The sequence below is a fragment of the Burkholderia sp. RF4-BP95 genome, from assembly GCF_001521985.1.
In the GTDB taxonomy this organism is placed as follows: domain Bacteria; phylum Pseudomonadota; class Gammaproteobacteria; order Burkholderiales; family Burkholderiaceae; genus Burkholderia; species Burkholderia diffusa.
Genome location: NZ_LOSX01000092.1, coordinates 57,672 through 113,055 on the forward strand (window position 1 = coordinate 57,672; position 55,384 = coordinate 113,055).

Annotated in this window: 56 protein-coding genes and 1 pseudogene; 24 read left to right on the forward strand and 33 right to left on the reverse strand. The window is 67.2% G+C overall.

The features are described 5' to 3' along the window. Positions 1-286: 286 nt before the first annotated feature. Positions 287-2,203, forward strand: a complete 1,917-nt coding sequence (locus WS46_RS31520; RefSeq protein WP_059693263.1) for a sigma-54-dependent Fis family transcriptional regulator — start codon at positions 287-289, stop codon at positions 2,201-2,203. A gap of 19 nt (positions 2,204-2,222) precedes the next feature. Here WS46_RS31520 and WS46_RS31525 read toward each other — a convergent pair whose 3' ends face one another. Continuing rightward, a complete protein-coding gene (locus WS46_RS31525; protein ID WP_059693265.1) occupies positions 2,223-2,657 on the reverse strand; it encodes a carboxymuconolactone decarboxylase family protein in 435 nt (144 codons plus the stop codon). After that, on the reverse strand, positions 2,641-3,102 hold the full coding sequence (locus WS46_RS31530) for a MerR family transcriptional regulator (protein WP_059693267.1): 462 nt from the start codon (positions 3,100-3,102) through the stop codon (positions 2,641-2,643). The genes WS46_RS31525 and WS46_RS31530 overlap by 17 nt, the downstream gene beginning before the upstream one ends. A gap of 286 nt (positions 3,103-3,388) precedes the next feature. On the opposite strand from WS46_RS31530, the gene WS46_RS31535 reads away from it, so the two are divergent. After that, positions 3,389-3,997 carry a helix-hairpin-helix domain-containing protein gene (locus WS46_RS31535; RefSeq protein WP_059693270.1) on the forward strand — a complete coding sequence of 203 codons (609 nt, stop codon included), beginning with the start codon at positions 3,389-3,391 and terminating at the stop codon, positions 3,995-3,997. Between the two features lie 88 nt (positions 3,998-4,085). Further along, positions 4,086-4,514 carry a YidB family protein gene (locus WS46_RS31540; RefSeq protein ID WP_059529856.1) on the forward strand — a complete coding sequence of 143 codons (429 nt, stop codon included), beginning with the start codon at positions 4,086-4,088 and terminating at the stop codon, positions 4,512-4,514. Positions 4,515-4,642: 128 nt separating this feature from the next. Here WS46_RS31540 and clpB read toward each other — a convergent pair whose 3' ends face one another. Together clpB and WS46_RS31550 are read right to left on the reverse strand one after the other, a co-directional pair. Then, a complete protein-coding gene (clpB, locus tag WS46_RS31545; RefSeq protein ID WP_059529853.1) occupies positions 4,643-7,240 on the reverse strand; it encodes an ATP-dependent chaperone ClpB in 2,598 nt (865 codons plus the stop codon). A 156-nt stretch (positions 7,241-7,396) separates the two neighbouring features. Further along, positions 7,397-7,915 carry an Rrf2 family transcriptional regulator gene (locus WS46_RS31550; protein WP_059693272.1) on the reverse strand — a complete coding sequence of 173 codons (519 nt, stop codon included), beginning with the start codon at positions 7,913-7,915 and terminating at the stop codon, positions 7,397-7,399. A gap of 264 nt (positions 7,916-8,179) precedes the next feature. Here WS46_RS31550 and WS46_RS31555 point away from each other — a divergent pair, with 264 nt between their 5' ends. Beyond that, positions 8,180-8,740, forward strand: coding sequence for a group III truncated hemoglobin (locus tag WS46_RS31555; protein ID WP_059693274.1), 561 nt, complete (start codon positions 8,180-8,182; stop codon positions 8,738-8,740). 69 nt (positions 8,741-8,809) lie between these two features. Here the strand turns inward: WS46_RS31555 and WS46_RS31560 are convergent, their stop codons facing one another. From WS46_RS31560 to WS46_RS31585, 6 genes are all read right to left on the reverse strand, one after another. Beyond that, positions 8,810-9,286 (reverse strand): molybdenum cofactor biosynthesis protein MoaE, encoded by a 477-nt coding sequence (locus tag WS46_RS31560; protein WP_059693276.1) that lies wholly within the window; start codon positions 9,284-9,286, stop codon positions 8,810-8,812. Between the two features lie 160 nt (positions 9,287-9,446). Further along, positions 9,447-9,704, reverse strand: coding sequence for a molybdopterin converting factor subunit 1 (gene moaD / locus WS46_RS31565; protein ID WP_006758354.1), 258 nt, complete (start codon positions 9,702-9,704; stop codon positions 9,447-9,449). 19 nt (positions 9,705-9,723) lie between these two features. Beyond that, a complete protein-coding gene (glp, locus tag WS46_RS31570) occupies positions 9,724-10,971 on the reverse strand; it encodes a gephyrin-like molybdotransferase Glp (RefSeq protein ID WP_059529840.1) in 1,248 nt (415 codons plus the stop codon). Between the two features lie 267 nt (positions 10,972-11,238). Further along, the gene (gene thrC / locus WS46_RS31575; protein WP_059693278.1) at positions 11,239-12,690 is read right to left on the reverse strand and encodes a threonine synthase; all 1,452 of its coding nucleotides are present in this window, start codon (positions 12,688-12,690) and stop codon (positions 11,239-11,241) included. A gap of 14 nt (positions 12,691-12,704) precedes the next feature. Further along, a complete protein-coding gene (locus WS46_RS31580; RefSeq protein WP_059529834.1) occupies positions 12,705-14,033 on the reverse strand; it encodes a homoserine dehydrogenase in 1,329 nt (442 codons plus the stop codon). Between the two features lie 52 nt (positions 14,034-14,085). Beyond that, on the reverse strand, positions 14,086-15,324 hold the full coding sequence (locus WS46_RS31585; RefSeq protein ID WP_059529831.1) for a pyridoxal phosphate-dependent aminotransferase: 1,239 nt from the start codon (positions 15,322-15,324) through the stop codon (positions 14,086-14,088). A 316-nt stretch (positions 15,325-15,640) separates the two neighbouring features. On the opposite strand from WS46_RS31585, the gene WS46_RS31590 reads away from it, so the two are divergent. From WS46_RS31590 to WS46_RS31630, 9 genes are all read left to right on the forward strand, one after another. Then, positions 15,641-16,015, forward strand: coding sequence for an Mth938-like domain-containing protein (locus tag WS46_RS31590; protein WP_059529828.1), 375 nt, complete (start codon positions 15,641-15,643; stop codon positions 16,013-16,015). 134 nt (positions 16,016-16,149) lie between these two features. Next, positions 16,150-17,826, forward strand: coding sequence for a glycosyltransferase family 39 protein (locus tag WS46_RS31595; RefSeq protein ID WP_059693280.1), 1,677 nt, complete (start codon positions 16,150-16,152; stop codon positions 17,824-17,826). 13 nt (positions 17,827-17,839) lie between these two features. Further along, entirely contained in the window at positions 17,840-18,211 is a 372-nt protein-coding gene (locus tag WS46_RS31600) for an EamA family transporter (protein WP_014896865.1), read from the forward strand. 137 nt (positions 18,212-18,348) lie between these two features. Further along, the gene (locus WS46_RS31605; RefSeq protein WP_059604275.1) at positions 18,349-19,500 is read left to right on the forward strand and encodes a DegT/DnrJ/EryC1/StrS aminotransferase family protein; all 1,152 of its coding nucleotides are present in this window, start codon (positions 18,349-18,351) and stop codon (positions 19,498-19,500) included. 6 nt (positions 19,501-19,506) lie between these two features. Continuing rightward, positions 19,507-20,529, forward strand: coding sequence for a glycosyltransferase (locus WS46_RS31610; protein WP_059529818.1), 1,023 nt, complete (start codon positions 19,507-19,509; stop codon positions 20,527-20,529). Then, positions 20,526-21,473, forward strand: coding sequence for a formyltransferase (locus tag WS46_RS31615; RefSeq protein WP_059693283.1), 948 nt, complete (start codon positions 20,526-20,528; stop codon positions 21,471-21,473). The genes WS46_RS31610 and WS46_RS31615 overlap by 4 nt, the downstream gene beginning before the upstream one ends. Continuing rightward, positions 21,470-22,525 carry a bifunctional UDP-4-keto-pentose/UDP-xylose synthase gene (locus tag WS46_RS31620; protein ID WP_059529811.1) on the forward strand — a complete coding sequence of 352 codons (1,056 nt, stop codon included), beginning with the start codon at positions 21,470-21,472 and terminating at the stop codon, positions 22,523-22,525. The genes WS46_RS31615 and WS46_RS31620 overlap by 4 nt, the downstream gene beginning before the upstream one ends. A 12-nt stretch (positions 22,526-22,537) precedes the next feature. Continuing rightward, complete coding sequence (locus WS46_RS31625) at positions 22,538-23,434, forward strand: polysaccharide deacetylase family protein (RefSeq protein WP_059693286.1); 897 nt, start codon at positions 22,538-22,540, stop codon at positions 23,432-23,434. Positions 23,435-23,542: 108 nt separating this feature from the next. Further along, positions 23,543-24,004 carry a peroxiredoxin gene (locus WS46_RS31630; RefSeq protein WP_006756046.1) on the forward strand — a complete coding sequence of 154 codons (462 nt, stop codon included), beginning with the start codon at positions 23,543-23,545 and terminating at the stop codon, positions 24,002-24,004. Between the two features lie 192 nt (positions 24,005-24,196). Here the strand turns inward: WS46_RS31630 and WS46_RS36975 are convergent. Continuing rightward, a pseudogene (locus WS46_RS36975) lies at positions 24,197-24,441 on the reverse strand (hypothetical protein); the annotation flags it as partial. Between WS46_RS36975 and WS46_RS31635 the strand changes: the two are divergent. Further along, on the forward strand, positions 24,337-26,145 hold the full coding sequence (locus tag WS46_RS31635; RefSeq protein ID WP_059529806.1) for a PhoH family protein: 1,809 nt from the start codon (positions 24,337-24,339) through the stop codon (positions 26,143-26,145). The pseudogene WS46_RS36975 and the gene WS46_RS31635 sit on opposite strands and share 105 nt — an antisense overlap. Positions 26,146-26,381: 236 nt before the next feature. Next, positions 26,382-27,440: a C40 family peptidase gene (locus WS46_RS31640; RefSeq protein WP_059693289.1), complete on the forward strand. Its 1,059-nt coding sequence runs from the start codon at positions 26,382-26,384 to the stop codon at positions 27,438-27,440. A gap of 124 nt (positions 27,441-27,564) precedes the next feature. Here WS46_RS31640 and WS46_RS31645 read toward each other — a convergent pair whose 3' ends face one another. From WS46_RS31645 to WS46_RS31690, 10 genes are all read right to left on the reverse strand, one after another. Further along, positions 27,565-28,575 carry an inorganic phosphate transporter gene (locus WS46_RS31645; RefSeq protein ID WP_059449911.1) on the reverse strand — a complete coding sequence of 337 codons (1,011 nt, stop codon included), beginning with the start codon at positions 28,573-28,575 and terminating at the stop codon, positions 27,565-27,567. Between the two features lie 10 nt (positions 28,576-28,585). Then, positions 28,586-29,212: a DUF47 domain-containing protein gene (locus WS46_RS31650; RefSeq protein WP_044847234.1), complete on the reverse strand. Its 627-nt coding sequence runs from the start codon at positions 29,210-29,212 to the stop codon at positions 28,586-28,588. A 146-nt stretch (positions 29,213-29,358) separates the two neighbouring features. Further along, positions 29,359-30,741 (reverse strand): replicative DNA helicase, encoded by a 1,383-nt coding sequence (locus tag WS46_RS31655; RefSeq protein ID WP_044847233.1) that lies wholly within the window; start codon positions 30,739-30,741, stop codon positions 29,359-29,361. Positions 30,742-30,876: 135 nt separating this feature from the next. Further along, positions 30,877-31,329 (reverse strand): 50S ribosomal protein L9, encoded by a 453-nt coding sequence (gene rplI / locus WS46_RS31660; RefSeq protein ID WP_047900882.1) that lies wholly within the window; start codon positions 31,327-31,329, stop codon positions 30,877-30,879. Positions 31,330-31,356: 27 nt separating this feature from the next. Next, a complete protein-coding gene (gene rpsR / locus WS46_RS31665) occupies positions 31,357-31,632 on the reverse strand; it encodes a 30S ribosomal protein S18 (protein ID WP_004193360.1) in 276 nt (91 codons plus the stop codon). A gap of 4 nt (positions 31,633-31,636) precedes the next feature. Continuing rightward, positions 31,637-31,936, reverse strand: coding sequence for a primosomal replication protein N (priB, locus tag WS46_RS31670; RefSeq protein ID WP_006486250.1), 300 nt, complete (start codon positions 31,934-31,936; stop codon positions 31,637-31,639). Between the two features lie 40 nt (positions 31,937-31,976). After that, positions 31,977-32,351: a 30S ribosomal protein S6 gene (gene rpsF / locus WS46_RS31675; protein ID WP_006755436.1), complete on the reverse strand. Its 375-nt coding sequence runs from the start codon at positions 32,349-32,351 to the stop codon at positions 31,977-31,979. Between the two features lie 243 nt (positions 32,352-32,594). Beyond that, entirely contained in the window at positions 32,595-33,494 is a 900-nt protein-coding gene (locus WS46_RS31680; protein ID WP_059693292.1) for a zf-HC2 domain-containing protein, read from the reverse strand. Next, positions 33,484-34,131, reverse strand: coding sequence for an RNA polymerase sigma factor (locus WS46_RS31685; RefSeq protein ID WP_059529797.1), 648 nt, complete (start codon positions 34,129-34,131; stop codon positions 33,484-33,486). The genes WS46_RS31680 and WS46_RS31685 overlap by 11 nt, the downstream gene beginning before the upstream one ends. A 162-nt stretch (positions 34,132-34,293) precedes the next feature. Next, entirely contained in the window at positions 34,294-35,205 is a 912-nt protein-coding gene (locus WS46_RS31690; RefSeq protein ID WP_059529794.1) for a LysR family transcriptional regulator, read from the reverse strand. A gap of 172 nt (positions 35,206-35,377) precedes the next feature. On the opposite strand from WS46_RS31690, the gene gcl reads away from it, so the two are divergent. From gcl to lysM, 4 genes are all read left to right on the forward strand, one after another. Then, positions 35,378-37,153 carry a glyoxylate carboligase gene (gene gcl / locus WS46_RS31695; protein WP_059693294.1) on the forward strand — a complete coding sequence of 592 codons (1,776 nt, stop codon included), beginning with the start codon at positions 35,378-35,380 and terminating at the stop codon, positions 37,151-37,153. Between the two features lie 44 nt (positions 37,154-37,197). Next, entirely contained in the window at positions 37,198-38,007 is an 810-nt protein-coding gene (hyi, locus tag WS46_RS31700; protein WP_011657073.1) for a hydroxypyruvate isomerase, read from the forward strand. 54 nt (positions 38,008-38,061) lie between these two features. Continuing rightward, positions 38,062-38,955: a 2-hydroxy-3-oxopropionate reductase gene (locus WS46_RS31705; protein ID WP_059693297.1), complete on the forward strand. Its 894-nt coding sequence runs from the start codon at positions 38,062-38,064 to the stop codon at positions 38,953-38,955. Positions 38,956-39,411: 456 nt separating this feature from the next. After that, on the forward strand, positions 39,412-39,882 hold the full coding sequence (lysM, locus tag WS46_RS31710) for a peptidoglycan-binding protein LysM (RefSeq protein ID WP_021162125.1): 471 nt from the start codon (positions 39,412-39,414) through the stop codon (positions 39,880-39,882). Positions 39,883-39,965: 83 nt separating this feature from the next. On the opposite strand, the gene WS46_RS31715 is transcribed toward lysM, so the two are convergent. Continuing rightward, the gene (locus WS46_RS31715) at positions 39,966-40,988 is read right to left on the reverse strand and encodes an asparaginase (protein WP_059693300.1); all 1,023 of its coding nucleotides are present in this window, start codon (positions 40,986-40,988) and stop codon (positions 39,966-39,968) included. A 271-nt stretch (positions 40,989-41,259) separates the two neighbouring features. Between WS46_RS31715 and WS46_RS31720 the strand changes: the two genes are divergently transcribed. The 3 genes from WS46_RS31720 to WS46_RS31730 all read left to right on the forward strand — a co-directional run bounded on the left by WS46_RS31720 (position 41,260) and on the right by WS46_RS31730 (position 43,143). Further along, entirely contained in the window at positions 41,260-41,550 is a 291-nt protein-coding gene (locus WS46_RS31720) for a PsiF family protein (protein ID WP_044843641.1), read from the forward strand. A gap of 317 nt (positions 41,551-41,867) precedes the next feature. After that, positions 41,868-42,329 carry a hypothetical protein gene (locus WS46_RS31725; RefSeq protein ID WP_059464355.1) on the forward strand — a complete coding sequence of 154 codons (462 nt, stop codon included), beginning with the start codon at positions 41,868-41,870 and terminating at the stop codon, positions 42,327-42,329. 226 nt (positions 42,330-42,555) lie between these two features. Continuing rightward, positions 42,556-43,143 carry a YSC84-related protein gene (locus tag WS46_RS31730; protein ID WP_059449922.1) on the forward strand — a complete coding sequence of 196 codons (588 nt, stop codon included), beginning with the start codon at positions 42,556-42,558 and terminating at the stop codon, positions 43,141-43,143. 99 nt (positions 43,144-43,242) lie between these two features. Here the strand turns inward: WS46_RS31730 and WS46_RS31735 are convergent, their stop codons facing one another. The 9 genes from WS46_RS31735 to mltG form a co-directional block, all read right to left on the reverse strand. Beyond that, positions 43,243-44,307 (reverse strand): glycosyltransferase family 4 protein, encoded by a 1,065-nt coding sequence (locus WS46_RS31735; protein ID WP_059529776.1) that lies wholly within the window; start codon positions 44,305-44,307, stop codon positions 43,243-43,245. A 285-nt stretch (positions 44,308-44,592) separates the two neighbouring features. Beyond that, a complete protein-coding gene (locus WS46_RS31740) occupies positions 44,593-45,768 on the reverse strand; it encodes an AAA family ATPase (RefSeq protein ID WP_059693302.1) in 1,176 nt (391 codons plus the stop codon). Positions 45,769-45,801: 33 nt separating this feature from the next. Beyond that, a complete protein-coding gene (locus tag WS46_RS31745) occupies positions 45,802-46,974 on the reverse strand; it encodes a mechanosensitive ion channel family protein (protein ID WP_059529770.1) in 1,173 nt (390 codons plus the stop codon). A 94-nt stretch (positions 46,975-47,068) separates the two neighbouring features. Further along, positions 47,069-47,425 (reverse strand): Rap1a/Tai family immunity protein, encoded by a 357-nt coding sequence (locus WS46_RS31750; protein WP_006755340.1) that lies wholly within the window; start codon positions 47,423-47,425, stop codon positions 47,069-47,071. A 120-nt stretch (positions 47,426-47,545) separates the two neighbouring features. Further along, on the reverse strand, positions 47,546-48,256 hold the full coding sequence (locus WS46_RS31755; protein WP_059529767.1) for an ankyrin repeat domain-containing protein: 711 nt from the start codon (positions 48,254-48,256) through the stop codon (positions 47,546-47,548). Between the two features lie 43 nt (positions 48,257-48,299). Then, a complete protein-coding gene (locus WS46_RS31760) occupies positions 48,300-49,079 on the reverse strand; it encodes a TatD family hydrolase (RefSeq protein ID WP_059529764.1) in 780 nt (259 codons plus the stop codon). 79 nt (positions 49,080-49,158) lie between these two features. Continuing rightward, on the reverse strand, positions 49,159-50,187 hold the full coding sequence (locus WS46_RS31765) for a DNA polymerase III subunit delta' (RefSeq protein ID WP_059693305.1): 1,029 nt from the start codon (positions 50,185-50,187) through the stop codon (positions 49,159-49,161). A gap of 18 nt (positions 50,188-50,205) precedes the next feature. Continuing rightward, a complete protein-coding gene (gene tmk, locus WS46_RS31770) occupies positions 50,206-50,826 on the reverse strand; it encodes a dTMP kinase (RefSeq protein WP_059529758.1) in 621 nt (206 codons plus the stop codon). Beyond that, positions 50,826-51,845 (reverse strand): endolytic transglycosylase MltG, encoded by a 1,020-nt coding sequence (mltG, locus tag WS46_RS31775; RefSeq protein WP_059693308.1) that lies wholly within the window; start codon positions 51,843-51,845, stop codon positions 50,826-50,828. The genes tmk and mltG overlap by 1 nt, the downstream gene beginning before the upstream one ends. Positions 51,846-51,922: 77 nt before the next feature. Here mltG and WS46_RS31780 point away from each other — a divergent pair, with 77 nt between their 5' ends. Together WS46_RS31780 and WS46_RS31785 are read left to right on the forward strand one after the other, a co-directional pair. Then, positions 51,923-52,957, forward strand: coding sequence for a folate-binding protein YgfZ (locus WS46_RS31780; protein WP_059693310.1), 1,035 nt, complete (start codon positions 51,923-51,925; stop codon positions 52,955-52,957). A 76-nt stretch (positions 52,958-53,033) separates the two neighbouring features. Beyond that, complete coding sequence (locus WS46_RS31785; protein ID WP_059693314.1) at positions 53,034-53,879, forward strand: NRDE family protein; 846 nt, start codon at positions 53,034-53,036, stop codon at positions 53,877-53,879. A gap of 19 nt (positions 53,880-53,898) precedes the next feature. On the opposite strand, the gene WS46_RS31790 is transcribed toward WS46_RS31785, so the two are convergent. Both WS46_RS31790 and WS46_RS31795 read right to left on the reverse strand, forming a co-directional pair. Beyond that, on the reverse strand, positions 53,899-54,339 hold the full coding sequence (locus tag WS46_RS31790) for a GNAT family N-acetyltransferase (RefSeq protein WP_059693316.1): 441 nt from the start codon (positions 54,337-54,339) through the stop codon (positions 53,899-53,901). Positions 54,340-54,373: 34 nt separating this feature from the next. After that, positions 54,374-55,333 (reverse strand): alpha/beta hydrolase, encoded by a 960-nt coding sequence (locus WS46_RS31795; RefSeq protein WP_059693319.1) that lies wholly within the window; start codon positions 55,331-55,333, stop codon positions 54,374-54,376. Positions 55,334-55,384 lie beyond the last annotated feature (51 nt).

Below are 55,384 nucleotides of genomic sequence, written 5' to 3' on the forward strand. Positions count from 1 at the left end.
CCCATGCGTCTCACGCCGTCGATCGCCCCGCGCGCCGGTTTCGGCACCTTCATCCGGATGGCGCTTCGGCCCGCAAGCCACGCGTATCGCGGCACGGCGCGCAACGCCATGATGCGGGCCACCGTCGCACCCGGCATGCCCGTGCGTCTCAATCGCGCGAGACCGGCTGAGATGTCGCTGAGACGAACGTCTCACGCCGCGCGCGTGCTGCGATGCAATGTGATCCGCGCAGGCGGATGTGCTACAAGAACATCGAATTCCCCGCCGTACGGAACCGGAGCCGACCATGCCCTATGCCGTCCCCCAGGCCCAGCACGCCGACCGTGTGCTCGGCGCGCTCGCCGGACGCCTGCCCGCGCCGGCCGATTCCGCGCGTCTCGTGTCGTCGTGGCAGCGCTCGCTCGAGCGCTACGCGCTCGACCCCGCGTCGTCGATCGGCCCGCGCGTGCTGACCGCGGCCGAGCTGCGCGAGGTGCGCGACAAGGAGGAAGCCTTCCTGCGCGCGTCGGGCCAGTGCCTGACGCGCCTGCACGACATGATTCGCGTCGCCGATTACTGCGTGATGCTGACCGACGCGCACGGCGTGACGATCGACTACCGCATCGACCGCGAACGCCGCAACGACTTCCGTCATGCGGGGCTGCACATCGGCTCGTGCTGGTCGGAAAGCGAGGAAGGCACCTGCGGGGTCGCGAGCGTGCTGACCGATCTCGCGCCGATCACCGTGCACAAGACCGACCACTTCCGCGCGGCGTTCACCACGCTCACCTGCAGTGCGGCCCCGATCTTCGCGCCGGGCGGCGAACTGATCGGCGTGCTCGACGCGTCGGCCGTCCAGTCGCCGGACGGCCGCGACAGCCAGCGGCTCGTATATCAGCTCGTGCGGCAGAGCGCGGCGCTGATCGAGGACGGCTATTTCGTGCACAGCACCGCGCAGCACTGGATATTGTTCGGGCATCCGAATCGTCACTACGTGGAGGCGCAGCCCGAATGGCTGATCGCGTTCGACGAGTGCGGCAACATCGTCGCCGCGAACCGGCAGGCGCGCGACGCGCTGCCGGCGCTGCGCGAACCGCGCCATATCGACGAGATCTTCGACGCAACCGAGATGCCGCTGCGCGACGCCGCGCGGCTCGACGCGATCGTCGCGCTGCGGCTGCGCGCGACCGGCGCCCCGCTCTATGCGCGGCTGCGCGCGCCGCTCCGGCGCACCGGCCGCGAAACCGGCACGGCGTCGCGCCGCCCCGGCACCGCGCAGCGCCACGTCGGCGCGCTGACGCCGTTCCTGCACAGCAGCGACGCGCGCGTCGCTCAACAGGCCGAACTCGCGCTGCGTGTCGCGAGCAAGCGGCTGCCGATTCTCGTGCTGGGCGAAACCGGTGCAGGAAAAGAAGTATTCGCCCGCGCGATCCACGATGCCGGTGCGCGACGCGCACGGCCGTTCGTCGCGGTCAACTGCGGCGCGCTGCCCGAGGCGCTGATCGAAAGCGAGCTGTTCGGCTATGCGGCCGGCGCGTTCACCGGTGCGCGCAAGCACGGCGCGCGCGGCAAGATCGCGCTCGCGGACGGCGGCACGCTATTCCTCGACGAAATCGGCGACATGCCGCTCACGCTGCAGACCCGCCTGTTGCGCGTGCTCGCCGACGGCGAGGTCGTGCCGCTCGGCAGCGATACACCGGTGCGCGTCGATCTCGATGTGATCTGCGCGACGCACCGTGATCTCGCGCGCATGGTGGCCGACGGCACGTTCCGCGAGGATCTGTATTACCGGCTGAGCGGCGCGACGTTCGAACTGCCGCCGCTGCGCGAGCGCGCGGACGTGCGCGACGTGATCGCCGCGGTATTCGCCGAGGAAGCGCAGGCGACCGGCCACGTGCTCACGCTCGACGCGTCGCTCGCCGAGCAACTCGCCTCGTACCCGTGGCCGGGCAACGTGCGGCAACTGCGCAACGTGCTGCGCTATGCGTGCGCGGTATGCGACGCCGCACGCGTGACGCGGCGCGACCTGCCGGCCGATCTCGCCGCGCAACTCGGCGCCGGTGCGGCCGGCGCGCTGCCGGACGACGAACGCGGCCGCATCGTCGCGGCGCTCACCGCGCATCGCTGGCGGCCCGACGCGGCCGCGCAGGCGCTCGGCATCTCGCGCGCGACGCTGTACCGGCGGATCGCGAAACACCGGATCGTCGCGCCGCACCGCCTCTGACGCACCGGCACGCGTCGCATCACGCGGCGTGCGCGACCGCTTCGGCCGTGCCGCCGTCCCGGCCAGCCGCTTCATCGCGCCGCGTGAACACCTCGTGCGCCGCGAACAACGCGTTGAGCGCAGCAGGAAACCCCGCGTAGACGGCCATCTGAATGAACACCTCGACGATCTCGTCGCGCGTGCAGCCGACGTTCAACGCGGCCTCGATATGCACCTTCAGCTGCGGCTGCGCGTTGCCGAGCGCGGCCAGCGCCGCGATCGTCGCGATTTCGCGCGACTTGAGGTCGAGCTGCGGCCGGCTGTAGACGTCGCCGAACGGAAATTCGATCACCATCCGGCCGAAATCCGGCGCGATCGACGCAAGCGAGGCGATCACGCGCTCGCCCGCTTCACCGTCGATTTCCTTCAACTTGTCCCAGCCCCGCGCATAGCGATCGTCAACGCGTTGTTCCATGGTGTCCGTCCTGTTCCAATAAAGAGTGAGAAGAGGTCGCCCGTCGTTCCGTCTCGCGCTCCTGCGTCTCGTAATACGCGATCTTGTCGCCGATCGCGTCGAGGCTCGCCTGCAGTTCCGCGATATGCGCGCGCACCGCGTCGCGATGCTCGGCCAGCAACCGCCGCCGCGCACCGAACGTCGACTCGCCTTGCGCACGCAGCGCCGCGAACTGCTGCATCTGCGCGATCGGCATGCCGGTCGCCTTCAGGCGCATCACGAAGGCAAGCCAGTCAAGATCGGCCGGCGCATAGAGCCGGTGCCCGGCCGCCGTGCGCGAAATCGCGCGCAGCAGGCCGGCCTGCTCGTAATACCGCAGCGTATGCGTCGACACGCCGGTCAGTTCGGCGACTTGCCCGATCGTCAGCGGACCGGCGGCGGAAGATGTGGATACGGTTTTCGACATGGCAGGATCAAGGTTAGGAGTTAGAGTTCACTCTAAGTCAAGCGTTATCGATCAGCCAAGTACAACGATCTGAAATCACCGCCGCAGACACCGTAAAGAATGGTCAAAACCACCGCGCGGCGCGGCTTTCTGTCTTTACAGCGACGCAAGCCTTCAGCAAGATTCGGTCAGCCTGTCTCAAAAAGGGCACGCATTTGTCCTATGCTTAACGGCGACGCCCGGCGAAGTCTCGCCCCGCCGTCCGTTGCAACAGCCATTCATCCGTCAGAACCAGGGAGCCTTTGCCATGCTGAAAAAGCTGCTGATGCTGTTCGTCGCGCTATCGCTGTCGCTTGCCGCCGGCCTCGCCGCGGCCGTCGAAGTCAACACGGCCGACCAGGCCGCGCTCGAATCGGTGAAGGGCCTCGGGCCCGTGAAGTCGAAGGCGATCATCGACGAACGCACCAAGAACGGCCCGTTCAAGGACGCGGACGATCTCGCGAACCGCGTGAAGGGTCTCGGCACGAAGTCGGTCGGGCATCTCGAGGAAAACGGCCTGACGATCGGCGGCTCGTCGACGCCGCCGAAGGGCGTGAAGCTGTCGAAGCCGGCCGCGACGACGTCCGCAACCCCGTCGGCCACGACGTCGGCAGGCACGGCGCCGACGTCGACGACCGCAGCGCCGGCGCCGGCGCCGACCCCGGCCGCCAGCGCGCCGGAAGCGGCGTCGAAGCCGGCCAAGAGCAAGCGTGCGTCGAAGAAGGAAAAGGCGGCCGCGGCCGCGGCGGCATCCGCCGATGCGGGAGCGAGCGCGAGTGCGCCGGCCGCAGCGTCGTCCACGAAGGCGACGAAGGGTTCGAAGAAGAAGAGCAAGAAGGACAAGGCAGCCTCCGCCGCCGCGGCGTCGGGCGCCTGATGTGCGCCGCGCGTGCGATCGCGTGCGCGCGGCATTCGATCAACGGGCGCCGTCGTTGCGGCGCCCTTTTCAGTGAAGGTGAAGAACCATGGGTCTCCTCGACATCGTTGGCGGTCTGATCGGCGGCCAGGCCGGCGGCAACTCGCAAAGCGCGCTCATCACGACCGCGCTCGAATTCATCAACAACCAGCCGGGCGGCCTGAACGGCCTGATCGAGAAGTTCAAGGCCGGCGGCGCCGGCGACATCATCGGCTCGTGGGTCGGCAACGGCGAAAACCAGCCGATCTCGGCCGACACGCTGCAGAACGTGCTCGGTTCCGACGTCGTCGGCTCGCTGGCGAGCAAGGTCGGCATCGATCCGTCCCAGGCATCGTCGATCCTCGCGCAGGTGCTGCCGCACGTCGTCAACGGCGCGACGCCGAACGGCGAAGTGCCGGCCGGCGGCCAGGTCGATACGTCGAACGTGCTCGGCACGCTCACGCAGCTCGCCGGCATGTTCGGCGGCAAGCAGGCCTGAGCCCGCACCGCGCCGGCTGACGGCCTCGACGGCGGTTTCGGCCGCACCATATGCAAACACCCCGCCTGAGCGGGGTGTTTGTTTTTGCATGCCCGGCGCGAACCGGGCGTGCGGCCGATCACCGGCGATCAGTGCACGACGCGGTCGAACACGAACTTGCCGTCGCTGACGTCGACCGGGATCACGTCCTTCGGACCGAAGCGGCCCGCGAGGATCAGCTTCGCGACCGGGTTCTCGATCTCCTGCTGGATCGCGCGCTTCAGCGGCCGCGCGCCGAACAGCGGATCGTAGCCGACCTTCCCGATCTGTTCGAGCGCCGCCGGCGACACGTCGAGCGCCATGTCGAGCTTCGCGAGCCGGTCGTGCAGGCGCGCGAGCTGGATCTTCGCGATCGATTCGATGTTGCTGCGATCGAGCGCGTGGAACACGACGACGTCGTCGATCCGGTTCAGGAACTCGGGGCGGAAGTGCTGCTTCACTTCGAGCCACACGGCGTCCTTGATCTCTTCCTGCGGTGCCCCCGTCATTGCCTGGATCACCTGCGAGCCGAGGTTCGACGTCATCACGATCACCGTGTTCTTGAAGTCGACCGTACGCCCCTGCCCGTCGGTCATGCGGCCGTCGTCGAGCACCTGCAGCAGCACGTTGAACACGTCCGGGTGCGCCTTCTCGATCTCGTCGAGCAGGATCACGCTGTACGGCTTGCGGCGCACGGCTTCCGTCAGGTAGCCGCCTTCCTCGTAGCCGACATAGCCCGGCGGCGCGCCGATCAGCCGCGCGACGCTGTGCTTCTCCATGAACTCGCTCATGTCGATGCGGATCAGGTGCTCTTCCGAATCGAACAGGAACGCCGCCAGCGCCTTGCACAGCTCGGTCTTGCCGACGCCCGTCGGGCCGAGGAACAGGAACGAGCCGTACGGGCGGTTCGGATCGGCGAGACCGGCGCGCGAACGACGGATCGCATCCGCGACCGCGCCGATCGCCTCGTGCTGGCCGACCACGCGTTCGTGCAGCTTTTCCTCGATGTGCAGCAGCTTCTCGCGTTCGCCCTGCATCATCCGCGACACCGGAATCCCGGTTGCGCGCGACACGACTTCCGCGATTTCTTCCGCGCCGACCTGCGTGCGCAGCAGACGCGGACGCGTCGGGTTGTGCTGCTCCTGCTCTTCGGCCTGCGTGACCTGCTTCAGTTGCGACTCGAGTTGCGGCAGCTTGCCGTACTGCAGCTCGGCGACCTTCTCCAGCTTGCCTTCACGTTGCAGACGCGCGATGTCGGCCCGCACCTTCTCGATCTCTTCCTTGAGTTGCGCGCTGCCCTGCACCGCGGCCTTCTCGGCGGTCCAGATCTCTTCCAGGTCCGCATATTCGCGGCCGAGGCGATCGATCTCTTCCTCGATCAGTTGCAGGCGCTTCTGCGACGCCTCGTCCTGCTCCTTCTTCACGGCCTCGCGCTCGATCTTCAGCTGGATCAGACGGCGATCGAGCTTGTCCATCTCTTCGGGCTTCGAATCGATTTCCATCTTGATCTTCGACGCAGCCTCGTCGATCAGGTCGATCGCCTTGTCCGGCAGGAAACGATCGGTGATGTAACGGTGCGACAGCTCGGCAGCGGCGACGATCGCCGGGTCGGTGATGTCGACGCCGTGGTGCAGTTCGTACTTCTCCTGCAGCCCGCGCAGGATCGCGATCGTCGCCTCGACGCTCGGCTCGTCGACGAGCACCTTCTGGAAGCGGCGCTCGAGCGCGGCGTCCTTCTCGATGTACTTGCGGTATTCGTCGAGCGTGGTCGCGCCGATGCAGTGCAGCTCGCCGCGCGACAACGCCGGCTTCAGCATGTTGCCTGCGTCCATCGCGCCTTCGGCCTTGCCGGCACCGACCATCGTATGGATCTCGTCGATGAACACGATCGTCTGGCCTTCGTCCTTGGCGATGTCGTTGAGCACGGCCTTCAGGCGCTCCTCGAACTCGCCGCGATACTTCGCGCCGGCGAGCAGCGCGGCCATGTCGAGCGACAGCACGCGCTTGCCCTTCAGCGTCTCGGGCACTTCGCCGTTGACGATACGCTGCGCGAGCCCTTCGACGATCGCGGTCTTGCCGACGCCCGGCTCGCCGATCAGCACCGGGTTGTTCTTGGTCCGGCGCTGCAGGATCTGGATCGAACGGCGGATTTCGTCGTCACGGCCGATCACCGGATCGAGCTTGCCCGCGCGGGCGCGCTCGGTCAGGTCGACCGTGTATTTCTTCAGCGCCTCGCGCTGGCTTTCCGCGTCCTGGCTGTGCACCTGCGAGCCGCCGCGCACCGCGGCGATCGCGGCTTCGAGCGCCTTGCGCGTGAGGCCATGCTGACGGGCGAGCTTGCCGGCGTCGCCCTTGTCGTCGGACACGGCGAGCAGGAACATCTCGCTCGCGATGAACGTGTCGTTGAGCTTCTGCGCTTCCTTGTCGGCCTGATTCAGCAGCCCGGCCAGCTCGCGGCCGATCTGGATGTCGCCGCCCGTGCCCGTGACTTGCGGCAGGCGCGAAATGGCTTCGTTCAGCGCGCCTTGCAGCGCCTGCACGTGAACGCCCGCGCGCGACATCAGCGAGCGGGCGGAGCCGTCCTGCTGCGCGACCAGCGCCGCCAGCACGTGAACGGGTTCGATGTATTGATTGTCGCGGCCTGCCGCGAGGCTTTGGGCGTCCGCGAGTGCTTCCTGGAACTTGGTGGTGAGCTTGTCGATTCTCATTTGGCGAGACCTCCAATTTTCGATTAACACCAAGATGTGGATGGTTATACGGGTTTCAAGCGAAATTCGGGTTGATTCAGCGCAAAAATCGCCGGCTGGCGATGCGGCGGCCTGCGGGCCGGCCGCCGCCCGGCTGGCGGCGACGGTGCCGGCGCGTCAGCCGACCTTCGACGGCGATGCGGCGGATGCCGGCGCGTCGTCCCCGGACGGCTCGGCACGCACCAGCGCGACCGGACGAATGCCCAGCAGCGCCATGAGCGGCGACGCGGGCACGGTCAGTTCGCCGAGCGTGTGACGGTCGAGTTCGGCGAAGAATGCGTCGCGCGCGGCCGCCAGCACGCCCTTCAGGCGGCACTGCGGTTCGATCACGCAGCCGCGCGACTCGTCGCCGTCGGGCGCAAAGCAGCCGACCAGCGCGAAATCGTTCTCGGTCGCGCGCACGACCTGGCCGACCGTCAGCTTCAGCGAATCGGGAAACAGCCGCAGCCCGCCGTTGCGGCCGCGGACGGTATCGACCCAGCCGAGCTCGCCGAGCTGCTGCACGACCTTCATCAGATGGTTCTTCGAGATGCCGTAGGCGTCCGAGATCTCCTGGATCGTCGCGAGCCCCTCGCCGCGCACGGCCAGGTACAGCATGACGCGCAGCGAATAGTCGGTGTAGTCGGTGAGTCTCATGAGCGAATACGGAAAATGATCGATCGCGCCCCGATCAAGCGGGCCGGATCAATCGAAACGCGCGCCGCGACGGTTCTCGAGGCCGCTTGACGGCGCCGGGTTGCCGGGACGGCCGGCGCGCAATAAGATGCATGGCACCTACGCATTTTTCAGGCATCGGTGGACGCTATTTTGCGTGAAAATTCTGTCGGCGTCCTGCGCGTTGCCCACGCTGCCGTTCCGCCGACACGACGCCGACGCCCTGATTTCCCGGCCCTTTTTGCCATGACCGCTCTGCCCGCCACGCCCGAAACCGCCCCGGCCCGCCCTCGCGACGCCGAACCGACCGAAGACAACATCCGCGACCTCGTGTACGCGTTCTACGAGCGCGTGCGCGCCGATCCGCTGCTCGGCCCCGTGTTCGACGCGAAGCTGGACGGCCGCTGGGACGACCATCTGCCGAAGATGGTAAGCTTCTGGTCGAGCCTTGTGCTCGGCACCAAGGGCTATCGCGGCAACGTGCAGCAGGCGCACCAGCCACTCGACGGGATCGAGCCCGCGCATTTCAGCCGCTGGCTGTCGCTGTTCCTGAAGACCGTCGAGGGGCGCTACACGCCGCCCGCGGCCATCCGCTTCATGGAGCCCGCGCTGCGCATCGCGCAGAGCCTGCAGTTGAGCCGCTTCGGCTGGGATTATCAAATTCCGCCCGAGCAGCAGGCGCTGCTCGACGCGATCGCGCCACGCCGTCGCGACACGGGCGACGATCCGCATGCGCTGCCGTCACGCGCCCGCGGCGAGCCGTTTCCGACGAAGATCATCGGGCGCGGAACCGATCCGGACGCCTGACACGACGATTCGCAGCGCCGGAGCGCTTGAGTGCCTGCGGCACGTCGCCGCACGACACGAACGCCGCGCTCAACGCGGCGTGTTGCCCGATTCGACGCCCCAGCGCGCGAGCGCCGCATCGTCGGTGCTGCGGGCGTCGACCCAGCGCTCGCCGTCCGGCGTCGTTTCCTTTTTCCAGAACGGCGCCTCGGTCTTCAGGTAGTCCATCACGAACTCGCACGACGCGAACGCGTCGCCGCGATGCGATGCGACCGTCGCGACCATCACGATCTGGTCGAGCGGCAGCAGCCGGCCGACGCGATGCACGATCGCGACGTCGATCCCGGGCCAGCGCCGGGCGGCCTCGGCGGCGATCTTCTCGAGCGCCTTCTCGGTCATCCCTGGATAGTGCTCGAGCTCCATCGCGGCGACCGAATCGCCTTCGTTCAGGTCGCGCACGGTGCCGACGAAGCAGGCGACCGCGCCGATCTTCGGGTTGCGCGCGCGCAGCGCCGCCACCTCCGCGTTCAGGTCGAAATCGTTAGTCTGTACTCGTACCGTAGCCATCGTCTGCCTCTGTCGACCAGAGTTAGCGCTTTAGCGCTCTACTCTGGTCCCATGCCTCGCGGTCGACCAGAGTTAGCGCTTTAGCGCTTTACTCTGGTCCCATGCTTCGCGGTCGACCAGAGTTAGCGCTTCAGCGCTTTACTCTGGTCCCATGCAAAGCTCAACCGCCCGTCACGGGCGGAAAAAACGCGACCTCGCAACCATCGGTGAGCCGCGTATCGGGGTCGGTCATCTCGTGATTGCATGCCATGCGCAACGCGCGCCCTTCGGCGAGCGTCTCGGCCCACGCGCCGCCGCGCAGGCGCAGCCATGCGCGCACGTCGCCGACGGTCGTCACGCCGTCCGGCACGTCAGCCTGTTCGTCGGACACGCCCAGCGCCTCGCGCACGCTCGCAAAGAATTTCAGTTGAATCTTCATGGGTCAGGAAGCCGTCGCGTTACGACAGCAGTTCGGAAAACGGAATGAAACGCACGGTCTCGCCCGCGCTGATCGCATGCTGCGGCGGATTGTCGATCAGGCCGTCGCCCCAGACCGTCGACGTCAGCACCGCCGAGCTCTGGTTCGGGAACAGGTCGAGGCCGCCGGCCGCGTTGACGCGCGCGCGCAGGAATTCGTTGCGCCGGTCGCCCTTGCTTTGCGAGAAGTCCGCGCGCAGCGACAGCGCACGCGGCGCGACGTCGCGCACGCCGGACAGGCGCAGCAGGAACGGCCGCACGAACAGCAGGAACGTGACGAAGCTCGACACGGGATTGCCCGGCAGCCCGATGAAATGCGCGTCGGGACGCGCGTCGCCGCGGCGCACCGCGCCGAACGCGAGCGGCTTGCCAGGCTTCATCGCGATCTGCCACAGCGCGAGCCGCCCCTCGGCCTCGACGGCAGGCTTCACGTGATCCTCGTCGCCGACCGATACGCCGCCGCTCGTCAGGATCACGTCGTGATCGCGCGCGGCCTCGCGCAGCGTGTCGCGGGTCGCGGCGAGCGAGTCGGGCACGATCCCGAAGTCGGTCACGTGGCAGCCGAGCCGCTCAAGCAGCCCGCGCAGCGTGAAGCGGTTCGAATTGTAGATCGCGCCGGGTTTCAGCGGCTCGCCCGGCATCGTCAGTTCGTCGCCGGTGAAGAACACCGCGACGCGAATCCGCCGCGCGACCGACAGCTGCGCACAGCCGACCGACGCGGCCAGCCCGAGCGCCTGCGGGGTAAGCCGCGTCCCGGCCGGCAGGATCACCGAGCCCTGGCGGATGTCCGCGCCCTGCGCGGTGATCCACTCACCGGCCTTCGGCGTGTGGAGAATTTCGACCGCATCGCCGTCGGCCGACGTCTGCTCCTGCATCACGACGGCATCGGCGCCGGGCGGCACCGTCGCGCCGGTGAAGATCCGCGCGGCCGTGCCCGCCGCGAGCGGCGCGGCCGGGTGGCCGGCCGGGATCCGCTGCGACACCGGCAGGCGCCGCTCGCCGTGCAGCAGGTCAGCGACGCGCACCGCATAGCCGTCCATCGCGCTCGTATGCATCGGCGGCACGTCGAGCGGCGAGCTCACGTCGGCCGCCAGCACACGGCCGAGACCGTCGAGCGTGGCGACGGTTTCGGCGCCGGGCAGCGGCTTCGCGGCTTCGAGCAGCGCAGCGAGCGCTTCGGCGGTCGACAGCATCGGCGCGCGCGGCGCCGCGGGATTCGGGTTCGACATCGATGGAATCGGGGATCGTTGGAATCAATACGTCATTGTAGCGACGCCATCGCGCCCACGTGCGATATGCCGGACATGCGGCAACTGTGATCGGCGCGAACGCGCTGCCCCGGCACTCGTTTCGCGCGCCATCCGGCAACGCGCCCGCGCGCGGCCGCCACCAAGCGAAACGGCCGGAACCCCGATCCGTGCGACGAATCGGTATTCCGGCCGTCCTGAGCCGCGGGGCTTGCGACCCCGCGGCCCGGCGCTGCCCCGGCTGCTACGTTATGCGCCCGTATGCGCGGCGATGAAGTCCTTCACCTGCTGCGCATCGGCCTTTACGACCTCGAAACGCTGCGGCAGCGCCTCGAGCCCGTCGAATGCGGCCGGCCGCTCGGCTTCGCGATCGAGCGCCTCGCGGATCGTCTCGCCGAACTTGATCGGCTGGGCCGTCTCGAGCACGATCATCGGCACGCCCGCGTCGAGGTGCTCGCGCGCGACCTTCACGCCGTCGGCCGTGTGCGTATCGATCATCGTGTCGTAGCGCGAGAACACGTCGCGGATCGTCGCGATGCGGTCCGCGTGGCTGCTGCGACCCGACACGAAGCCGAACTCGGCGACGCGCGCGAAGTCGCCGCTCGCCGCGAGATCGAAACCGCCCTTCTCCTCGACGTCGCGGAATAGCTGCATCACGCGTGCCGGATCGCGGCCAAGCAGGTCGAACACGAAGCGCTCGAAGTTCGACGCCTTCGAGATGTCCATGCTCGGGCTGCTCGTGTGATACGTGTTTTCCGCGCTGCGCACGCGATATGCGCCGGTGCGGAAGAACTCGTCGAGCACGTCGTTCTCGTTGGTCGCGACCACGAGCTTCGCGATCGGCAGGCCCATCATCCGCGCGATGTGACCCGCGCAGACGTTGCCGAAGTTGCCCGACGGCACCGTGAACGACACGCGCTCGTCGTTGGACGTCGTCGCCGCGAAATAGCCCTTGAAGTAGTACACGACCTGCGCGACGACGCGCGCCCAGTTGATCGAGTTGACGGTGCCGATCTTCTGCTGCGCCTTGAACGCGTGATCGTTCGACACGGCCTTCACGATGTCCTGGCAGTCGTCGAACACGCCTTCGACCGCGAGGTTGAAGATGTTCGGATCCTGCAGGCTGAACATCTGGGCGGTCTGGAACGCGCTCATCTTCTTGTGCGGCGACAGCATGAACACGCGCACGCCGGCCTTGCCGCGCATCGCGTATTCGGCCGCGCTGCCCGTGTCGCCCGACGTCGCGCCGAGGATGTTCAACGCTTCGCCGTGCTTCGCGAGCGTGTACTCGAACAGGTTGCCGAGCAGCTGCATCGCCATGTCCTTGAACGCGAGCGTCGGGCCGTTCGACAGTTCGAGCAGCGAGATCGGCGCGCCGTTCTCGCTGCCGAGCGTCTTCAGCGGCGTGATGTCGGACGCGTTCTCGCCGTGGCGCGTGTTGCTGTACACGGCGGCCGTATACGTGCGGCGCGTGATCGCGCGCAGGTCGTCGGCCGGCACGTCGTCGCAGAACTTCGACAGGATCTCGAACGCGAGATCCGCGTACGGCAGCGTGCGCCAGCGGGCCAGTTCGTCGGCCGACACCTTCGGATACTCGGCCGGCAGGTACAGCCCGCCGTCCTTCGCGAGACCGCCGAGCAGGATGTCGGAGAACGTGTGGCGCTCGCCGATGCCGGCGCCGCGCGTGGAGATGTAGTTCATGTCGTTCCTGGTCCTCAGTTCAGCGCTTCCATGCGCAGCTTCGTCACCTTCGAGACCACCGTCGCGAGGCCTTCGATCTGCGCGATCGCCGCGTTCACGTGCTTCTCCAGCGTCTCGTGCGTGATCAGGATGATGTCGGTTTCGCCGTTCGCGTCGTCGACCTGCTCCGACTCCTTCTGCAGCAGCGCGTCGATCGAGATGCCCGTCGCGGCGAGGATGCGCGTGATGTCCGCGAGCACGCCCGTCTGGTCGGCCACGCGCAGGCGCAGGTAGTAGCCGCTCGTCACTTCCTCGATCGGCAGGATCGGCGTGTTCGACAGGCTGTCCGGCTGGAACGCGAGATGCGGGACGCGATGCTCGGGGTCGGCCGTGTGCAGGCGCGTGACGTCGACGAGATCCGCGACGACCGCCGACGCGGTCGGTTCCGCGCCCGCGCCCTTGCCGTAATACAGCGTCGTGCCGACCGCGTCGCCGTGCACGACGACCGCGTTCATCGCACCCTCGACGTTCGCGAGCAGGCGCTTCTCGGGAATCAGCGTCGGATGCACGCGCAGCTCGATGCCGTTTTCGGCGCGGCGCGTGATGCCGAGCAGCTTGATCCGGTAGCCGAGCTCTTCCGCGTAGCGGATGTCGGTCGCGTCGAGCTTGCTGATGCCTTCGACGTACGCGCGGTCGAACTGGACCGGCACGCCGAACGCGATCGCGCTCATGATGGTCGCCTTGTGCGCGGCGTCGACGCCTTCGATGTCGAAGGTCGGATCGGCTTCCGCGTAACCGAGCTCCTGCGCAGCCTTCAGCGCGGTCGCGAAGTCGAGGCCGCGGTCGCGCATTTCCGACAGGATGTAGTTCGTCGTGCCGTTGATGATGCCGGCGATGTACTGGATGCGGTTCGCGGTCAGGCCTTCGCGCAGCGCCTTGATGATCGGAATGCCGCCGGCGACGGCCGCCTCGAACGCGACCATCACGCCCTTTTCGCGCGCGGCCTCGAAGATCTCGGTGCCGTGCACCGCGAGCAGCGCCTTGTTCGCCGTCACGACGTGCTTGCCGTTCGCGATCGCGCGCAGCACGAGCTCGCGCGCGATGCCCGTGCCGCCGATCATCTCGGCGATGATCGAAATCGACGGATCGTCGACGACCGCGTTGAAATCGTCGGTGATCTGCGCGGCGCCGGCGTTACCGCCGAGCGCGGCCTGCGCCTTGGCCGGGTTGCGCACCGCAATGCGCGCGACCTCGATGCCGCGCCCCGCGCGTCGCTTGATTTCTTCCTGGTTGCGGTGCAGCACCGTGAAGGTGCCGCTGCCGACGGTGCCGAAGCCCAACAGGCCAACTTTGATCGGTTCCATGCTGCGTGTGATCGATGAGTAAGAATGAATGAATGCCGGGGACCTTGTCCGCTCAGACCGAATGGCGCTTGCGGTAGCCGTCGAGGAAGCGCGCGATCCGGTTGATCGAATCGGTCAGGTCGTCGAGGTTCGGCAGGAAGACCACGCGGAAATGATCCGGCGCCGCCCAGTTGAAGCCCGTCCCCTGCACGAGCAGCACGCGTTCCTCGAGCAACAGGTCGAGGATGAACTGCTGGTCGTTCTGGATCGGATAAAGCTTCGGATCGAGGCGCGGGAACATGTACAGCGCGGCCTGCGGCTTCACGCAGGTCACGCCCGGAATCGACGTGAGCATGTCGTACGCCAGCTCGCGCTGCTTGTACAGGCGCCCGCTCGGCACGATCAGCTCCTTGATGCTCTGGTAGCCGCCGAGCGCGGTCTGGATCGCGAACTGCCCGGGCACGTTCGCGCACAGGCGCATCGACGACAGGATCCCGAGCCCTTCCAGATAATCCTTCGCGCGCCGGCGGTTGTCGCCGCCGAGGCCCGACACGGCCATCCAGCCCGCGCGATAGCCGCACGAGCGATAGCTCTTCGACAGGCTGTTGAACGTGACGGTGATCACGTCTTCCGACAGCGAGCCCAGCGCCGTGTGCTCGAGCCCGTCGTAGACGATCTTGTCGTAGACCTCGTCGGCGAACACGATCAGCCCGTGCTGGCGCGCGATCTCGAGCAGATCGCGCAGCAATTCGTCGGAATAAAGCGCGCCGGTCGGGTTGTTCGGGTTGATCACGACGATCGCCTTGGTGTTCGGCGTGATCTTGCTGCGGATGTCGTCGAGGTCGGGCATCCACGCGTTCTGCTCGTCGCACACGTAATGCACGGGCGTGCCGCCCGACAGGCTCACGGCGGCCGTCCACAGCGGGTAGTCGGGCGCCGGCAGCAGCACTTCGTCGCCGTCGTTCAGGAGCGCCTGGGTCGCCATCACGATCAGCTCGGACGCGCCGTTGCCGATGTAGATGTCGTCGAGGCCGACGCCGACGACACCCTTTTGCTGCGTGTAGTGCATCACGGCCTTGCGGGCCGAGAACACGCCCTTCGAATCCGAATAGCCTGACGACGCCGGCAGGTTGCGGATCATGTCCTGGATGATTTCGTCCGGCGCGTCGAAACCGAACGGCGCGAGGTTGCCGATGTTCAGCTTGATGATGCGGTGGCCTTCTTCCTCGAGGCGTTTCGCGTGCTCGAGCACCGGGCCACGGATGTCGTAGCAGACGTTGAGCAGCTTGTTCGACTTCTGAATCGGTTTCACGACGACACGGTTCCTGGGTTGGCCTTGCGGCCGGGGGACGGGATCAAAACTGGAGAGCGGCCGGTCTGTGCGCGCTGTCTAGACTGGGGAAAATGCGGGCGGTCGGACGCGGCTTGTGGCGACGCACGATGCAAGTGGCGCCCGGGGGCGACCAAAAAGTTATAATTTAGCGGATTTTGGCCGACTTTCGCAATGCACCATGGCCGCTCCGGGCCCGCGCCGTCAGGCGTCCCGCGCGCGGCGGTCGCGAAACCGGCCGCCCGGGCCCGTGCGGCCCTTGCCAGACACTCCCTCCACGGAACCGCGGAATACCGATTTGAAACTGCACCAGGACACGAGCGGCGCGCTCAATACCGTCACCGGCTACGGCCCCGATTATGTCGACGTCAACCTCCAACGCCACGAAGGAAGCGTCATCGTGCTGCCCGGCGCACCGGTGCGGGACTGGCCCGTGTCGTCGTTCGACGCGCTCGCGCCCGAGCATTTCGCGATGCTGCTCGACCCGGCGCCCGAGCTCGTGATCTTCGGCAGCGGCGCGCGGCTGCGCTTCCCGCACCCGCGCCTCGTGGCCGCGCTCACGGCCCAGCGGATCGGCGTCGAGACGATGGATTTCCAGGCCGCCTGCCGCACCTACAACATCCTGATGGCCGAGGGCCGCAAGGTCGCCGCCGCGCTCTTAATTGAACGTTAATCACTGTTGCGGTAAAACTCGGGCCGGCACACCGGGTCGATCCCCGGATCGTCGTCCGGGTCGATGACCGGCAAGCCGACCGCCCCGGCGCAACCCGCCGGCGGCTCTCACAACAACCAACAGGCTGAAAATCCATGAACGATACGCCGTCGAGGCTACCGCTCAACCGCATCACGCTCGTCCTCCTGCTCGTCGCGCTCGCGATCGTCTGGTTCGCGCCGCTCGGGCTGCGCCACCTGATCCCGAGCGACGAAGGCCGCTACGCGGAAATGGCGCGGGAAATGTTCGTCACCGGCGACTGGATCACGCCGCGCTACAACGGCTACAAGTACTTCGAGAAGCCGCCGCTGCAGACCTGGCTGAACGCGCTGACGTTCGCGTGGTTCGGCATCGGCGAATGGCAGGCGCGCCTCTACACGGGCCTCGCCAGCTTCGCCGGCGTGCTGCTGGTCGGCTTCACGGGCGCGCGCCTGTTCAACCCGCTGTCCGGCTTCCTCGCGGCCGTGGTGCTCGCGTGCTCGCCGTACTGGAACCTGATGGGCCACTTCAACGCGCTCGACATGGGGCTCGCGTTCTGGATGACGCTGTCGCTCTGCTCGCTGCTGCTCGCGCAGCGGCCCGGGCTGCAGGCGGGCGCGGCGCGCGGCTGGATGTGGGCGTGCTGGGCCGCGATGGCGTTCGCCGTGCTGTCCAAGGGCCTCGTCGGCCTGATCCTGCCCGGCGCCGTGCTGGTGCTCTATACGCTGATCGCCCGCGACTGGGCGCTGTGGAAGCGGCTGTATCTGGTCAGCGGCCTCGTGATCTTCTTCGCGATCGTCACGCCGTGGTTCGTGCTCGTCCAGCAGCGCAACCCCGAGTTCTTCAACTTCTTCTTCATCGTCCAGCAGTTCCGCCGGTATCTGACCCCGGAACAGAACCGCCCGGGCCCGCTCTACTATTTCGTGCCGGTGCTGCTGGTCGGCTTCCTGCCGTGGCTGTCGGTCGCGTGGCAGAGCCTCCGCCATGCACTGCGCATGCCGCGTCAGCCGAACGGCTTCTCCCCGATGCTCGTGCTGCTGATCTGGAGCGCGTTCATCTTCCTGTTCTTCAGCGCATCGCATTCGAAGCTGATTTCGTACGTGCTGCCAGTCGCGCCCGCGCTCGCGCTGATGATCGGCGCGTACCTGCCGCTGATGAGCGCCGACCGGTTCCGCCGTCACCTGCTCGGCTACCTCGTGTTCTTCGTCGTCGCGGCGTTCGGGATCATCTTCCTCGCGTATCAGGGCGACGCGCGCACGCCGAACGCGCTGTACCGCGCGTTCCAGCTATGGCTGTACGCGGGCCTCGCGGTCGCGGGCGCGCTGACGCTGGCGGCCGCATGGCTGAACCGTCGCGTGGGCGTCGCGGCCGCGATCACCGCGTTCGGCGCCGCGTGGCTCGCGTTCGGCACGATCGGCGGCACCGGTCACGACGAGTTCGGGCGCTACAGCTCGGGCGCGCTGCTCGCGCCCGCCGTGCGCGCCGAACTGGCGAAGCTGCCGCCCGACACGCCGTTCTACTCGATCGAGATGCTCGATCACACGTTCCCGTTCTATATGGGCCACACGACGATCATGGTCCAGCGCCAGGACGAGCTCGCATTCGGGATCTCGGTCGAGCCGAACAAGTGGATCCCGACCGTCGACCAATGGATCGAACGCTGGAAGCAGGAAACCCATGCGCTCGCGATCATGCCCCCCGGCCAGTACGACACGCTGGTCAAGCAAGGCGTGCCGATGCGCGTGATCGCGCGCGACAACCGCCGCGTGATCGTCGAGAAACCGCAATCGTAAGGACGCCCGCCGCATGAATCCCGTTTCGTTCGTCTGCATCATCACCGGCGTGATGCTCAACGCCTGTGCGCAACTCCTGCTGAAAGCCGGCGTCAACGCCGTTGGACACTTCGAATTCAGCCGTGCGAACATCATCCCGGTCGGCCTGAAGATCGCGACCCAGTTGCCGATCATCGGCGGCCTCGGCTGCTACGTGCTGAGCGTGGTCGTCTGGATTCTCGGGCTGTCGCGGGTCGACGTGTCGATCGCGTACCCGATGCTGTCGCTCGGCTACGTGGTCAACGCGTTTGCCGCCTGGTACCTGTTCGGCGAGGTGCTGTCGGTCCAGCGGCTCGTCGGCATCGGCATCATCCTGATCGGCGTGCTCGTGCTCGCGCGCAGTTGAGCGCGCCCCGGCCCGGCGGCATTAAGCGTCCGCCTACAAAAAATCACGGTACGAATCCGGCAACCGGTGTTTAATGCCGGTTTCGGGCCGGATCGCCCGACCCCTTTATTACCAGCCATTACAGGCCACAAGCGTTCATGAGCCAGACTACCGCTCCGTTCCTGCCGTTCACCCGCCCCGAGATCGACGAGGAAACCATCCAGGGTGTCGTCGAAGTGCTGCGCTCGGGCTGGATCACCACCGGCCCGCAAAGCCAGAAATTCGAGGCAGCGCTGTCCGAGTACTGCGGCGGCCGTCCGGTCCGCGCGTTCAATTCGGGCACCTGCACGCTCGAGATCGGCCTGCGCATCGCGGGCGTCGGCCCCGGCGACGAGGTGATCACGACGCCGGCGTCGTGGGTGTCGACCAGCAACGTGATCCTCGAGACGGGCGCGACGCCCGTATTCGCCGACATCGATCCCGTCACGCGCAACATCGACCTCGACAAGCTCGAGCAGGCGATCACGCCGCGCACGAAGGCGATCATCCCGGTCTACCTGGCCGGCCTGCCGGTCGACATGGACCGCCTGTACGCAATCGCGCGCGCACACAACCTGCGCGTGATCGAGGACGCCGCGCAGGCGCTCGGCTCGACCTGGAAAGGCAAGCGCATCGGCGCGATCGGCGACATCGTGTCGTTCAGCTTCCACGCGAACAAGAACCTGACGACGATCGAAGGCGGCGCGCTCGTGCTGAACAACGAGGACGAGGCGACGCTCGCGCAGAAGTACCGCCTGCAGGGCATCACGCGCACCGGCTTCGACGGGATGGACTGCGACGTGCTCGGCGGCAAGTACAACCTGACCGACGTCGCCGCGCGCGTCGGCCTCGGCCAGCTGCCGCATCTCGAGCGCTTCACCGCGCAGCGCCGCGCTCTCGTGCGCGCGTACTTCGCCGCGCTCGACGGCGGCCCGGCCGTGAAGCTCGGGCTCGGCCTGCCCGTCGCCGATTTCGAGAACAGCAACTGGCACATGTTCCAGGTCACGCTGCCGCTCGACCGTCTGTCGATCTCGCGCGCCGATTTCATGGCGCAGATGAAGGAACGCGGGATCGGCACGGGCGTCCACTACCCGGCCATCCATCTTTTCACGCTGTATCGTGCACGCGGCTTCAAGGAGGGCATGTTCCCCCACGCCGAACGATACGGCGCATCGACCGTCACGCTGCCGCTCTTCACCCAGATGACGGAAGACGACGTGCGTCGCGTGGCCGACGCCGTCAACCAGATTTGCGAACAATACGGAAAATAAGCGTACATGAATCACCTTGAAGCACGCGCCGGGCATCCGGGCGCCGCGAACCCGGAGGTATCGGTCATCATCCCCGTGTACAACGAGGAAGAGGGCCTGGCCGCGCTGTTCGCGCGCCTGTACCCGGCACTCGACGCACTCGGCACGTCGTACGAAGTGATCCTGATCAACGACGGCAGCCGCGACCGCTCGGCCGCGATGCTGGCGGACCAGTTCCACGTGCGCCCCGACACGACGCGCGTCGTGCTGCTCAACGGCAACTACGGCCAGCACATGGCGATCCTCGCCGGCTTCGCGCAGTCGCGCGGCGACATCGTCATCACGCTCGACGCCGACCTGCAGAACCCGCCCGAGGAAATCGGCAAGCTGATCGCGAAGATGCGCGAGGGCTACGACTACGTCGGCTCGATCCGCAAGCAGCGTCAGGACAGCCTGTGGCGGCGCAAGGCATCGCAGATGATGAACCGGCTGCGCGAGCGCATCACGCGGATCAAGATGACCGACCAGGGCTGCATGCTGCGCGCGTACAGCCGCCGCATCATCGACACGATCAACGTGTGCGGCGAAGTCAACACGTTCATCCCCGCGCTGGCCTATACGTTCGCGCAGAACCCGACCGAAATCGAGGTCGCGCACGAAGAACGCTTCGCGGGCGAGTCGAAATACTCGCTGTACAGCCTGATCCGGCTGAACTTCGACCTCGTGACGGGCTTCTCGGTCGTGCCGCTGCAGTGGCTCTCGTTCATCGGCGTGATCCTGTCGCTCGGCTCCGCCGCGCTGTTCGTGCTGCTGCTCGTGCGCCGTTTCATCGTCGGCGCGGAAGTGCAAGGCGTGTTCACGCTGTTCGCGATCACGTTCTTCCTGCTCGGCGTGATCATCTTCGCGCTCGGCCTGCTCGGCGAATACGTCGGCCGCATCTACCAGCAGGTGCGTGCACGGCCGCGCTACCTGATCCAGGCCGTGCTCGAACAGCATGACGGCATGCCGGCGGTGCCGGCCGGCACGAATCGCACGGGGGTGTCGCAATGAAGCCGCGCGCCGTCGTCTTCGCGTATCACAACGTCGGCGTGCGGTGCCTGCAGGTGTTGCTGGCACGCGGCGTCGACGTCGCGCTCGTCGTCACGCACGAGGACAATCCGAACGAGAACATCTGGTTCGGCAGCGTCGCATCCGTCGCCGCCGAGCACGGGATCCCGGTCGTCACGCCGGCCGACCCCGCCGATCCGGCACTGCGCCGCGCGGTGGCCGACGCGCAGCCGGACTTCATCTTCTCGTTCTACTACCGCCACATGCTGCCGGTGGACCTGCTCGCGATCGCGCCGCGCGGCGCGTACAACATGCACGGTTCGCTGCTGCCGAAATACCGGGGTCGGGTACCGACCAACTGGGCCGTGCTGAACGGCGAAACGGAAACCGGCGCGACGCTGCACGAGATGGCCGCGAAGCCCGACGCCGGCGCGATCATCGGCCAGACCGCGGTGCCGATCCTGCCGGACGACACGGCCACGCAGGTGTTCGACAAGGTGACGGTGGCCGCCGAGCAGACGCTCTGGCGCGTGCTGCCCGCGCTGCTCGCGGGCGATGCGCCGCATCTGCCGAACGATCTCTCGAACGGCAGCTACTACGGCGGACGCAAGCCGGAGGACGGCCGCGTCGACTGGTCGAAGCCGGCCGCGCAGGTCTACAACCTGGTTCGCGCGGTCGCGCCCCCGTATCCGGGCGCGTTCACCGACGTCGGCGGCACGCGGTTCGTGATCGCCCGCGCGCGCCTCGCGGCGCCCGGCAGCGCGGTCGCCGCGGCCGCGGCGGATTTGCCGCCCGGCCTGCACGTAAGCGATAATGCGCTATTCGGCGTCTGCGGCGACAGCCGCGCCCTATCCATTCTCGAGCTGTGGCAGCAGCGCGACGGCAGCGAAACCGTCGTGACGCCCGCGGAATTCGCGCAGTTCATTCATTCTTCCCGTCATTCATGAAAGCAAAAAAAGTCCTGATCCTGGGTGTGAACGGCTTCATCGGCCATCACCTGTCGAAGCGCATTCTTGAAACCACCGATTGGGAAGTGTTCGGCATGGACATGCAGACCGATCGGCTGGGCGACCTCGTCAACCACGAGCGGATGCACTTCTTCGAAGGCGACATCACGATCAACAAGGAGTGGGTCGAGTATCACGTGAAGAAGTGCGACGTGATCCTGCCGCTCGTGGCGATCGCGACGCCCGCGACCTACGTCCAGCAGCCGCTGCGCGTGTTCGAGCTCGACTTCGAGGCGAACCTGCCGATCGTGCGTTCGGCCGTCAAGTACGGCAAGCACCTCGTGTTCCCGTCGACCTCCGAGGTCTACGGCATGTGCTCGGACGAGCAGTTCGACCCGGATGCATCGGCACTCACCTACGGCCCGATCAACAAGCCGCGCTGGATCTACGCGTGCTCGAAGCAGCTGATGGACCGCGTGATCTGGGGCTACGGGATGGAAGGCCTGAACTTCACGCTGTTCCGTCCGTTCAACTGGATCGGCCCGGGCCTCGACTCGATCTACACGCCGAAGGAAGGCAGCTCGCGCGTCGTCACGCAGTTCCTCGGCCACATCGTGCGCGGCGAGAACATCAGCCTCGTGGACGGCGGCTCGCAGAAGCGCGCGTTCACCGATATCGACGACGGCATCAGCGCGCTGATGAAGATCATCGAGAACAAGAACGGCGTCGCGTCGGGCAAGATCTACAACATCGGGAATCCGAAGAACAACTTCTCGGTTCGCGAGCTCGCGCACAAGATGCTCGAACTGGCCGCCGAATACCCGGAATACGCCGGCTCCGCGAAGCAGGTGCAGCTCGTCGAAACGACGTCGGGCGCCTACTACGGCAACGGCTACCAGGACGTGCAGAACCGCGTGCCGAAGATCGACAACACGATGCAGGAGCTCGCATGGGCGCCGCAATCGACGTTCGACGACGCGCTGCGCAAGATCTTCGAAGCGTATCGCGGCCATGTCGCCGACGCGCGCGCGCTGGTCGAGCAGCAGAACTGACGGGACGCTCGCTTGGCTCGTATCGTCCTCAAGATCGACGTCGACACGCTGCGCGGCACGCGCGAAGGCGTGCCGAACCTCGCGCGCATCTTCGACCGCTTCAGTGCGCGCGCGACCTTCCTCTTCAGCCTCGGGCCCGATCACACGGGCTGGGCGCTGCGGCGCGTGTTCCGCCCCGGCTTCCTGAAGAAGGTGTCGCGCACGTCGGTGGTCGAGCATTACGGCGTGAAGCAGTTGATGTACGGCGTGCTGCTGCCGGGCCCCGACATCGGCCGCCGCGCGATCGCGGACATGCGCGCGATCCACGAGGCCGGCTTCGAATGCGGGATCCACACGTGGGATCATGTGTACTGGCAAGACAACGTGCGCGTGCGCGATCGCGACTGGACCGCGCGTGAAATGCAGAAGAGCCACGCGCGCTTCGTCGACGTCTTCGGCGCGCCGCCCATCACGCACGGCGCGGCCGGCTGGCAGATGAACGACGCGGCGTTCGAGCAGATCGACGCATGGGGGATGCGCTACGCATCCGACGGTCGCGGCCATTCGCCGTACCTGCCCGTGGTCGGCGGCCGCACGCTGTCGCACGTGCAGATGCCGACCACGCTGCCGACGCTCGACGAAGTGCTCGGCATCGACGGCATCGACACGCACAACGTCGCCGCGCATATCCTGAAGTTCACGGAGACCAATCCGCACGACCAGGTGTTCACGCTGCATGCGGAACTGGAAGGCCAGAAGCTCGCGCCGGTGTTCGAGCAGCTGCTCGCCGGGTGGCGCGCGCAGGGCCATACGTTTGCGACGATGGGCGATTACCACGCGACGCTGGACCGCGACTCGCTGCCATCGTACCCTGTCACGTGGGGCGAGATTCCCGGCCGCTCCGGCGAACTGATCGTCCAGCCCGACTGAGTTCGCGCGCGCCGGCCCCGCCGGCCCCGCCCTTGCGGCGTGCCGCCGCAACGTCCCGCCGTACCGCGCCGCCCGAGCGGCGCCTTTCCATAACAACAGGAGAAACACGTGTCCGTCGAAGTTGACCGTCAAGTTCCCGATTTCACCGCACCGGCTACGGGCGGCGACATTTCGCTGTCCGACCTGAAGGGCAAGAAGCTCGTCCTGTATTTCTATCCGAAGGACAACACGCCGGGCTGCACCACCGAAGGCCTGCAGTTCCGCGATCTCTATCCGAAGTTCAAGAAGGCCGGCGCCGAAGTCATCGGCGTGTCGCGCGACAGCCTGCGCTCGCATGACAACTTCAAGGCAAAGCTCGAACTGCCGTTCCCGCTGATCTCCGATGCCGACGAAGCGCTGTGCGCGCTGTTCGATGTCATCAAGATGAAGAAAATGTATGGCAAGGAAGTGCGCGGAATCGAGCGTTCGACGTTCCTGATCGACGCCGACGGCGTGCTTCGCCAGGCATGGCGCGGCATCAAGGTGCCCGGTCACGTGGACGACGTGCTAAGTGCTGTACAAGCGCTTTGAGCCGCGTTATATTGGGCCGCAATGAATGCCAGTTCGCCCCATATTTCTCGTAGCTGCACCGGTGCCCGTTGCGTTGCTTTCCGGCACCTGACGCGCATTACGACGGTATCAGCCGAGCCGCATGTCCCTGTCGACGGGGCAGCGGCTTTTTTTATGGACTGCGCGCCGGCCCTCGGTCCGGCCCTCACCCCGTCAAGGAGCTGATCGACACTTAGGCGAACCGGCTAGACGATATTCCTGTGCGCCACCGCGCGCAAACTGCATGCGTGTACGTCACGCAGGATGCGATCAGCGGCGCACTTCATGCGACACGATTCCTCCCGAGGGACACCATGCCTTTGCCTACCCCCCCCAGCAAGCTCGGCAGCCTGCTGCCGCCCGACGAATACAAGGCGAAAGCGCGGCCCGCGAAAGCCGCGAAGAAATCCGCCGAAGGGGACGCATCCACAGCCGGTGACTATGGCCCGGCCAGCGTGGCCCAACCGATGACCGAAGCCGCGAACACGGCCGCGCCGCTGCGCGCCGTCGCGTCGTCGGCGCAAGAAGCCGCGAGCACACCGGCACGCGGCCGCAAGACCAAACAGACCGCGGCGCTGCTGCAGCCGATGCAGGCGCCGGTCGAAGCTGCGCCCATCGCGCCGGTCGAGGCACGCCACGACAAGCCCGCCGCCGGGAAACCGGCCGCGGCGCCCGCACGCGATGCCGGCGCCGCGACGAAGTCGCGCAGCCGCAAGCCGGCCGAGGCCGAGCTGCAGAAGCTGTTCGTGCTCGACACCAACGTGCTGATGCACGATCCGAGCAGCCTCTTCCGCTTCGAGGAACACGACGTCTATCTGCCGATGATGACGCTCGAGGAACTCGACAACCACAAGAAGGGGATGTCGGAAGTCGCGCGCAACGCGCGCCAGGTGAGCCGCACGCTCGACGCGCTGGTCGCCGACGCGGGCCCGATCACGAACGGCATTCCGCTGTCGCGCCTCGGCAGCCGCGAGGCGCTCGGCCGCCTGCACTTCCAGACGACGCTCACCAACATTCCGCCCGTCGAGGGCCTGCCGGAAGGCAAGGCCGACAACCAGATCCTGGGCGTCGTGCGCGCGCTGCAGCGCGACCGGCCGGACCGTCAGGTCGTGCTGGTGTCGAAAGACATCAACATGCGAATCAAGGCGCACGCGCTCGGCCTGCCCGCGGAAGACTACTTCAACGACCAGGTACTCGAGGACAAGGACCTCCTCTATACCGGCGTGCGCGAACTGCCGCAGGACTTCTGGACCCGGCACGCGAAGGGCATGGAGAGCTGGCAGGACACGAAGACGGGCACCACGTACTACCGCGTGACGGGCCCGCTCGTCGCGTCGATGCTCGTCAACGAGTTCGTCTATCTCGAGCCGCAGAACGGCGAACCGACGTTCCATGCGATCGTCCGCGAGCTGAACGGGAAGACGGCGCTGCTGCAGACGCTGCGCGACTACAGCCACCACAAGAACAACGTGTGGGGCATCACCGCGCGCAACCGCGAGCAGAACTTCGCGCTGAACCTGCTGATGAACCCCGAGATCGACTTCGTCACGCTGCTCGGCCAGGCCGGCACCGGCAAGACGCTCGTCGCGCTCGCGGCCGGCCTCGCGCAGGTGCTCGACGACAAGCGCTACAACGAGATCATCGTGACGCGCGCGACCGTGCCCGTCGGAGAGGACATCGGTTTCCTGCCCGGTACCGAGGAAGAGAAGATGCAGCCGTGGATGGGCGCATTCGACGACAACCTCGAAGTGCTGCAGAAAACCGACGACGCAGCCGGCGAATGGGGCCGCGCGGCGACGCAGGAGCTGATCCGTTCGCGCCTGAAAGTGAAGAGCATGAACTTCATGCGCGGCCGAACGTTCGTCGACAAGTACCTGATCATCGACGAAGCGCAGAACCTCACGCCGAAACAGATGAAGACGCTCGTCACGCGCGCGGGCCCCGGCACGAAGATCGTGTGCCTCGGCAACATCGCGCAGATCGACACGCCTTACCTGACCGAAGGCAGTTCGGGCCTGACCTACGTCGTCGACCGCTTCAAGGGTTGGGGCCACAGCGGCCACGTCACGCTCGCGCGCGGCGAACGCTCGCGGCTCGCCGACTACGCGTCGGACATCCTCTAACGCGCGACCGGCCGACCGCCGGCCGTCGACGCCACGCGGCGCTCCGTTTCCGGAGCGCCGTTTTTATTTTTGGGGTCGGAAACGTTGGTCACACTTCGTTACGCAACAGCCTCACTTACGCGCGAAACTTCAAGTAAATTCTCAGGAATGGTTGCCTAAGCCCCGCCGGAACGTCTACCATCGGGTCTGTCTGTTGTCATACGATTCGCGAGCGTTCCGCGCTCGTCCGCCTTGTCATGCTTCGAATCTGGGTTCCCGTCGCCGTCGTTTCACTGCTCGCGGCCTGCTCCAGCGTGCCGCCGCAGTCGGCTTCGCGCACCTCCGGCATGAAGATCACGACGCCGCGCGCGTTCCCGGCGCCCGCCAATTTCCCGAAATTCGTCGATCACAGCGTCGGTCAGGAAGAGATTTCGATCCAGGCGATGAGCCTCGTCGGCGTGCCGTATCGTTGGGGCGGCAACACGCCGACGAGCGGCTTCGACTGCAGCGGGCTCGTGCGCTACGTGATCGGCCGCGCGGCCGACGTGAACCTGCCGCGCACGACCGCCGACATGAGCAGCCGCGGCGTGTCGATCGACCCCGACCAGGTCGCGCCGGGCGACCTGGTCTTCTTCAATACGACCGGCCGCCCGCACTCGCACGTCGGCATTTACGTCGGCAAGCTGCGCTTCGTCAACGCGCCGTCGACCGGCGGCACCGTGCGGCTCGACTACCTGACGAACCCGTACTGGGCCAAGCGCTTCGATGGCATTCGCCGCGTCGCGCCGCCGCGCGGCACGCCGGCGCCGTTCGATGCGCCGACCTACGAGGCACGACGCGATGCGCCGACGGCCGCACCGGCCCCGGTCGTCGCAGCCGCCGCGCCGCGGCAGCCGGCCTACGCTTCGTCACAAGCCGACGCGGCCCCGTCGCCGGCTCCGGTCATCCAGGCGGCACCGGTCATATCGACCGCAGCGGTCGCCCCGGCAGCCGCCACGCCCGCCGATCCGTACGAACCTCCGCCGCCGCGCGTGCCGGCAGCCCAGCAGCAGGCGGCATCCGCGAATGGCGACATGACCGCGATAGCGGCGACCACGGCCCCGACGGAGACCGGCACGCAGATTCCGACGATGGCACTGACGGCCGCCCAGGCTGCCGCGTTCGATGCGGAGCCCCCGCCCGCCGCCGCAGCGACGTCGCCGCGCGGCATCGAGCCCGTGCAGGTACTGCGTGCGTCGACGCAATCCGCACCGCTCGGCCCGCGCACCGGCACCGCGGACGATCCGATCGCCCGCTTCGCGAACGGCAGTTACTGACCGGCCTCATCCCGGCCACAACCCCACCATTCCCGGCCCATCTGCGCCTTTCCCGATCACCAAAGAAAATGCGCCGCAACCTTTCGGTTTGCGGCGCATGTCGCGTCGTCAGTGAGCGTCGGAATCAGAAGATCTGATGCCCGACCCACCATCCGCCGGCGGCGATCAGCGCGGACGCCGGAATCGTCAGCACCCAGGCCCACACGATATTACCGGCAACGCCCCAGCGCACGGCCGACAGCTTCTGCGTCGCGCCGACGCCGACGATCGCACCGGTGATCGTGTGCGTGGTCGACACCGGAATGCCGAGAAACGACGCGATGAACAGCGTGATCGCCCCGCCGCTTTCTGCACAGAAACCGCCGACCGGCTTGAGCTTCGTGATCTTCTGGCCCATCGTGCGGACGATGCGCCAGCCGCCGAACAGCGTGCCGAGACCCATCGACAGGTAGCACGCGCCGATCACCCACGCGGGCGGCGCATCGGAGGTCGCCGACGCATAGCCCGACGCGATCAGCAGCATCCAGATGATGCCGATCGTCTTCTGCGCGTCGTTACCGCCGTGACCCAGGCTGTACAGACCGGCCGACAGCAGCTGGAGCCGGCGGAAGCGCCGGTCGACCTTGCTGGGAGCGGTACGGAAATACAGCCACGACACGCCGAGCATGAACAGCGAGCCGAGGATGAAACCGAGCAGCGGCGAGATGAAGATGAACGCGACGGTCTTCATCAGGCCGTCGATGTTCAGCGAGCTCCAGCCGGACTTCGCGAGCGCGGAGCCGACGAGGCCGCCGATCAGCGCATGCGACGAGCTCGACGGAATCCCGTAATACCACGTGATCACGTTCCAGCCGATCGCACCGACCAGCGCGCCGAACACGACATAGTGGTCGACGATCTCGGGATCGATCGTGCCTTTACCGACCGTCTGCGCGACCTTCAGGTGGAAGATGAAATACGCGATGACGTTGAACGCGGCCGCGAACACCACGGCCTGCTGGGGTTTCAGCACCCCGGTCGACACGACGGTGGCGATCGAGTTCGCCGCGTCGTGAAAGCCGTTCATGAAGTCGAATACGAGCGCGACGAGCACGAGCGTCGCGACCATCCATAGGGCGAGTTGTATCGAATGCATCGTGATCCGCTCAGGCGTTTTCCAGCACGATGCCTTCGATGATGTTCGCGACGTCCTCGCACTTGTCGGTGATCTCCTCGAGCAGTTCGTAGATCGCCTTCAGCTTGATGAGCGTCTTCACGTCGTCTTCCTCGCGGAACAGCTTCGACATTGCCGCGCGCAGCACGCGATCGGCCTCCGACTCCCAGCGATCGATCTCCTCGCACTGCTTGAGGATCTGCGCCGACTGCTTCATGTCGGACAGCAATCCGACGGCCTGCTGCACGTGCTGCGCCGACTGCGTGACGATGTGCGCGAGCTGGCTCGCCTCGGACGTGACGGATTGCACGTCGTACAGCGATACGGCCGTCGCGACGTCCTCCATCAGGTCGAGGATGTCGTCCATCGTCGTGATCAGCTTGTGGATCTCGTCGCGATCGAGCGGCGTGATGAAGGTCTTGTGCAGCAGATCGATCGCTTCATGCGTCAGCTTGTCAGCGGCCTTCTCGGCGGTTTGCACGTTTTGCTTGTGAATCTCGGCGTCGGCGAGATTGTCGATCAGCAGTTCGAGCTCGCGGCCACCGGAAACGATGTGCTTCGCGTGCGCGTTGAAGAGTTCAAAGAACTTGCCCTCGGTGGGCATGAATCGACCGAACATGGGATTCCTGAGAGATTGTCAAACGACTGTCACGAAAACGGGCGATATTGTACCGTTTTCGGTTGCGACGCGACGCGCGCATATGCGCGCGCCGGGATTGGATACAACGCTTGGTGAAATAACGGTTTACATCTGGCGAAGAAGTGTTACTCGCCGTAGAAGTTCTGCGCCCCCGCAAAGTTGTCGAACTTCGTGTATTGGCCCAGGAACGTGAGCCGAACTGGTCCGATCGGGCCGTTACGCTGCTTGCCGATGATGATTTCGGCCGTACCCTTGTCCGGGCTGTCCGGATTGTAGACCTCGTCACGATAGATGAACAGGATCACGTCCGCGTCCTGTTCGATTGCGCCCGATTCACGCAAATCGGACATCACCGGACGCTTGTTCGGACGCTGTTCCAGCCCGCGGTTCAGCTGCGACAGCGCGATCACCGGCACGTCCAGCTCCTTGGCCAGACTCTTCAGCGATCGCGAGATTTCCGAGATTTCGGTCGCGCGGTTCTCGCCCTGCGACGAGCCCGACATCAGCTGCAGGTAGTCGACGATGATCAAGCCGAGCTTGCCGCACTGCCGAGCCAGGCGCCGCGCGCGCGAGCGCAATTCCATCGGGTTCAGGCCGCCCGTCTCGTCAATGAAGAGCTGCGCCTCGCTCATCTTCTGCACCGCGTGCGTCAGCTTCGGCCAGTCTTCGTCCGTCAGCCGGCCGGTTCGCATCCGGTGCTGGTCGAGCCGGCCGATCGAACCGAGCATACGCATCACAAGCTGAGTGCCCGGCATTTCCATCGAAAACACGGCTACCGGCAACCCGTACTCGACCGCGACGTATTCGCCGATGTTCATCGAAAATGCGGTCTTACCCATCGACGGCCGCCCTGCGACGATGATCAGTTCGCCGCCGTGCATCCCGGACGTCATCCGGTCGAGGTCGACGAAGCCCGTCGGCGTGCCCGTGACGTCGCTCGGGTTCGCGGTGTGATACAGCGTGTCGATGCGCTCGACGACCTGCGTGAGCAGCGGGCCGATCTCGAGGAAGCCCTGGTTGCCGCGCGCGCCCTCTTCGGCGATCGAGAACACCTTCGACTCGGCCTCGTCGAGCAGCTGGCGAACTTCCTTGCCCTGCGGATTGAACGCGTCGGCCGAGATTTCGTCGGCGACCGACACGAGCCGGCGCAGCACCGCGCGGTCGCGCACGATTTCCGCGTAGCGGCGGATGTTCGCGGCGCTCGGCGTGTTCTGCGCGAGTGCGTTCAGGTACGCGAGGCCGCCGACGTCGTCGGCCTTGCCGGACGTGGTCAGCGCTTCGTACACGGTCACGACGTCGGCCGGGCGCGTCGATGCGATCAGCCGGCCGATGTGCTCGTAGATGATCCGATGGTCGTAGCGATAGAAGTCGCCCTGCGACAGGAAGTCGGCAATCCGGTCCCATGCCGCGTTGTCGAGCAACAGGCCGCCGAGCACCGACTGCTCGGCTTCGACCGAATGCGGCGGGACTTTCAGCGATTCGATTTGAGGATCTTGCGGCGCGTTCATGGGTTGGGATTATCGCGAATTGATCGCGGCAGCGCTACCGCTCCGGCGATCGGGCAATAAAAAAGGCAGGCCCCGGTTGCCCGGGCGCCTGCCCTTGTCCGGACGGCGGAAGCCGCCCGGAAAGCTTGCATACGCTTACGCGTGGTCGCCGATCACGTTGACCGTGACGTCGACGACGACGTCCGTGTGCAGCGCGACCTGAACGTTGTGCTCGCCGATCATCTTCAGCGGGCCTTCCGGCATGCGAACTTGCAGCTTCTCGACTTCGAAACCTGCCTTCTTCAGCAGTTCCGCGACGTCGCCGTTCGTGACCGAGCCGAACAGACGGCCGTCAACGCCCGACTTCTGCGTGATTTCGAACGACTGGCCGTTCAGCTTCTCGCCGACTGCCTGCGATGCCGCCAGCTTTTCAGCGGCGATCTTTTCGAGTTCAGCGCGGCGAACTTCGAATTCGGCGATCGCTTCCTTCGTTGCACGGCGAGCCTTGCGGTTCGGGATCAGGAAGTTGCGAGCGTAACCGTCCTTGACCTTGACGATATCGCCGAGGTTGCCCAGATTGGCGACTTTTTCCAACAGAATGATTTGCATTCGAATTCTCCTTATTGCGTCGCCTGATTACGCCTTGTGCTGATCGGTGTACGGCAGCAGCGCGAGGAAACGCGCACGCTTGATTGCCGTGTCCAGCTGACGCTGATAGTGCGCCTTCGTACCCGTCAGACGAGCCGGCGTGATCTTGCCGTTTTCGCCGATGAAGTCCTTCAGCGTTTCCGTGTCCTTGTAGTCGATCTGCTCGACGCCGGCAGCCGTGAAACGGCAGAACTTCTTGCGCTTGAAGAGCGGGTTTTGTTGCTGACGACGCTTGTCGAATTTCTTACCAGTCGGGCGGGCCATGATTTCAGTCCTTTCCTATGTCCTGCAATGCAGTGATGTGAAACACCAAGGTTCTCGCGTTGCGGCTCTTCTTTGCCAGAAAGCCCGTGAACAGCGTTTCGACGCCCATTTCACGACTTTCCAGCTTGCCGCTCGCCTCACCGGCCGCCACCGCCTCGATCGTCATTTCGACCTGACGGGGAATGCCTGCTTCGACGACTTCCGTGCGGTGATGCAACGTGGCGCTTGCGATCGGAACACCTGCCGGCGTATATCGCACCGGTGCGCGTTCGACGACGCTCGCCGTCAATTGCAACCTGTTCACGTGAGTGGCGCGCTCCTTGATGGCTTAATGAGTGACGAACTTAAGCCTGCGCTTCGGTCGGCTGAGCTGCAGCCGCCTTCTTGGCTTCTTCGCGCTGAACTTCCTTCATCATCGGCGACGGGCCGGTCTCGGCCTTCTTCATCTTGACGATGAGGTGACGCAGCACGGCGTCGTTGAACTTGAACGCGTGTTCGAGTTCGTCGAGCGTCGTCTGGTCGCACTCGATGTTCATGCAGACGTAGTGAGCCTTCGCGAGTTTCTCGATCATGTAGGCCAGCTGGCGACGGCCCCAGTCTTCGACACGGTGGATCTGGCCGCCGTGCGTCGTGATCGTGGTCTTGTAACGCTCGATCATCGCGGGCACTTGCTCGCTCTGATCGGGGTGCACGATGAATACGATTTCGTAATGACGCATTACACACTCCTTGTGGATTAAAGCCACCCGGGCGTCTGAACCGGTGTGGCAAGTGAGAAGCCGAGGATTCTAACCCGGATACGGGGCGCATGCAACACCGATCGACGATTTCCGACCGGATTCGGCCATGTTTTCAAAGACTTGAACGGCGCCGACAGCCGAAAAGGCCGTCGGCGCGCCTGTTCATGAATCGGGGACGGAGCATCGCGCATGGGATCACGCGCCCGGCGACGCGGCCTGCCGTCACTCGCTGCGCGCCCCGCCCAGCCGCGCGTCGAGCGCCGTCCTGAACGCGTCCAGCGCCGACGGTTCGGCGTCGGTCACGGCCCACCACGTCATCCCGGCCGCATCCCAGCGGTCGAGCGCGTAACCCTGCGACACGGCCGCATACGGCGCAGCCTGCCGCCCGACACCGGCCGGCCACACGTACACGTCGATCACGTGTTGCCGGTACCGGTAGACGAGCACAGCGACGCGGCGCCGCCCGACGTAGTCGAGCCGCCCGCCGGCCAGCGGGAAACCGCTCGCCGACAGATCCTCGACCGGCGGCGCATAGTCGAGTCGGCCGTTGAACCACGGCTTGACCGTATGCCGATCGGTCGAGATCACGTCGATGTTGCGCGCCGACAGGCCGGCCCGAACGTGGCTCGCGACCAGTTCGTCGACCGTCTGGCCGGTTTCGGCGTGGCGCGCGGACACCACCATCCCGGCGGCCGCGGCCAGCGCGATCACCAGCGCCATGCCCCAGCCGAGCCCCGGCAGCGACGGGACACGCGGCCCCGGCCCGGCAGGCGCCGGGCGAGCCGGCTCGCCGCGCCCGGTCGGCCATGAAAACCAGCGTCGACCGTTCGGTCGAGGCCGCGGCCGCGCCGCCACGTCGGGCCCCGGTGCCGCGTGGGCTTGGCTGCGCTCCCCCGCGCCGCCCGCCGCCGGCAGCCCCGCGAGGATGCTCGCCCGCAGCGCATTCGGCGCGCGGTGATAGTCGGCCTGCCGCACGATCCGCCCCAGCGCGACGATTCGTTCGCGTTCGCGGCGGCACGCGTCGCACCCTTCGACATGCCGCTGGATGCGCAATGCATCGGGCGCCGACAGCTCGCGGTCGACGTCCGCGTCCAGCAACGCTCGCGCTTCGTTACAGTCCATCGATCGCCTCCGATGCGGTTCCGCTTGCCGACGCTCGTCCCGGCGCGGGTTTGGACGTCGACGCCGGCGCCGCCGCGTCGCCCAGCAGCGCGGCGAGCCTGCGCCGGCCGCGCGCAAGCCGCGACATCACGGTGCCGACGGGCACGTCGGCGATCGCCGCGATCTCGCGGTAACTCAAATCCTCCATCTCGCGCAGCACCAGCACCTCGCGATATTCGGGCGCCAGCTTCGCGAGCGCCGCATTCACGAGCCTCACGTTCTCGCCGCGCAGCAATTGCGCGAGCGGATCCTCGGTCGCCGGCTGCCAGTCGTCGGGCACCTCCGTGTCGTCGAGCGTGTCGGGCAATGCAACCTCGTGCGCGTGGGTGCGGCGGCGCCATTCGGTGTACCAGGTGTGGCGCACGATCGTCAGCAGCCACGGCCGCGCGTTGTCGCCGCGGCACGAGTCGACGAAGCGCAGCGCGCGCATGCACGCGTCCTGGACGACGTCGTCCGCGTCGCCCGCATTGCCGCTCAGCCAGCGCGCGAGGTTGTACGCGGCGTCGAGATGCGGCAGCACGAGCGCGCGAAACCGCTCGCCGCGCGCGACCGCGTCGTCCTCCGTCCGTTCGTCGACCGCCTGTCCGGCTTGCCCCACATGGCCTCCCTCGTCCCGGCGGCCGAAGCCGCGCCCGTTCCGCGCCCGGTGCCCGGACAGACCGGCAGCGTGCGCACTCGATGACCTTACCGCCGCTGCGTCGAGTTTATTCCCGCATGCAGCCGACGATGCGCAAAAAAATGCCGGAACCTGCCGCGCCCGTTACGGCGTGGTGCTCCAGTAGCCGGGGCGCGCATACGCTTCGCGCAGGTAGTCGATGAAGTAGCGTACGCGCGCGGGCACGTAGCGCTGCTGCGGATAGACCGCGAGGATGTCGTAGTCCGGCAGCGCATATTCGTCGAGCACCGTCTCGAGTTCGCCCGTCTCGAGCTGCGCGGCGATTTCCCAGGTCGAGCGCCAGCCGAGCCCGAGGCTTTCCGCCACCCAGCGATGCAGCAGCTCGCCGTCATTGCAGTCGAGATTGCCGGCCACCCGCATCGTCACGATCTTGCCGTGGCGCTGGAAATACCAGCCGCGGTTCTGGCCCCCCTGCAGGTTGAACGCGAGACAGTTGTGCCTGAGCAGGTCATCGAGCGACTTCGGCCGGCCGTGGCGGCGGAAATAGTCGGGCGTGCCGCACACGACACGCCGGTTCGACGCGAGTTTGACCGCGACGAAGTTCGGGTCGACCGAGCCGCCAATCCGGATCGACAGGTCGTAGCCTTCGCGCACGAGATCGACGACGCGATCGGTCAGGTTGAACGACAACTGCATTTCCGGCTTGTCGACGAGGAAACCGGGCGCGTGCGGCGCCACGTGCTTGCGGCCGAACGCGGCCGGCGCGGACACGATCAGGTGCCCGCTGACCGCGCGGCGGCCGGCGGCCAGCTCGTTCTCGGCCTGGTCCCATTCGGACAGCAGCCCGCGGCAGCGCTCGAGGAACGCGGCGCCCTCCTCGCTCACCACCAGCCGCCGCGTCGAGCGGTACATCAGCTTCACGCCGAGGCGCTTCTCCAGCGCGTCGATGCGCCGCCCGAGCACCACCGGCGACACGCCCTCCTCGAGCGCGGCCGCCGCGAGGCTGCCCGCGTCCGCGACCCGCACGAACGTCTCGATCTGCTTGAAACGATCCATCTCCCGTCTCCGTCCCGGCTCCGACACCGGCGGGAAAGCCCCGTCCGGCCGTCATTCCATACTTTTAGTTTCGAAATAAGCGACTTCGGCTGATCTTATCAAACCTTTCCTGCGTCCCTAAAGTGTTCCCAACAGACCGATTCGCAAGATCCGCACATTCAAGGAGACATTCATGGCCAAGATGAGAGCCGTCGACGCAGCCGTACTCGTGCTCGAGAAGGAAGGCATCCAGACCGCATTCGGCGTGCCGGGCGCGGCAATCAACCCGTTCTATTCCGCGATGCGCAAGTCGGGCGGCATCAGCCACGTGCTGGCCCGCCACGTCGAGGGTGCGTCGCACATGGCCGAAGGCTTCACGCGCGCCGCGCCGGGCAACATCGGCGTGTGCATTGGCACGTCGGGCCCCGCCGGCACCGACATGATCACCGGCCTCTACTCCGCGTCGGCCGACTCGATTCCGATCCTCGCGATCACGGGCCAGGCGCCGCGTGCGCGCCTGTACAAGGAAGACTTCCAGGCCGTCGACATCGAGTCGATCGCGAAGCCCGTCACCAAATGGGCCGTCACCGTGCGCGAACCCGCGCTGGTGCCGCGCGTGTTCCAGCAGGCGTTCCATCTGATGCGCTCGGGCCGCCCGGGCCCGGTGCTGGTCGACCTGCCGATCGACGTGCAGCTCGCCGAGATCGAATTCGACATCGACACGTACGAACCGCTGCCGGTCTACAAGCCCGCGGCGACCCGCGCGCAGATCGAGAAAGCGCTCGCGATGCTCAACGACGCGGACAAGCCGCTGATCGTGTCGGGCGGCGGCGTGCTCAACGCGGCGGCCGAAGACCTGCTCGTCCAGTTCGCCGAAACGATCGGCGTGCCCGTGATCCCGACGCTGATGTCGTGGGGCGCGATTCCGGACGACCACCCGCTGATGGCCGGCATGGTCGGCCTGCAGACGTCGCATCGCTACGGCAACGCGACGATGCTCGCGTCCGACTTCGTGCTCGGCATCGGCAACCGCTGGGCGAACCGCCACACGGGCAGCATCGAGGTCTACACGAAGGGCCGCAAGTTCGTGCACGTCGACATCGAGCCGACCCAGATCGGCCGCGTGTTCGGCCCGGATCTCGGCATCGTGTCGGATGCGAAGGCCGCGCTGGAGCTGTTCGTCGCCGTCGCGCAGGAATGGAAGGCCGCCGGCAAGCTGAAGGATCGCGGCGCGTGGGTGTCCGAGTGCCAGGAACGCAAGCGCACGCTGCAGCGCAAGACCCACTTCGACAACGTGCCGGTCAAGCCGCAGCGCGTGTACGAAGAAATGAACAAGGTGTTCGGCCGCGACACGTGCTACGTGAGCACGATCGGCCTGTCGCAGATCGCCGCCGCGCAGTTCCTGCACGTGTTCAAGGCGCGCAACTGGATCAACTGCGGCCAGGCCGGCCCGCTCGGCTGGACGATCCCCGCCGCGCTCGGCGTGCGTGCGGCCGACCCGCGCCGTCCGATCGTCGCGCTGTCGGGCGACTACGACTTCCAGTTCATGATCGAGGAGCTGGCCGCCGGCGCGCAATTCAAGCTGCCGTACGTGCACGTCGTCGTGAACAACTCGTACCTCGGCCTGATTCGCCAGGCGCAGCGCGCGTTCGACATGGACTACTGCGTGCAGCTCGCGTTCGACAACGTCAACGCACCGGAGCTGAACGGCTATGGCGTCGACCACGTGGCGGTCGCCGAAGGCCTCGGCTGCAAGGCGCTGCGCGTGTTCAAGCCGGAAGAGATCGAGCCGGCGCTGAAGCAGGCGCAGGCGCTCGCGGAAGAGTTCAGCGTGCCGGTCGTCGTCGAAGTGATCCTCGAGCGCGTGACGAACATCTCGATGGGCACCGAAATCGATGCGATCAACGAATTCGAGGAACTCGCCGAGAAGGCCGAACACGCGCCGACCGCGATCTCGATGCTCGACTGATCCGCACGACATTTTTTGACTGACCGACCGAAGAGGCTTAGCTCATGCCGAAGTTTGCTGCAAACCTGACCATGCTGTTCAACGAAGTGCCGTTCCTCGACCGCTTCAAGGCGGCCGCGGACGCGGGCTTCGACGCCGTCGAGTTCCTGTTCCCGTACCCGTACGCGAAAGAGGAACTCGCCGAACGGCTCGAGACGCACCGCCTGCGCCTCGTGCTGCACAACCTGCCCGCCGGCAACTGGGACCAGGGCGAGCGCGGCATCGCGTGCCTGCCCGATCGCGTCGGCGAGTTCCAGGAAGGGGTTGGCCGTGCGATCGAGTACGCGAAGGCGCTGAAGGTGCCGCAGCTGAACTGCCTCGTCGGCATTCCGTCGGCGAGCACGGCGCGCGACAAGACGTTCGTCACGATCGTCGACAACCTGCGCTTCGCCGCCGACGCGCTGAAGCGCGAAGGCATCCGTCTGCTGGTCGAGCCGTGCAACAGCTTCGACATCCCCGGTTTCGCGCTGAACCGCTCGTCCGAAGGGCTCGACGTGATCCGCGCGGTCGGCTCGGACAACCTGTTCCTGCAGTACGACATCTATCACATGCAGCGCATGGAAGGCGAACTGGCCGCGACGATCGAACGCAACCTCGCATCGATCGGCCACGTCCAGCTCGCGGACAACCCGGGCCGCAATGAGCCGGGTACGGGCGAGATCAATTACGCGTTCCTGTTCGCGCTGCTCGACCGGCTCGGCTACGCCGGCTACGTCGGCTGCGAATACAAGCCCCGCACCACCACGACGGAAGGGCTCGGCTGGCTGCAAAGCGTCGCCGGCTGCGCACCGGGCTCGGCGCGTCGCGCCGCCTGAGATCCGCCCTTCCCGCGGCTTTCCCACATACGCCCCCATAGGAGACTTTCACACATGGCAACCATCGGTTTCATCGGCCTCGGCATCATGGGCGCGCACATGGCGCGCAACCTGCTCAAGGGCGATCATCAGCTCGTCGTGAACGGTGCGTTCCCGATTCCCGACGACCTGCGCGCCAGCGCGAAGGTCGTCGCGAACTCGACCGAAGTCGCGCAGAACGCCGACATCATCATCTCGATGGTGCCGGACACGCCCGACGTGCGTAACGTGCTGTTCGCCGACGACGGCGTCGCGAAGGGCCTGACGGCCGGCAAGCTCGTGATCGACATGAGCTCGATCTCGCCGCTCGACACGCAGGAATTCGCGAAGCAGATCAACGCGCTCGGCTGCGACTACCTCGACGCGCCGGTGTCCGGCGGCGAAGTCGGCGCCCGCGAAGCGACGCTGACGATCATGGTCGGCGGCCCGGAGAAAGCCTTCGAGCGCGCGAAGCCGCTGTTCGAGAAGATGGGCAAGAACATCACGCTCGTCGGCGACAACGGCGCGGGCCAGACCTGCAAGGTCGCGAACCAGATCATCGTCGCGCTGAACATCGAAGCGGTCGGCGAAGCGCTGCTGTTCGCCGCACGCTCGGGCGCCGATCCGGAGCGCGTGCGCCAGGCGCTGATGGGCGGCTTCGCCGCCTCGCGCATCCTCGAAGTGCACGGCGCGCGCATGACGAAGCGCACGTTCGATCCGGGTTTCCGCATCGAGCTGCATCAGAAGGACCTGAATCTTGCGCTCGACGGCGCACGCAAGCTCGGCCTCGCACTGCCGCACACGGCGAGCGCGCAGCAGCTGTTCAGCGTGTGCGCATCGCACGGCGGCAAGGCGTGGGATCACTCGGCACTCGTGCGTGCGCTCGAGATCATGTCGAACTTCGAGATCGGCCAGACGCCGGCCGCGTAACGCCGACGCAACGACGCGCGTATCGCTGCAACGGCGAACGCGCGACGCACACACGCGATCCGGCTGCGGCCGGTCGCATCGATGCGCGCCTGCGCGTGCATCACGGTGGGGCGCCCCGCCGCGCATTGCTGAAATGCGTGCACGGCGGGGCGAAAAACGCTGCTCTGGGCTGAGAGCGGCGTGGTGGGGTCCGCAGCGGCACCCGGCGACGCCGGGGAAGCCTTGGTCGGTCAGACGTCGTCGTCGGGTGTCCGCCTGTCGGATTTCGCGTATTACATTTCTTTACGTTCGGGCGTGCGATTTTTCATGCAATCGTCGCGATGAACGCCTACACTTTCGCCACGCCTTTCGAGAAATCCGCCGCGCCTGCGCTCACTCCGGTGATCGCACCCAGCGCGGTGTTTTTTTCGCCACTTCACGGCGCGTTTTCTTTTCAACCACCTAGGGAGTGCAGCGATGGGTCTTCTTTCGTTTATCAAAGAGGCGGGTGAAAAACTGCTGGGTCACGCCGATGCGCAAGCAGCGGAAGATCCGAATGCCGCGAACCAGACCGCGGCCGATGCGATCAAGAACTACATCAACACGCAAGGTCTCGACACGTCGAACCTGACCGTCGCGTTCGACGGCGCATCGCGCACCGTCACGCTGTCGGGCAGCGTCGCCGACCTCGACACGAAGGCGAAGGTCAAGGTCGCGGCCGGCAACGTGCAAGGCGTCGCGGGCGTCAACGACGACGATCTGCAGCCGGACGATCCGGAAGTTCAGTACCACGACGTGAAGCCGGGCGACACGCTGTCGGCGATCGCCAAGGAAGTGTACGGCGACGCGAACAAGTACCCGGCGATCTTCGAGGCGAACAAGCCGATGCTGTCGAGCCCGGACCGGATCTATCCGGGCCAGAAGCTCGTGATTCCGCCGCAGTCCTGAGCATTCGCGCAGCACTGACGCAAAAAAGGCAGGCCGATGGCCTGCCTTTTTTTCATGCGCGCCGCCCGATCGGCGGCCAGCGGTCACAGCGTGTCGAATGCGCGTTGCAGCGCGTCGCGTCCGTGCATGCCGTTCGCGAGCGCGAGCATCAGCAGCACGCGTGCCTTGAACGGGCTCAGCGACCCGGCGCTCACGAAACCGAGCGCGTCGTCGTTCGCGGCGCCGTTGCGCATCACGTGCCCCGAGCCGACGCGCGACGCACGCACCACGGCGACACCCGCTTTCGCCGCATCGGCGAGCGCCGCCTGCAGCGTCGCGTGGATCGACCCGTTGCCGGTGCCCGCGACGACGAGGCCGCGCACGCCGGCCGCGACGAGCGCGTCGACGGCCGTGCGCGTCACGCCCGCATAGCTCGCGACAACTTCGACCGGCGGCCACGTGGCCGCGATCGCCAGATGCGCATCGCGCGAACGCGTCATGCGGCGCGCGAATTCGACGCGGCCGTCCTGCACCCAGCCGAGCGCGCCCAGTTCCGGCGACTGGAATGCGTCGACCGCGTAAGTGCTCGTCTTCACGACGTCGCGCGCGCCGTGGATCCGGTTGTTGAACGCGACGAGCACGCCCTGCCCGCGCGCGGCCGGGTGAGCGGCGACCGTCACCGCGTTCAGCAGGTTCAGCGGCCCGTCGGACGACAGTGCGGTGGCCGGCCGCATCGCGGCCGTCAGCACGACCGGCTTGTCGCCGGTCACGACCAGATGCAGCGCGTACGCGGTCTCCTCGAGCGTGTCGGTACCGTGGGTGATCACGATGCCGTCGATCGCCGGATCGGCCATCAGCGCGTCGATGCGCGCGGCGAGCGTATTCCACAGCGGCAGCGCGAGATCCTTGCTGTCGATGCTGGCGACCTGCTCGGCATCGATGCGCGCGACCGACGCGAGCGCCGGCACCGCGTCGAGCAGGAAATTGACGCCGAGCGCGCCGGCCTGATAGCCGGCCGTGCTGGCGGCGTCCGGCGCGGCGCCGGCGATCGTGCCGCCGGTGGCGAGTACGGCGATGCGCGGCAGCGCCGGCGCGGACGAAGAAGTTGCGGAGTTCGGAGTATTCATGGCCGCGATTGTAATGGCTCGCGGCGGGCATCCGATAGGTCACGTGCGCGCGACCGGAGCCGAACGCGTCGCGTCATGGTTTGTCCCGATCGCCGGCGCGCGCGCGCCGTCAACGGCCACGCCGCCCGCCGCGTTATAGGAATGCCGTTTTGGTGTTTTCACATTGATTTGCCATAATCGGAGCGCGCGGCGCGATGTGACCCTGTTCCGTTGCACCGGGCTTCGTGACGGCGTCGATATAAAACGCAATTCACCCCATGGGAGTGTCGAAATGAAAATCCAATCGCTCGTAGCCGCAGTGCTTCTCGGCGGCATGCTGGCTTCCCCCGCTTTCGCGGCGAACAGCCAGCAGGACAAGATGAAGGCCTGTAACACCCAGGCCGCCGGCAAGACGGGCGACGAACGCAAGGCGTTCATGAAGGACTGCCTGTCGGCCAAGCCCGCGAAGAAGATGTCGCAGCAGGAAAAGATGAAGGCCTGCAACACCCAGGCCGCCGACAAGAAGGGCGACGACCGCAAGGCGTTCATGAAGAGTTGCCTGAGCAGCCAGCCGGCCGCCTGAGTTCCGGCGCTCCCGCGCGAATGCCGCGCACCGCTTCGGCGGGCGCGGCATTTTTCTTTTCGTTGCACGCGCATCGACGCGCGCGATGACGCCGGATGCGTCGCCGTGCCGTCCGGCCGACGGCATCGCCGCCGTCGCCATATGCTCCACCGCCCTCCCGCCGCAGCCCCGCGCGCGCCGTGCGAATGCCGCCACATGGTGCGGCAATTCGCCGCGATTTCTTCTATGATGGCTGCAACGCGGCCCACCCAAGTACAAGAAGCGCCATCGGGCCGCCCTCGAGACGGACGCGCACACCGCGTCAAACGGAGGCATGGATGGCATGGAGACAACACCGCTGGTTCCGCCGCTGGCTGATCGTGATCGTGTTCTGGGCCGTGCCCGTCGCGATTGTCGCCGTGCGCGAGATCCGCGAGGAAATGGCGTACAACAAGGCCGACCTGCAGCTCGCGCTGACCACCTGGCAGCTCACCGATGCACAGCAGGCGGCAGGCGCCGCCGCGAAGTGCCACGGCGACCCTGACGCGGCGCGCGCCGCCGGCTGCCCGGCCGACGTGCTGGCCGCCAACGCGGCACGCCAGCAGGCGGCCCGGGACGAATACGTGGTGCGCCGCAATACGCTCGCCGGTTATCTGTGGCACGCATTCGTCGGCTACTGGGTCGTGCCGGCCGCGTTCCTGTTCGCGTGCGGGGTCGTGATCGCGCTGATCCGCCGCGCGCTGCGGCGCCCGCCGATCAAGCCGCCCGCCCCGCCGGCACCGCCCGTCACGCCGCACTGACGCGCAGCAACGCCCCCCTTCCCTTTTCCTGCCGTCCCGGCCGGCCGCGCGACGTATCGCCGTACGCGCGCCGGTCCGTCCGTTGGCGCGCCGCGACACCCCAAAACGATTTGACGCCTTTTCATGCGCGAATGAAAAGGGGTTGTAATCCACTGTGATATAACTGCCGACGTGATCCGCTCCTTGAGCGAGACTCACTCCGAACATCACCCGATGGAGAAGAACGATGCAAAAACGGAACCTTGTGCTGAAAGCCGCCGCTGCGCTCATCGTCGGCAGCCTTGCGCTCACCGGTTGCACCACCACCCCCGACAAGCCCGACAATGCCGCGACCAACGCGTCGAAGCGTCAGGCGATCGACTCGAGCGTCGATGCAACGCTGTCGCGCATGTATTCCACGGTCAAGGGTTCGCGCGAACTCGTCGCGAAGTCGCGCGGCGTGCTCGTGTTCCCGGACGTGATCCAGGCAGGCTTCATCGTCGGCGGCCAGACGGGCAACGGCGCGCTGCGCGTCGGCGGCAGCACGGTCGGCTACTACAACACGTCGTCGCTGTCGGTCGGCCTGCAGGCCGGCGCGCAGTCGAAGGCGATCGTGTTCCTGTTCATGACGCAGGAAGCGCTCGACGAGTTCCGCGGCTCGGACGGCTGGGCAGCCGGCGCCGGTGCATCGGTCGCGCTCGTGAAGATGGGCGCGAACGGCGCGGTCGACACGACCACGGCCACCGCGCCGGTCCAGGTCATCGTGCTGACCAATGCCGGCCTGATGGGCGACGTGTCGATCAACGGCACGAAGGTCACGAAGCTGAAGATCTGACGCCGAGGCGTCCTCGCCCGTGCGCACCGCGCGCGGACGATGTACAAACGGCGATGTCCTTGCGGGCATCGCCGTTTTTTTATCCGCGCGCGTGACGCGTCAGGTCGTCGAATCGATCACCTTGAAGCGCGAGCGCTTCTGCGCGCGAATCAGCGACTGGTACACGTCGACATACTGCTGCGCCATCCGCCGCGACGTGAAGCGCTCCTCGAAGCGCTGCCGCACGCGTGCGCGCGGCAGCAGGTGCAGCCGGTTCACGGCGGCCACCGCGCTGATTTCGTCTTCGACGATGAAGCCCGACACGCCTTCGTCCAGCACTTCCGGCACCGCGCCGCGATTGAACGCGATCACCGGCGTGCCACACGACATCGCCTCGATCATCACCAGACCGAACGGCTCCGGCCAGTCGATCGGAAACAGCAGCGCATGCGCGCCCGACAGGAATTCGGCCTTCTGGTGGTCGGCGATCTCGCCGATGTATTCGACGTGCGGGAGGGCGAACAGCGGCTTGATCTCGCGTTCGAAGTATTCCTGGTCCGCCGCGTCGATCTTCGCTGCGATCCGGATCGGCAGCCCGCACTGGCGTGCGATGCGGATCGCCGTGTCGACCCGCTTCTCCGGCGAGATGCGGCCGAGGAACGCGAGATAGCGCGGCTCGACGGGCTGCGGCAGGTACAGTGCGTCGGGCAGCCCGTGGTACACGGTCGTCAGCCATTTCGCCTGCGGCAGCGGCTGGCGCTGCGAATTCGAGATCGAGATCACCGGCGCGGTGTTGAACGTGTCGAACACCGGTTGCTGCTCCGGCAGGTCGAGCCGGCCGTGCAGCGTCGTCACGTACGGCGTGTCCTGCCGGTTGAAAACCGAAAACGAGTAGTAGTCCATGTGGAAATGGAGCACGTCGAAATCCTTCGCGCGGCGCGCGACCGTCTCCATCAGCAGCATGTGCGGGGCGACGCGATCGCGGATCGACGAGTCGAGCCGCAACGCGCGCGGCCACACCGGTTCGAGCCTGGCCCGGGTCGTCGAATCGCCGCTGGCGAACAGCGTCACGTCATGGCCGAGGTCGACGAGCGCCTCGGTGATGTAGGACACGACGCGTTCCGTGCCGCCGTACAGCTTCGGCGGCACGGATTCGGTCAGCGGGGCGATCTGGGCAATTCTCATGGTCCACGTCTCCTGTGTCCTCGGTCGGCCGGCACGGGGGGCAGATGCACGCCGCGCTGCGTGCGGCATGCGGCCGGCATCGCGCCGGCCGAATATCTCATTATTATTCGCGATCCCGATGCCCGGAAGCATCGGGCTTTCATTTTATGGGCGTTGTTACAGACAGGATACATTCGCCCGCAGGCCGCCCATACCGCTTCGGGGCGGCCGGGCCGGCGCGGCGGGCATCCGGCGGCGACCGTCCGACGGCCTGTCGCCGGCGGGCCGCGCACACTGCCCCGCCCGTCAGCGCGACGGCCACTTCCACGGCGGCAGGTCGCGCGTATCCGCGTCGACGAGCACGGTCGCGCCGAGCTGCTTGTCGAGCACCAGCGACTCGCAGCCGGCCTCGCGTTCGAGCGTCGCGATGAGCCGCGCCGCGTGCGACACGACCAGCACCTGCGAACGTTGCGCGGCCTGCGCGATCAGGCGGCCGAGCGCCGGCAGCAGATCGGGGTGCAGGCTCGTCTCCGGTTCGTTCAGCACCATCAGCGCGGGCGGCCGCGGCGTCAGCAGCGCGGCCGCGAGCAGCAGATAGCGCAGCGTGCCGTCCGACAGCTCGGCGGCCGACAATGGCCGAAGCAGCCCCGGCTGGCGCATCAGCACGTCGAAGCGGCCGCGGCCGCCCGGATTGTCGATGTCGATCGAGGCGCCGGGAAACGCATCGTCGATCGCCGCATCGAGCGCGGCGGCATCCCCGATTTCGCGAATCGTCTGCAGCGCCGCGGCCAGGTCGGCGCCATCGTCCGCGAGCACCGGCGTGTGGGTGCCGATGTGCGACTGCCGGGCCGGCGCCTGCGCATCGGTGCGGAAATGGTCGTAGAAGCGCCACGACCGGATCCGCTCGCGCACCGCGATCATCTCCGGCGCGCCGACCGGATCGGCGAACTCGGTCATCATGCTGTCGAAGCTCGCGACCGGCTGCGGCACCGTGCGCCAGTCGCCCGACGCGGTGCGCGCGCGAATCTGCGCGCCCTGCCGGTCGACCAGCAGCGTCGACGGGCGCAGCAGCGCGCCGCCCCAGATGCATTCGCGCTTCACGACGGGATCGAGCGAGAACTGCGAACGGCTCGGGACCGGCAGGCCGAGATCGATCGCATAACCGAAATCGTCGCCCGCGAAACCGAGCTTGAGGCTCACGGGTCCGTTGCGCACCGTCCCGGTCACCGGCATTTCGCCGCTCAGCATGGCGCGCGAAAAGCGCTCGGGACCGGCCCACAGCGTCGACGGCAGCCCGCCTTCGCGCGCGAGCGACGGAATCACGCGCCCCTGCGCCGTATCGGCGAGCAGCCGCAGCGCGCGGTACACGCTCGACTTGCCGCTGCCGTTCGGCCCCGTGACGACGGTGAGCGCCGCGAGCGGCACGATCAGCTCGCGCAGCGAGCGGTAGTTGGCGATGGCGAGCGTGTTCAGCGCGGTCATGGAAAGGAAATGGCGGCGGGTGTCGGCACGCGTTCAGCGGCCTTCGGTGGCCTTCGGATCGGCCGCGGTGTTGGCCGCCGTGCTGGCGGCGGGCGGGCGCGCATGCGGCCGTTCGGGGTTCGGCTCGTCCAGCGCCGCATCGTGCGGATACAGCTCCATCCGGCTGCGCGGCAGGCATTGCGGAAAACGCGCCTGCAGGTAGGCGATCAAGCCCTCGCGCACGCGACAGCGCAGATCCCAGCACGCCGACGAGTCGGCCGCGCTGACGAGCGCGCGCAACTGCATCGTGCGCTCGGTCGCGTCGGTCACCTGCAGCACCTGCACGCGGCCGTCCCACTCGGGCGCCGCATGGACGAGCCGCGCGAGCTCCTCGCGCAGCGGCGCGAGCGGCGTGCGGTAGTCGACCGACAGGTACACCGTGCCGATGATCTCCGAGCTGCTGCGCGTCCAGTTCGTGAACGGGTTTTCGATGATCCACTGCAGCGGAACGACGAGCCGGCGCTGGTCCCACAGCCGCACCGACACGAACGAGCCCGTGATTTCCTCGATGCGGCCCCACTCGCCCTGGATCACGACGACGTCATCGAGCCGGATCGGCTGCGTGAGCGCGATCTGCAGCCCGGCGATCAGGTTGCCGAGCACCGGCCGCGCGGCGATGCCGGCAACCAGCCCCGCGACGCCGGCCGACGCCAGCAGGCTCGCGCCGACCTGGCGCACGTTCGGGAACGTCATCAGCGCGGCGCCGGTGCCGATGATCACGATCAGCACCATGACGGTCCGCACGAGCACCTTGGCCTGCGTGTGGACGCGTCGTGCGTGGAGATTGTCGGCCGCGTCCATCGGATGGGCCTGGATGATCGCGTCGCCGACGCCGGCCGCGAGCCGCACCAGCAGCCAGGTCAGCGACACGATGGAGCCGACCGCGGCCGCGGTGCGCATCCCGCCCACGAACGACATGCCTTCGTCCGCCTGGATCCACAGGAACTCGAGCGCGAGCAGCGCGAGCGTGACGAGCGACGGTTTGTCGATGTAGCGCAGGATCACGCTCATCAACGGATACGGTTGCGCGATGCGCTTGACGATGCGTGCGCCGACACGGTGCACGATCACGACGACAAGCACGACGATGACCGACACGCCCAGCGTGCCGAGCCACGCATGCAATGGCGCATCGGCGATGCGCTGCAATTCCTCGATTGAAATCATCGGCGCCCGGGATGCTTCGGTTATGAGGCGCGGCGGCCTCGTCCTGGATGCGTCGGCGACGTCCGGGCAACGCGCGCCCGGCCGCGGCGTCAGATCAGCTGCCGCCCCTGCACGGGAACGCCTTGCCGAGACCGAGCGACACCGCGGTGCTCGCGTTGTAGTCGGCCAGCTTCGGGTTCTCCGCGATGTACTTGCGCACCGCGTCGGTCATCTGCTGCGCCCGGATGTCGGGCGGCAGGCAGAAATACTGCCCGACGCGCGGCCCCGTGGTGCCGCCGATCGCGTCGATCGTGTTGTAGACGCCATCGGCGGCGCCTTCGATGTAGGCCGCGCACGACGCCCGCGACTTGACGTCCGTCTTCGCGCACAGCCGGTCGAGATCCGCGCCCGTGAAAGCCGCCGCCGACAACGGCACGGCGAACGCCGCGGCACAAAACATAGCCCGCAACATGGTGTTCCTTATGTCAATGCGGCCCGGGGGCCGCTTGCTGCGCTGACCGGCGCGGCGGCCGGACGCCCACGGACGGCCGGATTCCGGCCGTCCGGGCGCTGCGCCACCGCGCCGAAACCGTCATTTTGCACTCTTTTGGGCATCTGCCGGCGCCGACGCACCGATGCGCACCGTCCGCTTGCTCAGGATGTCGATCGCGTCCGGCGCCTTGTAGTGCTTCGCGAACTCGAGCGCGGTGATGCCGAGCTGGTTCTTCACCTGCGGATCGGCACCCTGGTCGAGCAGCAGGTTGACCGTCGTCGCGTGGTTCCCGCGCGCGGCCATCATCAGCGGCGTCGTGCCGTTCGGCGATGCAGTGTCGATATACGCGTCGTGGTCGAGCAGGATCTTGACGACCTCGTCCTGGCCGTTGGTCGCCGCGTAGTGCAGCGGTGCCCAGCCCTTCTTGCTGACTTCCGCGCCCTTGTCGATCAGCAGCTTGACGAGCCCGACGTCGCCGTTCAGCGATGCGAGCATCAGCGCGTTCTCGCCGGCCTTGTCTTCCTTCTCCAGGTCGACGTTCGGCGTCGTGGCGATCGCGGCGGCAACCTTGTCGGACTTCTCGCGCGCGGCGATCACGAGGATCGGGTCGCCGTTCGGCGCGAGCGTGTTCGGATCGAGCTTGCCGCTCTTGAGCTGCTTGCCGATGTCGGCGATGTCGTCGAACTTGACCGCCTTGACGATCGCGTCGAGCGACTCGGCATGCGCGCCGGCGGCGGCGAAGAGGCCGCTCGCGACGAGCGCGGCGGCGACGAGTGCGCGCTTGGGCAGATATGTGGTCGGCTTCGTCATTGTTGTGGGCTCCTTCCCTGGGTTGTCGGCTGGCCGCGCGTCGTTAGCGGGCGATCTTGAACAGCCGGAAAAAGTTCTGTGTCGTCGCATCGGCGAGCGCCTCGACGGCAATCCCGCGCTCGGATGCGATAAAGCGTCCGACATGGCTGACGTACGCAGGTTCATTCGGCTTGCCGCGATACGGCACCGGCGCGAGGTACGGCGAGTCGGTTTCGATAAGCAGCCGGTCGAGCGGCACGCGCCGCGCGACGTCCTGCACGTCGGTTGCATTCTTGAACGTGACGATCCCCGACAGCGAGATATGGAAGTTCTGCGCGAGCGCCTGCTCGGCGACGGGCCACGGCTCGGTGAAGCAGTGCATCACGCCGCCCGGCACGTCCGCGCGCTCCTCGGCCATGATCCGCAGCGTGTCCTCCGACGACGAGCGCGTATGGACGATCAGCGGCTTCATCGTCGCGGTCGCCGCGCGGATGTGCGTGCGAAAGCGTTCGCGCTGCCACTCCATGTCGGCGATCGAGCGGCCCTCGAGGCGATAGTAGTCGAGGCCCGTCTCGCCGATCGCGACGACCTTCGGGTGCGCGGCCAGCTCGATCAGTTCCGCGAGCGTCGGCTCCCGCGCGTCCTCGTGATCCGGGTGCACGCCGACCGAAGCGTACACGTTGTCGTGCGCCTGCGCGATGGCGAGCACGTCGGGCAGCGTCTCGAAGTCGACCGACACGCACAGCGCGTGCGTGACGTCGTGCTCGCGCATGTTCTCCAGCACGGCAGGCAGGCGGTCGGCGAGACCCTTGAAATTGATGTGGCAGTGAGAATCGACGAACATCGTGGTTCCTGAATACGGTTGGCGGGCGCTCATGCGCTCGCCGGCAATCGTTTCCTCACGCGAAGGAAACAATACGCGCTCACGCGAACATTTCCCGATAACCGAGAAACAGTTCCTCGAATACGAGCCGGGCATTGAGCGGATGGTTCTCGACCGTCCGCTGGCGCGTCACGGCCTTCATGAAGCGCGCGAACGCATTCGCGTCGACGCCTTCCGCGCACCGCGCGAGCGCGGTCGCCTGCATCGGGAAGTAGCGCGGCGCGCCCGCCATCCGCTGCGCGAGCAGATCGTACAGCCAGCGCTGCAGCCAGCCGAGCACCAGCGGCACCGGCAGCTTCTGCAGCGTCTCGCCGCACGCGAACGGATCGCACGCGGCGCCGGCCGCGAGCTGGCCGAGCGTGAAATCGCGCAGCGGGCGGTTCTCGTCGCTCGCGAGCGCCAGCGCGGCGAGCGGCGCGCCGCCGGCCTCGGCGAGCAGCGCGCGCGCATCGTCGATGCCCTGCGCCGCGAGCCACGCCGCGGCCGCGTCGGGCGCCGGCACGGTCATCGGCCACTGCCGGCAGCGGCTGATGATGGTCGGCAGCAGCCGGTCGATGCGCGCCGACACCAGCAGGAACACAACGCCGGACGGCGGCTCCTCCAGCGTCTTCAGCAGCGCGTTCGACGCGGCGACGTTCAGCGCCTCGGCCGGATACAGCACGACGACGCGCGCGCCGCCGCGGTGCGAACCGACCCCGCAGAAGTCGAGCAACGCACGCACCTGCTCGATCTTGATTTCCTTGCTCGGCGTGCGCGTCTTCTTGCCGCCTTCGTCCGCGTCGGCCGGCTTCGCGTCGTCGGTGGCGCCCGGCGCCTCGCCCGCGAGCGCCTCGGGCAGCACGATCCGGTAGTCCGGATGGTTGCCCTGCGCGAACCACGTGCAGGCCGCGCAGGTGCCGCACGGCTCGCCGTTCGGCTGCGGCGCCTCGCACAGGAAGCCCTGCGCGAGATGCTGCGCGAACTGCAGCTTGCCGATCCCGGCCTGGCCGTGCAGCAGCAGCGCATGCGGCCACTGCGCACGCAGTTGCTGCAGGCGGTTCCAGTCGTCGGTCTGCCACGGATAGATCATGTGGTGCGTTCCTTCGTGTTACAGCGCGGCGAGCACGCGTTCGAGCTGCTGGCGGATTTCGGGAATCGTCTGCGTCGCGTCGACGATCGCGAAGCGGTGCGGCGCTTCTTCCGCGCGCCGCAGGTATTCGCCGCGGGTGCGCGCGAAGAATGCGTCCGACTCGCTTTCGAACTTGTCGGGCATGCGCGCGGCGCCGCGGCGCTCGCTCGCCACTTGCGGCGCGACGTCGAACAGCACGGTCAGGTCGGGCTGGAAACCGCCCTGCACCCAGCGCTCGAGCGTCTCGAGCTTGTCGCGCGGCAGCCCGCGGCCGCCGCCCTGGTATGCGAACGTGGCATCGGTGAAGCGATCGGACACGACCCAGTCGCCGCGCGCGAGCGCGGGCTCGATCACGAGCGCGAGGTGCTCGCGGCGCGCGGCGAACATCAGCAGCGCTTCGGTCTCGAGATCCATCGGCTGGTTCAGCAGGATTTCGCGCAGCTTCTCGCCCAGTTGCGTGCCGCCCGGCTCGCGGGTCACGACGACCTGCCGGCCGCTCGCGGCCAGCCTGGCCTGGAGGCGTTCGCAGAACCATTGCAGGTGGGTGGTCTTCCCCGCCCCGTCGATGCCTTCGAACGTGATGAATTTACCGCTCGCCATTATTGACCTCGTATGTACTTGTCCACGGCCTTGTTGTGGTCGCCGAGCGTGTCCGAGAACACGCTCGTGCCGTCGCCCTTCGCGACGAAATAGAGCGCGCTCGTCTGGGCCGGATTGATCGCCGCCTGCAGCGCGGCGACGCCCGGCAGGGCGATCGGCGTCGGGGGCAGCCCGCGGCGCGTGTAGGTATTGTAGGGAGTGTCGGCCTGCAGGTCGCGCTTGCGCAGGCGGCCGTCGTACGCATCCCCCAGGCCATAGATCACCGACGGATCGGTCTGCAGCGGCATCCCGATGCGCAGCCGGTTCGCGAACACCGCCGCGACGAACGCGCGGTCGGCGGCGTGGCCCGTTTCCTTTTCGACGATCGACGCGATCGTCAGCGCTTCGTAAGGCGTCTTGTACGGCAGTCCGGGCACGCGCGCGGCCCACGCTTCGTCGAGACGCGTCTGCATCAGGTGGTACGCACGCCGGTAGATGTTCAGATCGCTCGTGCCCTTGTCGAACAGGTAGGTGTCGGGGAAGAACAGCCCCTCGCCGCTGCCGCGCTGGATCGCATTGTCCGGCGCCCCGATCGCGCGCAACAGTTCGGCGTCGCTCATGCCGGCCGTCGCGTGCGCGAGATCGGGATTGCCGTCGAGTTCCGCGCGCATCCGCTTGAAGGTCCAGCCTTCGATCACCGTCGCGACGTATTCGTTCACGTCGCCCCGTGCGATCTTCTGCAGCACGTCGTACGGCGTGATGCCGGTCTTGAATTCGTAGTTGCCGGACTTGAGCCGGCTCGACAGCCCGAGCAGGCGCGTCATCGCGACGAAGCCGAACGGCTCGACCGGGACGCCGCCGCGCTCGAGCTGCAGCGCGACGCTCTTCACGCTGCTGCGCGGCTTGATCGTGACGTCGAGCGACGCGGCACCCAGCAGCAGCGGCCGGGTCGCCCAGTAATACCCGCCGCCCGCGCCGGCAGCGGCCACAACGACGGCCAGCGCCACGACAGTCGCGGCGCATTTCTTCAGTAGGGACATGGAAACGTGACTCAGGTAAGACCCATATAATACTTGCTCGCCTTCGTCAAAGTCAGGGTTGACTGTTCCCTCATTCCATGAGCACACCGTTCGCTTCACCGGCTGCCCAGCCCGCATCCGTCTCGCTCCCCGTTTTCCCCCGCCCGTCCGCCGCCGATTTCGACGCGCCGGGCGCCTGCATGCCGCTCGCGCAGTTCGGCGTGATCGACGTGGCCGGCGACGACGCCGCGACGTTCCTGCACAGCCAGCTCACCAACGACATCGAGCATCTCGATGCCGCGAGCGCGCGCCTGTCCGGCTATTGCTCGCCGAAGGGCCGCCTGCTCGCGTCGTTCCTCGCGTGGCGCGCCGGTCACGGCGTGCGCCTGCTCGTCTCGAAGGACGTCCAGGCCGCCGTGCAGAAACGACTGTCGATGTTCGTGCTGCGTGCGAAAGCGAAACTGACGGACGCGAGCGACGCGCTCGCGGTGGTCGGCTTCGCGGGCGACGTGCGCGACGCGCTGTCGGGCATCTTCGACGCGCTGCCCGACGGCGTGCACGTGAAGGTCGACGGCCCGGCCGGCGCGCTGATCCGCGTGCCGGATGCGGCCGGCCGCAAACGCTACCTGTGGACCGGGCCGCGCGCGGAAGTCGACGCGCGTCTCGCCGCGCTCGCCGGCACGCTGCCGGCCGTGTCGCCGGCCGTGTGGGACTGGCTCGACGTGCGCGCGGGCGAGCCGCGCATCACGCAGCCGGCCGTCGAACAGTTCGTGCCGCAGATGGTCAACTTCGACGTGATCGGTGCCGTTAACTTCCGCAAGGGGTGCTACCCGGGCCAGGAAATCGTCGCGCGCAGCCAGTACCGCGGCACGATCAAGCGCCGTACCGCGCTCGCGCACGTCGCCGGCGAGACCGACACCGTGCATGCCGGCGTCGAGCTGTTCCACAGCGACGACCCGGGCCAGCCGTGCGGAATGATCGTCAACGCGGCGGCCGCGCCCGCGGGCGGCGTCGACGCGCTCGTCGAGATCAAGCTGGCCGCGCTCGACAACGGCACGGTGCACCTCGGTGCGGCCGACGGTCCGGCGCTCGCGTTCGACGCGCTGCCGTACGCATGGCCGACGGAAGCGTGACGCACTGACAACCCGTTCGCACGCCGGCTCGCACATGGCGGCCGGCGCCCGACGTTTCCTGCGAGAGATTCGCCCGATGTGTCTGATTGCCTTCGACTGGCAGCCTGATGCCGCCGCCGGTCCCGTCTTTACCCTGACCGCCAACCGCGACGAATTCTTTCGCCGCACGAGTGCGCCGCTTTCGTGGTGGGAGGATGTGCCGGGCGTGCTCGCCGGCCGCGATCTCGAAGCCGGCGGCACGTGGCTCGGCGTGTCTCGCGACGGCCGCTTCGCGGCGCTGACCAATTACCGCGCGCCGTTCGACATTCGCGCGGGCGCGCCGACCCGCGGCAAGCTCGTGTCCGATTTTCTCCGCGGCCCGTCCGTCGCGCCGCTCGACTACCTCGGCGAGCTGGCCGAGCACGCGGCTGTCTACAACGGCTTCAACCTGCTGGTCGGCGACTGGAAGCGGCGCGAACTCGCGTGGCTCTGCAATCGCGCGGCCGAAGGTGAAACCGGGATCGCCGCGCCGGTCTCGATCGGCGCCGGCGTGCATGCGCTGTCGAACGCGCGGCTCGATACACCCTGGCCGAAAGTCGTGCGCAAGCGCGCCGAACTCGGCACGCTGCTGACCGACAACCCGACCCCGTCGCTCGACGAGCTGATCGATCTGATGCGCGATCCGCATGTCGCGGACGACGACGCGCTGCCGCATACCGGCATTCCGGTCGAGCGCGAGCGGGCGCTGTCGGCCGCGTTCATCGAGACGCCCGAATACGGCACGCGCGGCACGACCGCGCTGCGCGTGACGATGAAGGAAGGCGTGCGGCTGACGGTCGACATCAAGGAACGTTGCGACGACGACGGCTCGCACCGCACCGTTCGCCCGGGCAGTTTCGAGCGCGCGTTCTCGTTCGACATCGACGCGACGCAACCGCGCTGAGCCTGCCGCCCGCGCGGCACTAGGGCGCGCGCGCCATCTCGACGTGCGGCACGCCGATTTCGACGAACGGTTCGCCGATCGCCGCGAAGCCGTGCCGCACGTAGAACGCCACCGCGGCATCCTGCGCGTAGAGCCGCACGACCGGCTCGCCGCGATGCCGCGCCGCGTCCAGCAGCGCATGCAGCACGGCCGATCCCGCGCCCTGCCCGCGCGCGTCGGCCAGCACCGCGACGCGGCCGATCGTGCCGGTGCGCAGCAGCCGTCCCGTCGCGACCGCGCGGCGCGCGCCGGTCGCCACATCGACACGGTAAGCCACCGCGTGCAGCGACAGCGGATCCTCGTCGTCGAGCTCCCATTCCGGCGGAATCCGCTGCTCGCGCACGAACACCGCATCGCGAATACGTGCGGCATCGCCGCCCAGCACGGCCCAGTCACCCGTTTCCACCCAGCCGTCGGTCATCGCTTCCTCCGCGCGGCGCCGGGCGCTGCCGCCGTCAAACGTCGTCGAATGCGGCCTTGAGCGCCGCCACCGCGTCGGCATGCGCGGCCCGCACCTCCGGCACGTAGCCGCCCATCTTGAAGAACTCGTGGATCATCCCCGGATAGCAGACCAGCGTAACCGCATTGCCGGCCGCGCGCAGCTTGTCCGCGTACGCGGCGCCCTCGTCGCTCAGCGGGTCGTATTCGGCCGTCGCGATCCAGGCCGGGGCCACACCGGCGAACGACGGCGCGCCGCGCGTGCCGTCGAGCGGCGCGAAGCGCCAGTCGTCGCGGTCGGATCGATCCCGCACGTATTGCGTGAAGAACCACTGGATCGTGTCCTGCGTCAGCAGGTAGCCGTTCGCGAGCCGTCCGTGCGATTCGGTGTCCTGGTAGCCCGTCACGCCCGGATAGATCAGCAGCTGCAGCGCAAGGTCGATGCCCGCGTCGCGCGCGAGCACCGCGCAGACGGTCGCGAGCGTGCCGCCCGCGCTGTCGCCGCCGACCGCGAGCCGCGCCGCATCGATGCCGAACACGGCGGCCTCGCGATGCAGCCAGCGCAATGCGTCGTCGGCGTCGTTCACCGCGGTCGGGAACCGGTGCTCGGGCGCGAGCCGGTAGTCGACCGACAGCACCGCGCACTGCGCGTCGCGCGCGAACATCCGGCACAGCGCGTCGTGCGTGTCGACGCTGCCGACCGTGAAACCGCCGCCGTGGTAATAGACGAACGCCGGCAGCGGTTCGGCGAGGCTCGGCTCGACCGGCATGTACAGCCGCGCGCCGATCGTGCGGCCATCGCGCGTCGGCACGACGCAGGCCTCGACGGAATGCATCGGCGCGGGCGCGACATCGAGGATCGGCGCGCTCTTCTCGTACGCGGCGCGCGCCTGCTGCGGCGTCTGGTGGTGATAGGACGGGCGTTTCGCGCGCTCGACCATGTCGAGTATCTGGGCGATCTTCGGATTCAGCGGCATCGGTGAGGACGGCGCGTGCGGCGCCGTGAACGGACAAGCGTCACATGATGC

What these genes read in the sequence shown, in the direction of transcription:
- WS46_RS31615 (WP_059693283.1), top strand. Translation starts at nt 20,526, where the DNA reads ATGAAGCCGCGCGCCGTCGTCTTCGCGTATCACAACGTCGGCGTGCGG.
- WS46_RS31645 (WP_059449911.1), bottom strand. Translation starts at nt 28,575, where the DNA reads ATGCATTCGATACAACTCGCCCTATGGATGGTCGCGACGCTCGTGCTC.
- WS46_RS31525 (WP_059693265.1), bottom strand. Translation starts at nt 2,657, where the DNA reads ATGGAACAACGCGTTGACGATCGCTATGCGCGGGGCTGGGACAAGTTG.
- WS46_RS31560 (WP_059693276.1), bottom strand. Translation starts at nt 9,286, where the DNA reads ATGGCTACGGTACGAGTACAGACTAACGATTTCGACCTGAACGCGGAG.
- tmk (WP_059529758.1), bottom strand. Translation starts at nt 50,826, where the DNA reads ATGGCGAGCGGTAAATTCATCACGTTCGAAGGCATCGACGGGGCGGGG.
- lysM (WP_021162125.1), top strand. Translation starts at nt 39,412, where the DNA reads ATGGGTCTTCTTTCGTTTATCAAAGAGGCGGGTGAAAAACTGCTGGGT.
- rplI (WP_047900882.1), bottom strand. Translation starts at nt 31,329, where the DNA reads ATGCAAATCATTCTGTTGGAAAAAGTCGCCAATCTGGGCAACCTCGGC.
- gcl (WP_059693294.1), top strand. Translation starts at nt 35,378, where the DNA reads ATGGCCAAGATGAGAGCCGTCGACGCAGCCGTACTCGTGCTCGAGAAG.
- WS46_RS31610 (WP_059529818.1), top strand. Translation starts at nt 19,507, where the DNA reads ATGAATCACCTTGAAGCACGCGCCGGGCATCCGGGCGCCGCGAACCCG.
- WS46_RS31740 (WP_059693302.1), bottom strand. Translation starts at nt 45,768, where the DNA reads ATGACCGCGCTGAACACGCTCGCCATCGCCAACTACCGCTCGCTGCGC.
- WS46_RS31765 (WP_059693305.1), bottom strand. Translation starts at nt 50,187, where the DNA reads ATGATCTATCCGTGGCAGACCGACGACTGGAACCGCCTGCAGCAACTG.
- WS46_RS31555 (WP_059693274.1), top strand. Translation starts at nt 8,180, where the DNA reads ATGACCGCTCTGCCCGCCACGCCCGAAACCGCCCCGGCCCGCCCTCGC.
- glp (WP_059529840.1), bottom strand. Translation starts at nt 10,971, where the DNA reads ATGTCGAACCCGAATCCCGCGGCGCCGCGCGCGCCGATGCTGTCGACC.
- WS46_RS31780 (WP_059693310.1), top strand. Translation starts at nt 51,923, where the DNA reads ATGAGCACACCGTTCGCTTCACCGGCTGCCCAGCCCGCATCCGTCTCG.
- WS46_RS31750 (WP_006755340.1), bottom strand. Translation starts at nt 47,425, where the DNA reads ATGTTGCGGGCTATGTTTTGTGCCGCGGCGTTCGCCGTGCCGTTGTCG.
- WS46_RS31635 (WP_059529806.1), top strand. Translation starts at nt 24,337, where the DNA reads ATGCCTTTGCCTACCCCCCCCAGCAAGCTCGGCAGCCTGCTGCCGCCC.
- WS46_RS31540 (WP_059529856.1), top strand. Translation starts at nt 4,086, where the DNA reads ATGGGTCTCCTCGACATCGTTGGCGGTCTGATCGGCGGCCAGGCCGGC.
- clpB (WP_059529853.1), bottom strand. Translation starts at nt 7,240, where the DNA reads ATGAGAATCGACAAGCTCACCACCAAGTTCCAGGAAGCACTCGCGGAC.
- WS46_RS31600 (WP_014896865.1), top strand. Translation starts at nt 17,840, where the DNA reads ATGAATCCCGTTTCGTTCGTCTGCATCATCACCGGCGTGATGCTCAAC.
- WS46_RS31755 (WP_059529767.1), bottom strand. Translation starts at nt 48,256, where the DNA reads ATGACGAAGCCGACCACATATCTGCCCAAGCGCGCACTCGTCGCCGCC.
- WS46_RS31730 (WP_059449922.1), top strand. Translation starts at nt 42,556, where the DNA reads ATGCAAAAACGGAACCTTGTGCTGAAAGCCGCCGCTGCGCTCATCGTC.
- WS46_RS31530 (WP_059693267.1), bottom strand. Translation starts at nt 3,102, where the DNA reads ATGTCGAAAACCGTATCCACATCTTCCGCCGCCGGTCCGCTGACGATC.
- mltG (WP_059693308.1), bottom strand. Translation starts at nt 51,845, where the DNA reads ATGTCCCTACTGAAGAAATGCGCCGCGACTGTCGTGGCGCTGGCCGTC.
- WS46_RS31550 (WP_059693272.1), bottom strand. Translation starts at nt 7,915, where the DNA reads ATGAGACTCACCGACTACACCGACTATTCGCTGCGCGTCATGCTGTAC.
- WS46_RS31735 (WP_059529776.1), bottom strand. Translation starts at nt 44,307, where the DNA reads ATGAGAATTGCCCAGATCGCCCCGCTGACCGAATCCGTGCCGCCGAAG.
- WS46_RS31655 (WP_044847233.1), bottom strand. Translation starts at nt 30,741, where the DNA reads ATGAACGCGCCGCAAGATCCTCAAATCGAATCGCTGAAAGTCCCGCCG.
- WS46_RS31705 (WP_059693297.1), top strand. Translation starts at nt 38,062, where the DNA reads ATGGCAACCATCGGTTTCATCGGCCTCGGCATCATGGGCGCGCACATG.
- thrC (WP_059693278.1), bottom strand. Translation starts at nt 12,690, where the DNA reads ATGAACTACATCTCCACGCGCGGCGCCGGCATCGGCGAGCGCCACACG.
- WS46_RS31745 (WP_059529770.1), bottom strand. Translation starts at nt 46,974, where the DNA reads ATGATTTCAATCGAGGAATTGCAGCGCATCGCCGATGCGCCATTGCAT.
- WS46_RS31680 (WP_059693292.1), bottom strand. Translation starts at nt 33,494, where the DNA reads ATGGACTGTAACGAAGCGCGAGCGTTGCTGGACGCGGACGTCGACCGC.
- hyi (WP_011657073.1), top strand. Translation starts at nt 37,198, where the DNA reads ATGCCGAAGTTTGCTGCAAACCTGACCATGCTGTTCAACGAAGTGCCG.
- WS46_RS31595 (WP_059693280.1), top strand. Translation starts at nt 16,150, where the DNA reads ATGAACGATACGCCGTCGAGGCTACCGCTCAACCGCATCACGCTCGTC.
- WS46_RS31535 (WP_059693270.1), top strand. Translation starts at nt 3,389, where the DNA reads ATGCTGAAAAAGCTGCTGATGCTGTTCGTCGCGCTATCGCTGTCGCTT.
- WS46_RS31795 (WP_059693319.1), bottom strand. Translation starts at nt 55,333, where the DNA reads ATGCCGCTGAATCCGAAGATCGCCCAGATACTCGACATGGTCGAGCGC.
- WS46_RS31620 (WP_059529811.1), top strand. Translation starts at nt 21,470, where the DNA reads ATGAAAGCAAAAAAAGTCCTGATCCTGGGTGTGAACGGCTTCATCGGC.
- rpsF (WP_006755436.1), bottom strand. Translation starts at nt 32,351, where the DNA reads ATGCGTCATTACGAAATCGTATTCATCGTGCACCCCGATCAGAGCGAG.
- WS46_RS31520 (WP_059693263.1), top strand. Translation starts at nt 287, where the DNA reads ATGCCCTATGCCGTCCCCCAGGCCCAGCACGCCGACCGTGTGCTCGGC.
- WS46_RS31690 (WP_059529794.1), bottom strand. Translation starts at nt 35,205, where the DNA reads ATGGATCGTTTCAAGCAGATCGAGACGTTCGTGCGGGTCGCGGACGCG.
- WS46_RS31580 (WP_059529834.1), bottom strand. Translation starts at nt 14,033, where the DNA reads ATGGAACCGATCAAAGTTGGCCTGTTGGGCTTCGGCACCGTCGGCAGC.
- WS46_RS31790 (WP_059693316.1), bottom strand. Translation starts at nt 54,339, where the DNA reads ATGACCGACGGCTGGGTGGAAACGGGTGACTGGGCCGTGCTGGGCGGC.
- WS46_RS31650 (WP_044847234.1), bottom strand. Translation starts at nt 29,212, where the DNA reads ATGTTCGGTCGATTCATGCCCACCGAGGGCAAGTTCTTTGAACTCTTC.
- WS46_RS31760 (WP_059529764.1), bottom strand. Translation starts at nt 49,079, where the DNA reads ATGTTCGTCGATTCTCACTGCCACATCAATTTCAAGGGTCTCGCCGAC.
- WS46_RS31725 (WP_059464355.1), top strand. Translation starts at nt 41,868, where the DNA reads ATGGCATGGAGACAACACCGCTGGTTCCGCCGCTGGCTGATCGTGATC.
- WS46_RS31720 (WP_044843641.1), top strand. Translation starts at nt 41,260, where the DNA reads ATGAAAATCCAATCGCTCGTAGCCGCAGTGCTTCTCGGCGGCATGCTG.
- moaD (WP_006758354.1), bottom strand. Translation starts at nt 9,704, where the DNA reads ATGAAGATTCAACTGAAATTCTTTGCGAGCGTGCGCGAGGCGCTGGGC.
- WS46_RS31640 (WP_059693289.1), top strand. Translation starts at nt 26,382, where the DNA reads ATGCTTCGAATCTGGGTTCCCGTCGCCGTCGTTTCACTGCTCGCGGCC.
- WS46_RS31715 (WP_059693300.1), bottom strand. Translation starts at nt 40,988, where the DNA reads ATGAATACTCCGAACTCCGCAACTTCTTCGTCCGCGCCGGCGCTGCCG.
- rpsR (WP_004193360.1), bottom strand. Translation starts at nt 31,632, where the DNA reads ATGGCCCGCCCGACTGGTAAGAAATTCGACAAGCGTCGTCAGCAACAA.
- WS46_RS31605 (WP_059604275.1), top strand. Translation starts at nt 18,349, where the DNA reads ATGAGCCAGACTACCGCTCCGTTCCTGCCGTTCACCCGCCCCGAGATC.
- WS46_RS31785 (WP_059693314.1), top strand. Translation starts at nt 53,034, where the DNA reads ATGTGTCTGATTGCCTTCGACTGGCAGCCTGATGCCGCCGCCGGTCCC.